The organism is Enterobacter sp. BIDMC92, from assembly GCF_001030225.1.
Classification (GTDB): Bacteria; Pseudomonadota; Gammaproteobacteria; order Enterobacterales; family Enterobacteriaceae; genus Enterobacter; species Enterobacter sichuanensis.
Genome location: NZ_KQ087598.1, coordinates 572,556 through 629,809, shown reverse-complemented (window position 1 = coordinate 629,809; position 57,254 = coordinate 572,556). Strand labels below are relative to the sequence as shown.

General features: G+C 56.3%; 54 protein-coding genes and 1 pseudogene (2 of these 55 cut by a window edge). 27 read left to right on the top strand and 28 right to left on the bottom strand.

All coding sequences use genetic code 11. The features are described from left to right. The 3 genes from SP99_RS02865 to yjiA all read left to right on the top strand — a co-directional run. Positions 1 to 1,261, top strand: partial view of a carbon starvation CstA family protein gene (locus SP99_RS02865; protein ID WP_047957693.1) — the 3' portion only. It extends 893 nt beyond the left edge of the window; only the last 1,261 of its 2,154 coding nucleotides appear in the window; the start codon falls outside the window, past its left edge; its stop codon occupies positions 1,259 to 1,261. Between the two features lie 65 nt (positions 1,262 to 1,326). After that, on the top strand, positions 1,327 to 1,530 hold the full coding sequence (locus SP99_RS02860) for a YbdD/YjiX family protein (protein WP_003856610.1): 204 nt from the start codon (positions 1,327 to 1,329) through the stop codon (positions 1,528 to 1,530). A gap of 10 nt (positions 1,531 to 1,540) precedes the next feature. Then, entirely contained in the window at positions 1,541 to 2,494 is a 954-nt protein-coding gene (gene yjiA / locus SP99_RS02855; RefSeq protein ID WP_047957692.1) for a GTPase, read from the top strand. 68 nt (positions 2,495 to 2,562) lie between these two features. On the opposite strand, the gene SP99_RS02850 is transcribed toward yjiA, so the two are convergent. Then, the gene (locus SP99_RS02850; protein ID WP_047957691.1) at positions 2,563 to 3,921 is read right to left on the bottom strand and encodes an esterase-like activity of phytase family protein; all 1,359 of its coding nucleotides are present in this window, start codon (positions 3,919 to 3,921) and stop codon (positions 2,563 to 2,565) included. Between the two features lie 411 nt (positions 3,922 to 4,332). Between SP99_RS02850 and SP99_RS02845 the strand changes: the two genes are divergently transcribed. Beyond that, entirely contained in the window at positions 4,333 to 4,878 is a 546-nt protein-coding gene (locus tag SP99_RS02845; RefSeq protein WP_045286446.1) for a YfaZ family outer membrane protein, read from the top strand. Positions 4,879 to 4,929: 51 nt separating this feature from the next. Here the strand turns inward: SP99_RS02845 and SP99_RS02840 are convergent, their stop codons facing one another. Further along, positions 4,930 to 6,300, bottom strand: coding sequence for an NAD-dependent succinate-semialdehyde dehydrogenase (locus tag SP99_RS02840; RefSeq protein ID WP_047957690.1), 1,371 nt, complete (start codon positions 6,298 to 6,300; stop codon positions 4,930 to 4,932). Between the two features lie 149 nt (positions 6,301 to 6,449). On the opposite strand from SP99_RS02840, the gene SP99_RS02835 reads away from it, so the two are divergent. Beyond that, entirely contained in the window at positions 6,450 to 7,193 is a 744-nt protein-coding gene (locus SP99_RS02835; RefSeq protein WP_047957689.1) for an AraC family transcriptional regulator, read from the top strand. 48 nt (positions 7,194 to 7,241) lie between these two features. Next, a complete protein-coding gene (locus SP99_RS02830; protein ID WP_047957688.1) occupies positions 7,242 to 7,880 on the top strand; it encodes a LysE family translocator in 639 nt (212 codons plus the stop codon). 31 nt (positions 7,881 to 7,911) lie between these two features. Here SP99_RS02830 and SP99_RS02825 read toward each other — a convergent pair whose 3' ends face one another. Next, positions 7,912 to 8,214, bottom strand: a complete 303-nt coding sequence (locus SP99_RS02825) for a BrnA antitoxin family protein (protein WP_045286442.1) — start codon at positions 8,212 to 8,214, stop codon at positions 7,912 to 7,914. Then, complete coding sequence (locus tag SP99_RS02820; RefSeq protein WP_045286441.1) at positions 8,201 to 8,488, bottom strand: BrnT family toxin; 288 nt, start codon at positions 8,486 to 8,488, stop codon at positions 8,201 to 8,203. The genes SP99_RS02825 and SP99_RS02820 overlap by 14 nt, the downstream gene beginning before the upstream one ends. Positions 8,489 to 8,658: 170 nt before the next feature. Between SP99_RS02820 and SP99_RS02815 the strand changes: the two genes are divergently transcribed. Continuing rightward, positions 8,659 to 9,930 carry a DUF445 domain-containing protein gene (locus tag SP99_RS02815; protein WP_047957687.1) on the top strand — a complete coding sequence of 424 codons (1,272 nt, stop codon included), beginning with the start codon at positions 8,659 to 8,661 and terminating at the stop codon, positions 9,928 to 9,930. Here the strand turns inward: SP99_RS02815 and SP99_RS02810 are convergent. The 6 genes from SP99_RS02810 to SP99_RS02785 form a co-directional block, all read right to left on the bottom strand. Next, positions 9,927 to 11,003 carry a DUF2955 domain-containing protein gene (locus SP99_RS02810; protein ID WP_045286439.1) on the bottom strand — a complete coding sequence of 359 codons (1,077 nt, stop codon included), beginning with the start codon at positions 11,001 to 11,003 and terminating at the stop codon, positions 9,927 to 9,929. The genes SP99_RS02815 and SP99_RS02810 overlap by 4 nt on opposite strands. Then, on the bottom strand, positions 10,993 to 12,060 hold the full coding sequence (locus SP99_RS02805) for an HlyD family secretion protein (RefSeq protein WP_095441765.1): 1,068 nt from the start codon (positions 12,058 to 12,060) through the stop codon (positions 10,993 to 10,995). The genes SP99_RS02810 and SP99_RS02805 overlap by 11 nt, the downstream gene beginning before the upstream one ends. Beyond that, positions 12,057 to 12,527, bottom strand: coding sequence for a MarR family winged helix-turn-helix transcriptional regulator (locus tag SP99_RS02800; RefSeq protein ID WP_047957685.1), 471 nt, complete (start codon positions 12,525 to 12,527; stop codon positions 12,057 to 12,059). Before SP99_RS02800 ends, SP99_RS02805 begins: the two co-directional genes overlap by 4 nt. Positions 12,528 to 12,673: 146 nt before the next feature. Further along, complete coding sequence (locus tag SP99_RS02795) at positions 12,674 to 13,369, bottom strand: ArsR/SmtB family transcription factor (RefSeq protein ID WP_047957684.1); 696 nt, start codon at positions 13,367 to 13,369, stop codon at positions 12,674 to 12,676. 89 nt (positions 13,370 to 13,458) lie between these two features. Then, complete coding sequence (locus SP99_RS02790; protein WP_047957683.1) at positions 13,459 to 13,782, bottom strand: antibiotic biosynthesis monooxygenase family protein; 324 nt, start codon at positions 13,780 to 13,782, stop codon at positions 13,459 to 13,461. Between the two features lie 152 nt (positions 13,783 to 13,934). Beyond that, entirely contained in the window at positions 13,935 to 15,350 is a 1,416-nt protein-coding gene (locus SP99_RS02785) for an aldehyde dehydrogenase family protein (RefSeq protein WP_047957682.1), read from the bottom strand. Positions 15,351 to 15,450: 100 nt separating this feature from the next. Between SP99_RS02785 and SP99_RS02780 the strand changes: the two genes are divergently transcribed. Beyond that, positions 15,451 to 16,353, top strand: coding sequence for a LysR family transcriptional regulator (locus SP99_RS02780; RefSeq protein WP_047957681.1), 903 nt, complete (start codon positions 15,451 to 15,453; stop codon positions 16,351 to 16,353). Here the strand turns inward: SP99_RS02780 and SP99_RS02775 are convergent. Beyond that, positions 16,340 to 16,819, bottom strand: a complete 480-nt coding sequence (locus tag SP99_RS02775; RefSeq protein WP_014882392.1) for a carboxymuconolactone decarboxylase family protein — start codon at positions 16,817 to 16,819, stop codon at positions 16,340 to 16,342. The genes SP99_RS02780 and SP99_RS02775 overlap by 14 nt on opposite strands. 102 nt (positions 16,820 to 16,921) lie before the next feature. Here SP99_RS02775 and pdxR point away from each other — a divergent pair, with 102 nt between their 5' ends. Beyond that, positions 16,922 to 18,310 (top strand): MocR-like pyridoxine biosynthesis transcription factor PdxR, encoded by a 1,389-nt coding sequence (gene pdxR, locus SP99_RS02770; protein WP_047957680.1) that lies wholly within the window; start codon positions 16,922 to 16,924, stop codon positions 18,308 to 18,310. An 86-nt stretch (positions 18,311 to 18,396) separates the two neighbouring features. Here the strand turns inward: pdxR and SP99_RS23025 are convergent, their stop codons facing one another. Next, positions 18,397 to 18,558 (bottom strand): DUF1127 domain-containing protein, encoded by a 162-nt coding sequence (locus tag SP99_RS23025; protein ID WP_053060132.1) that lies wholly within the window; start codon positions 18,556 to 18,558, stop codon positions 18,397 to 18,399. Between the two features lie 176 nt (positions 18,559 to 18,734). On the opposite strand from SP99_RS23025, the gene SP99_RS02765 reads away from it, so the two are divergent. Continuing rightward, complete coding sequence (locus tag SP99_RS02765) at positions 18,735 to 20,153, top strand: aminotransferase-like domain-containing protein (protein ID WP_047957679.1); 1,419 nt, start codon at positions 18,735 to 18,737, stop codon at positions 20,151 to 20,153. A gap of 100 nt (positions 20,154 to 20,253) precedes the next feature. On the opposite strand, the gene SP99_RS02760 is transcribed toward SP99_RS02765, so the two are convergent. Both SP99_RS02760 and SP99_RS02755 read right to left on the bottom strand, forming a co-directional pair. Beyond that, positions 20,254 to 21,375, bottom strand: coding sequence for a ribosomal protein uL16 3-hydroxylase (locus SP99_RS02760; protein WP_047957678.1), 1,122 nt, complete (start codon positions 21,373 to 21,375; stop codon positions 20,254 to 20,256). Between the two features lie 135 nt (positions 21,376 to 21,510). Continuing rightward, positions 21,511 to 22,113 carry an ATP-dependent Clp protease proteolytic subunit gene (locus tag SP99_RS02755; RefSeq protein ID WP_008501342.1) on the bottom strand — a complete coding sequence of 201 codons (603 nt, stop codon included), beginning with the start codon at positions 22,111 to 22,113 and terminating at the stop codon, positions 21,511 to 21,513. A gap of 284 nt (positions 22,114 to 22,397) precedes the next feature. Here SP99_RS02755 and SP99_RS02750 point away from each other — a divergent pair, with 284 nt between their 5' ends. Beyond that, a complete protein-coding gene (locus SP99_RS02750) occupies positions 22,398 to 23,015 on the top strand; it encodes a response regulator transcription factor (protein WP_047957677.1) in 618 nt (205 codons plus the stop codon). Positions 23,016 to 23,018: 3 nt separating this feature from the next. On the opposite strand, the gene SP99_RS02745 is transcribed toward SP99_RS02750, so the two are convergent. The 5 genes from SP99_RS02745 to SP99_RS02725 all read right to left on the bottom strand — a co-directional run bounded on the left by SP99_RS02745 (position 23,019) and on the right by SP99_RS02725 (position 30,241). Then, positions 23,019 to 28,601 (bottom strand): trifunctional serine/threonine-protein kinase/ATP-binding protein/sensor histidine kinase, encoded by a 5,583-nt coding sequence (locus tag SP99_RS02745; protein ID WP_047957676.1) that lies wholly within the window; start codon positions 28,599 to 28,601, stop codon positions 23,019 to 23,021. Positions 28,602 to 28,610: 9 nt separating this feature from the next. Next, entirely contained in the window at positions 28,611 to 28,991 is a 381-nt protein-coding gene (locus SP99_RS02740) for a response regulator transcription factor (protein WP_047957675.1), read from the bottom strand. A 23-nt stretch (positions 28,992 to 29,014) separates the two neighbouring features. After that, complete coding sequence (locus SP99_RS02735; protein ID WP_010427264.1) at positions 29,015 to 29,275, bottom strand: XapX domain-containing protein; 261 nt, start codon at positions 29,273 to 29,275, stop codon at positions 29,015 to 29,017. Then, positions 29,272 to 29,493 carry a DUF1427 family protein gene (locus tag SP99_RS02730; RefSeq protein WP_047957674.1) on the bottom strand — a complete coding sequence of 74 codons (222 nt, stop codon included), beginning with the start codon at positions 29,491 to 29,493 and terminating at the stop codon, positions 29,272 to 29,274. Before SP99_RS02730 ends, SP99_RS02735 begins: the two co-directional genes overlap by 4 nt. 61 nt (positions 29,494 to 29,554) lie before the next feature. After that, entirely contained in the window at positions 29,555 to 30,241 is a 687-nt protein-coding gene (locus tag SP99_RS02725) for a hydrolase (protein WP_023331928.1), read from the bottom strand. A gap of 217 nt (positions 30,242 to 30,458) precedes the next feature. Between SP99_RS02725 and SP99_RS02720 the strand changes: the two genes are divergently transcribed. From SP99_RS02720 to SP99_RS02705, 4 genes are read left to right on the top strand one after another with little or no spacing between them, the layout of a single operon-like run. Further along, positions 30,459 to 32,330, top strand: coding sequence for an amidohydrolase (locus SP99_RS02720; protein ID WP_047957673.1), 1,872 nt, complete (start codon positions 30,459 to 30,461; stop codon positions 32,328 to 32,330). After that, entirely contained in the window at positions 32,330 to 32,737 is a 408-nt protein-coding gene (locus SP99_RS02715) for a DoxX family protein (RefSeq protein WP_047957672.1), read from the top strand. Before SP99_RS02720 ends, SP99_RS02715 begins: the two co-directional genes overlap by 1 nt. Next, positions 32,734 to 34,353, top strand: a complete 1,620-nt coding sequence (locus tag SP99_RS02710) for an MFS transporter (protein ID WP_047957671.1) — start codon at positions 32,734 to 32,736, stop codon at positions 34,351 to 34,353. The genes SP99_RS02715 and SP99_RS02710 overlap by 4 nt, the downstream gene beginning before the upstream one ends. 30 nt (positions 34,354 to 34,383) lie before the next feature. Then, complete coding sequence (locus SP99_RS02705; protein WP_047957670.1) at positions 34,384 to 35,205, top strand: alpha/beta fold hydrolase; 822 nt, start codon at positions 34,384 to 34,386, stop codon at positions 35,203 to 35,205. Here the strand turns inward: SP99_RS02705 and SP99_RS02700 are convergent. Next, positions 35,168 to 36,589, bottom strand: a complete 1,422-nt coding sequence (locus SP99_RS02700; protein WP_047957669.1) for an MFS transporter — start codon at positions 36,587 to 36,589, stop codon at positions 35,168 to 35,170. The two genes, SP99_RS02705 and SP99_RS02700, sit on opposite strands and share 38 nt — an antisense overlap. Before the next feature lie 50 nt (positions 36,590 to 36,639). Further along, a complete protein-coding gene (locus SP99_RS02695) occupies positions 36,640 to 37,728 on the bottom strand; it encodes a cellulase family glycosylhydrolase (protein WP_047957668.1) in 1,089 nt (362 codons plus the stop codon). 185 nt (positions 37,729 to 37,913) lie between these two features. Between SP99_RS02695 and SP99_RS02690 the strand changes: the two genes are divergently transcribed. Beyond that, a complete protein-coding gene (locus SP99_RS02690; protein ID WP_047957667.1) occupies positions 37,914 to 38,921 on the top strand; it encodes a LacI family DNA-binding transcriptional regulator in 1,008 nt (335 codons plus the stop codon). Here SP99_RS02690 and fosA read toward each other — a convergent pair. Further along, positions 38,907 to 39,332 carry a FosA/FosA2 family fosfomycin resistance glutathione transferase gene (fosA, locus tag SP99_RS02685; RefSeq protein WP_047957666.1) on the bottom strand — a complete coding sequence of 142 codons (426 nt, stop codon included), beginning with the start codon at positions 39,330 to 39,332 and terminating at the stop codon, positions 38,907 to 38,909. The two genes, SP99_RS02690 and fosA, sit on opposite strands and share 15 nt — an antisense overlap. A 199-nt stretch (positions 39,333 to 39,531) precedes the next feature. Here fosA and trpS point away from each other — a divergent pair, with 199 nt between their 5' ends. From trpS to SP99_RS02650, 7 genes are all read left to right on the top strand, one after another. After that, positions 39,532 to 40,533 (top strand): tryptophan--tRNA ligase, encoded by a 1,002-nt coding sequence (trpS, locus tag SP99_RS02680; protein WP_047957665.1) that lies wholly within the window; start codon positions 39,532 to 39,534, stop codon positions 40,531 to 40,533. A gap of 251 nt (positions 40,534 to 40,784) precedes the next feature. Continuing rightward, the gene (locus SP99_RS02675) at positions 40,785 to 41,267 is read left to right on the top strand and encodes a hypothetical protein (RefSeq protein WP_047957664.1); all 483 of its coding nucleotides are present in this window, start codon (positions 40,785 to 40,787) and stop codon (positions 41,265 to 41,267) included. A gap of 3 nt (positions 41,268 to 41,270) precedes the next feature. Continuing rightward, entirely contained in the window at positions 41,271 to 42,812 is a 1,542-nt protein-coding gene (locus tag SP99_RS02670; protein WP_047957663.1) for a colicin E3/pyocin S6 family cytotoxin, read from the top strand. Beyond that, on the top strand, positions 42,812 to 43,063 hold the full coding sequence (locus SP99_RS02665) for a DUF7683 domain-containing protein (protein ID WP_047957662.1): 252 nt from the start codon (positions 42,812 to 42,814) through the stop codon (positions 43,061 to 43,063). The genes SP99_RS02670 and SP99_RS02665 overlap by 1 nt, the downstream gene beginning before the upstream one ends. A gap of 39 nt (positions 43,064 to 43,102) precedes the next feature. Continuing rightward, positions 43,103 to 43,360 carry a colicin E3-like toxin immunity protein gene (locus tag SP99_RS02660; RefSeq protein WP_047957661.1) on the top strand — a complete coding sequence of 86 codons (258 nt, stop codon included), beginning with the start codon at positions 43,103 to 43,105 and terminating at the stop codon, positions 43,358 to 43,360. A 58-nt stretch (positions 43,361 to 43,418) separates the two neighbouring features. Beyond that, positions 43,419 to 43,667, top strand: a complete 249-nt coding sequence (locus tag SP99_RS02655; protein WP_047957660.1) for a bacteriocin immunity protein — start codon at positions 43,419 to 43,421, stop codon at positions 43,665 to 43,667. Between the two features lie 114 nt (positions 43,668 to 43,781). Continuing rightward, a complete protein-coding gene (locus SP99_RS02650) occupies positions 43,782 to 44,153 on the top strand; it encodes a hypothetical protein (RefSeq protein WP_021240648.1) in 372 nt (123 codons plus the stop codon). Between the two features lie 80 nt (positions 44,154 to 44,233). Here SP99_RS02650 and SP99_RS24260 read toward each other — a convergent pair whose 3' ends face one another. From SP99_RS24260 to SP99_RS23480, 4 genes are all read right to left on the bottom strand, one after another. Beyond that, a complete protein-coding gene (locus SP99_RS24260) occupies positions 44,234 to 44,707 on the bottom strand; it encodes a SymE family type I addiction module toxin (RefSeq protein ID WP_082137884.1) in 474 nt (157 codons plus the stop codon). A gap of 442 nt (positions 44,708 to 45,149) precedes the next feature. After that, positions 45,150 to 45,635 (bottom strand): Hcp family type VI secretion system effector, encoded by a 486-nt coding sequence (locus SP99_RS02640; protein WP_047957659.1) that lies wholly within the window; start codon positions 45,633 to 45,635, stop codon positions 45,150 to 45,152. Position 45,636: 1 nt separating this feature from the next. After that, positions 45,637 to 46,155 (bottom strand): hypothetical protein, encoded by a 519-nt coding sequence (locus tag SP99_RS02635; protein WP_047957658.1) that lies wholly within the window; start codon positions 46,153 to 46,155, stop codon positions 45,637 to 45,639. After that, positions 46,136 to 46,651, bottom strand: a complete 516-nt coding sequence (locus SP99_RS23480; protein ID WP_072060254.1) for a DUF2778 domain-containing protein — start codon at positions 46,649 to 46,651, stop codon at positions 46,136 to 46,138. Before SP99_RS23480 ends, SP99_RS02635 begins: the two co-directional genes overlap by 20 nt. 638 nt (positions 46,652 to 47,289) lie before the next feature. Between SP99_RS23480 and SP99_RS02630 the strand changes: the two are divergent. Both SP99_RS02630 and SP99_RS02625 read left to right on the top strand, forming a co-directional pair. After that, positions 47,290 to 48,303, top strand: a pseudogene (locus tag SP99_RS02630) (HNH endonuclease). Beyond that, positions 48,303 to 48,887: a class I SAM-dependent methyltransferase gene (locus SP99_RS02625; protein ID WP_047957657.1), complete on the top strand. Its 585-nt coding sequence runs from the start codon at positions 48,303 to 48,305 to the stop codon at positions 48,885 to 48,887. Before SP99_RS02630 ends, SP99_RS02625 begins: the two are co-directional and overlap by 1 nt. A 37-nt stretch (positions 48,888 to 48,924) precedes the next feature. On the opposite strand, the gene SP99_RS02620 is transcribed toward SP99_RS02625, so the two are convergent. Next, positions 48,925 to 49,359 (bottom strand): hypothetical protein, encoded by a 435-nt coding sequence (locus SP99_RS02620; protein ID WP_047957656.1) that lies wholly within the window; start codon positions 49,357 to 49,359, stop codon positions 48,925 to 48,927. Beyond that, a complete protein-coding gene (locus tag SP99_RS02615) occupies positions 49,356 to 50,057 on the bottom strand; it encodes a hypothetical protein (protein WP_047957655.1) in 702 nt (233 codons plus the stop codon). Before SP99_RS02615 ends, SP99_RS02620 begins: the two co-directional genes overlap by 4 nt. 404 nt (positions 50,058 to 50,461) lie before the next feature. Between SP99_RS02615 and SP99_RS02610 the strand changes: the two genes are divergently transcribed. Together SP99_RS02610 and SP99_RS02605 are read left to right on the top strand one after the other, a co-directional pair. Continuing rightward, entirely contained in the window at positions 50,462 to 53,698 is a 3,237-nt protein-coding gene (locus SP99_RS02610; protein ID WP_047957654.1) for a DEAD/DEAH box helicase, read from the top strand. Between the two features lie 309 nt (positions 53,699 to 54,007). Beyond that, a protein-coding gene (locus tag SP99_RS02605; protein ID WP_047957653.1) for a DEAD/DEAH box helicase family protein crosses the window boundary here: on the top strand, positions 54,008 to 57,254 show its 5' portion. The gene runs 167 nt beyond the window's last position; the window shows 3,247 of its 3,414 coding nt (coding positions 1-3,247); its start codon is at positions 54,008 to 54,010; its stop codon lies off the right edge, out of view.

The following is a 57,254-nucleotide window of genomic DNA, read 5'->3' as shown; positions in this document are numbered from 1 at the left end:
CGGCATCCTGCTGATTAACCCGGATCTGAAAATGCCGGCAGTGACGCAGTACATCGACGGTACCGGTCCGCTGTGGAAAGGCGCCCTGTTCCCGTTCCTGTTCATCACCATCGCCTGTGGTGCGGTCTCTGGCTTCCACGCCCTGATCTCATCCGGTACCACGCCTAAGCTGCTGGCGAACGAGAAAGACGCGCGTCTGATCGGCTACGGTGCCATGCTGATGGAGTCTTTCGTGGCGATCATGGCGCTGGTTGCCGCGTCCATCATCGAACCGGGTCTCTACTTCGCAATGAACACCCCGCCAGCGGGTCTGGGCATCACTATGCCAAACCTGCACGAGATGGGCGGTGACAACGCGGCGCTGATCATGGCGCAGCTGAAAGACGCCAGCGCCCACGCGGCGGCGACCGTCAGCTCCTGGGGCTTTGTGATTTCGCCTGAGCAGATCATGCAGACCGCGAAAGACATCGGCGAACCGTCCGTGCTGAACCGCGCCGGTGGCGCACCGACGCTGGCAGTGGGGATCGCACACGTGTTCCACAAAGTGCTGCCGTGGGCGGACATGGGCTTCTGGTACCACTTCGGTATTCTGTTCGAAGCGCTGTTCATCCTGACCGCGCTGGACGCCGGTACCCGTGCGGGTCGCTTTATGCTGCAGGACCTGCTGGGTAACTTCGTGCCGTTCCTGAAGAAAACCGACTCTCTGGTGGCGGGCATTCTCGGCACCGCGGGCTGCGTCGGCCTGTGGGGCTACCTGCTGTACCAGGGCGTTGTCGACCCGCTCGGCGGCGTGAAGAGCCTGTGGCCGCTGTTCGGTATCTCTAACCAGATGCTGGCCGCCGTGGCGCTGGTACTCGGCACCGTGGTGCTGGTGAAGATGAAGCGCACCAAATACATCTGGGTCACCGTCGTCCCTGCGCTGTGGCTGCTGCTCTGCACCACCTGGGCGCTTGGCCTGAAGCTGTTCAGCGCCAACCCGCAGCTGGAAGGTTTCTTCTTCATGGCCAACCAGTACAAAGAGAAGATTGCCGCAGGCGGCGCGGATCTGACCGCGCAGCAGATTGCCAACATGAACCATATCGTGGTGAACAACTACACCAACGCGGGTCTGAGCATTCTGTTCCTGGTGGTGGTGTACAGCATTATCTTCTATGGCATCAAAACCTGGCTGAAGGTGCGTAACGCTGAAGGTCGTACGGATAAAGAAACCCCGTACGTGCCGGTGCCGGAAGGCGGCGTGAAGACCTCTTCACACCATTAATCCAGCCTGTAACCGTAGGCCCGGATCGCTGCGCGCCACCGGGCTTTTTCTATCTGGAACCCACAATGTTTGGTAACTTAGGCGAAGCAAAAAAATACCTCGGTCAGGCGGCAAAAATGCTGATTGGTATTCCGGACTATGACAACTACGTTGAGCATATGAAGACCAACCATCCGGATAAGCCGTACATGACCTACACTGAATTCTTCCGCGAGCGGCAGGAAGCGCGCTACGGCGGAAGTGGAGAAGGCGGCGTCCGCTGCTGCTAAAGGAGAGACCATGACCCCGATTGCCGTCACCCTGTTGACCGGTTTCCTCGGCGCCGGTAAAACCACCCTGCTGCGCCACATTCTGAACGAGCAGCATGGCTTCAAAATCGCCGTCATCGAAAACGAGTTCGGCGAAGTCTCCGTTGATGACCAGCTGATTGGCGATCGCGCCACCCAGATCAAAACCCTGACCAACGGTTGTATCTGCTGCACCCGCTCTAACGAGCTGGAAGACGCCCTGCTGGATCTGCTCGACAGCCGCGATCGCGGGGAAATCGACTTCGACCGCCTGGTGATCGAGTGCACCGGCATGGCCGACCCGGGCCCGATTATTCAGACCTTTTTCTCCCACGACATTCTGTGCCAGCGCTACCTGCTGGACGGCGTGATTGCCCTGGTCGATGCGGTCCACGCCGACGACCAGATGAATCAGTTCACCATCGCCCAGTCTCAGGTGGGCTATGCCGACCGCATCCTGCTGACCAAAACCGACGTGGCCGGTGGCAGCGAAAAACTGCGCGAACGCCTGGCGCGCATCAACTCCCGCGCGCCGGTTTACACCGTGACGCACGGCGATATCGATCTGTCTCTGCTGTTCAACACCAACGGCTTTATGCTGGAGGAGAACGTCACCGCGAAACCGCGCTTCCACTTTATGGGCGATAAGCAAAACGATGTGGCATCGATTGTGGTGGAGCTGGACTACCCGGTGGACATCAGCGAGGTCTCCCGCGTCATGGAGAACCTGCTGCTGTCGTTTGCCGACAAGCTGCTGCGCTACAAGGGAATGTTGTGGATTGACGGCGAGCCGAACCGCCTGCTGTTCCAGGGCGTACAGCGCCTGTACAGCGCCGACTGGGACAGACCGTGGGGCGACGAAGCGCCGCACAGCGTGATGGTGTTTATCGGTATACAACTGCCGGAAGAGGAGATTCGGGCGGCGTTTGCGGGTCTGAAGAAATAGCCTCCCCGCTTAACTATGCGCTCCGAACAATCCCCTCTCCCCTGTGGGGAGAGGGGTGAGCGGTAAACTTATTTCACCGCCTCCGGCAGCGTCACAATCCACAGCTCGCTGTCGGACTCCGGCTTCTTCAGCGGCTTCACGCTGAGCGTGGTTTCAACCGGTTTATCATCAAGCGTCAGCTTGCCTTCCGCGTTCACCCGATAATCCTTGAGCTTCTTGCCTTCCACCGGTTTTTGCATCGCCACCTTCACGCCAAAGTCGTTATCGTTCGCCACCGCCAACGTTTTGCTGTCGATCAGCGCCAGCCCTTCAGCCTTTTCCTGCTGCCAGCCAAGGGCGCGGAGATCGACCACCTGCGTTTTTGCCGCAAGGGTAATGCCGCGCTGCGCCAGAGTTTTCTCATCATCAAACTCCGGGTACTCGCCCGGCTTGTCGAAGGCGGCCAGATCGCTCGCCTTGCTGAGATCCACCTTGTAAATCAGGTTACGCATCCCGTCGTTTTTATCACTGCCCTGCTCAATCAGCAGGATGTGCTGGTTATCGAGCGCCACAATGTCGCCGATTTTGGCGTCGCTGTTTTTGTCGTAGGCCGCGCTGTCGATGGGGTAGCCGTACATCGCGGTTTTGCCGGTCGCCGGGTCGAAGCTCACCAGACGCGTAAACAGCGCCTGCTTTTTGCTCTTACCGTCGATATCCAGCGTGCTTTGTACGGCGGCGATAATCCGCCCGTCCGGCATTCGGGTCAGGCCTTCAAAGCCCCGGTTTGGCTGGCGCCATTTAATGATGTTTGGCAGACCGCCGGCGATGGATTTCTCCCCTTCCGCGGCCTGCGGCCCGTGGATCGCCAGGATCTTCCCTTTGCTGTCGACGTTAATCAGGAACGGGCCATACTCATCGCACAGCCAGTAGCCGCCTTTGCCGTCCGGCGTGATACCTTCTGTATCCAGCCCGCGGTTGTCACCCTTGAGCGTCTTTAACGTGTCGCTGAAGGCCACTTCATTGGTGGAGCCAATCACGCCGCTTTGTAGCGGCAGACCGTTAATCTCGCCTTTATCGTCATGCAGCGGACGGGCATTAACAGCCTCCGCTTTGCCGTTCTGGACGCGAATGGTCATCAGCAGCGGCGCGAAATCCGGCGTGACAAATATTTTGGCTTCGTTTTTACCCATTTTTGGCGCATCGGCGTTGGGACCGCGATCGGTCACGGTCGCAAACGTCAGGGCATCGCCCTGCTTGCCCGTAAACAGCAGGCCAGAACCAATCCCCACCGGGAGCCCGTTCGGGAATGCATCGGCAAACGCGCCGCTGTATTTCACATGTGAGCCGTCAGGGAAGCTGACGACGTAGCGCTCAGCGGTAGGCTGTGCCGCCATGCCAGAGAAAGAGATCGCACAACCGATAAGTGCAGGAATAATTTTTCTTTTCATATTGTTAGTGTCCAGTGAGTGAAGCCAACAACGTAAAGAATAAACGTGTCAGAAAAATGACATGGAAAGGCAATCGGCCTGCGCGAGGAAGTGTATATTCACCGCCCGGAAATGTAAGGTTGTGTTGTATTATGTTACATTAGAAATACTTCTGGAAATTATTAGAAACTCCATTAATTCACCTCTCATCACTTTCCCTTCCTCGTTCAGTTTGTGTTTAGTCAAAAAATTAAACGGTTCCTAAATGCCTGAACGTCACGCGTTGACACCCTGACAACCAAACATCGATGCAACATTTCAAACAAAAAAATTAACAACATCAGCATAAAAAATCGGCCCTCGTCACATTTGCAGTCATAAACGTCACTTGTTAAGGTGCGCCCAGATTAATTTAATGACGAGGCATAAAACATGAAAAAACTGAATATCCTTCTTCTTTCTGCGCTGGCTGCCGTATCAGGTTCCGCACTGGCAATGGGCGGCACCGTTGAGCAGGGTAAAAACTTTACTAACCTCAATCTGGAAATGGGTAAATCCTCCTCCGGTGTTTATCTGGAAAGTAACTGGCTCAAAAACACCGACGACGGTACCCAGACCGGCGGCGTTGGCGCAGGCTACAACCTGGAAGTGGGACCGGTGATGCTGAATGCGGGCGCGAAGGCAATCTACCTCGGCCCGAAAAAAGGCGATAACGGCGTGGCCTTCCCGATTGGCGGCGGCGTAAATGTTGCGCTGACCGACAGCATCCACGTGTATGGCGAAGGCTATGCGGCTCCAGAAGGGCTGAATAACAGCGTGAAAAACTACGTCGAAGCCAACGGCGGCGTAAGCTGGACGCCGATCACGCCAGTGACTCTGAAAGTGGGTTACCGCCACGTGAGCGTTGATGGTAAAGACGGTCGTCCTGGCCACACGCTGATTGACGGCGCATATGTGGGCGGTGGAGTCACCTTCTAAGCCTGCGAAGAGACAAAAAAAAACCTGCCATCTGGCAGGTTTTTTGACCTCTTACTTACGCACCACCACCAGCTTCTGGTTCACAAACTCTTTGATTCCCAGATCCGACAGCTCGCGCCCATAGCCTGAACGCTTCACGCCGCCGAATGGCAGCTCTGGCGCGGTATCGGTGAGCCAGTTGATGTACACCATCCCGGTCTCAATCCGCGACGCCATGTTCTTCGCGCGCTCAATATCACGGCTGAACACCGCGCCGCCCAGGCCGTAGTGGGAGTCGTTCGCCAGCGCGACCGCCTCGTCATCGTTTTTCACCACATACATCTGCGCCACCGGGCCGAAGAACTCCTCGAAGTACGCGGGGTTATCGCGCGAGATATTCGTCAGGATCGTCGGTTCGAAGAAGCACCCCTCACGCTGCACCGGCTTGCCGCCGTAGTGTAATGTGGCACCGTTTTTCACCGCCTCGTTAACCTGTCTGGTCAGCGTATCGAGCGCATCTTTAGACGACAGCGGGCCCAGCGTGGTGCTTTCGTCCAGCGGATCGCCAATCTTCACCTGCTTAAATGCCTCGGTGAATTTGCTGAGGAAGGCATCTGCAATTTTCTCGTGCAGGATAAAGCGCTTCGCCGCGGTACAGACCTGCCCGGCGTTGTTGAGCCGCGCATTCACACCGATCTTCACGGCTTTGTCCAGATCCGCATCATCGAGCACCACGAAGACATCGTTGCCGCCCAGCTCAAGGGTGGATTTCTTGATGTGCTTCGCCGCCTGCGCGGCCACCACGCTGCCGGCTTTTTCGGAACCAGTTAGCGCCGCGCCCTGCACGCGATCGTCGGCGATAATGTTCGCCACCTGATCGGAAGTGATAAACAGGTTGGTCCATGCCCCTTCCGGCGCGCCCGCCTCGCGCACCAGGTGGGCAAAGGCCTCGGCACAGTGCGGCACGATGCTGGCGTGCTTAGCCAGCACAGGGTTACCCGCCGCCAGGTTTGGCGCCAGCACGCGCATCAGCTGGTAGTACGGGAAGTTCCACGGCTCAACGGCCATCAGCACGCCGACAGGGTGATGCTCCACCCACGCTTCCCCAAGCTCAGAATCGTACTTCACCGGGGCCAGGAACTGCTTTGCATTGTCGGCGTAATAGCGGGCAATCTGCGCGCACAGCTTCACCTCACCGCGACTCTGTGCGATGAGCTTACCCATCTCCTGGCTGGCGATTTTCGCCAGCTCCTCGGTGCGCTCGTCGATCAGGTCAGCAAGCTTATGCAGCACCGGCAGGCGCTGGCTGATGTCACCTTTCGCCCATTCTGAATGGTACAGCGCATCGGCCGCCTTCAGCGCCGCTTCAATATCCGCATCGGTATGGGAGGGGTATTCTTTGATGAGCTGGTTAGTGGCAGGATTTACTGTCTGATAAGCCATGTCGAATCTCCTTGTTTTACCGCTTAGGGTATTAAGGGTAGTCAACATGACTGGCTCTGAAGGTAAAGTTCGGTATATCCGGAGGGTTCTTAATGAAGCGCTGCCCGACAGTTCGCGGCCGTGGTATAAAACCTCCAGAAGGAGCCCCTATGACCGATACCCGACACATCCGCCAGACTTTTCACCGCGTCTCAGGCCTTGAGCGGCGCAGCACGTGGCAGAGCACGCAGGCGTACAAACGTCACTGTCACCCTCAGCTCTCCATCGGCGCGATTGTGGAAGGCCAGACCTGCTGCGTGTGTCATGGCAAAGAGTACATTCTTCACCCCGGGGAACTCATTGTGATCCCGGCCTCTGCGCCGCACAGCTGCAACCCCGTCGCCGGCAAGCCGCGCAGCTATCACATGCTGTATATCGACACCGATCTTCCCGTGGCATTCCAGGTCATTCGCGACCCTGCGCTCTTTAAGCACTACCTTGCTATTGTGGAGACAATGTCTCCTTCTGCCGTGGAGACGCTGCTTTCTGCCCTTCCCCGCAGTGCGAATAACGCAGAGACGCTTCGCTCAACCAGCCAGCAGGTTCAGCAGGCGTTTCTTGCCAACCTGGCCGCACCGCCTTCGCTTGATGAACTCGCCCGACGATTTTCGCTGCGCAAGGAGACGCTGATCCGCACCTTCAGGCAGGACACCGGCCTGACGCCCGGCAGCTTCCTCAATATCTCCCGGGTGGAGTACGCCAAAGCGCGGCTGCGCGCCGGGGATAATATTGCTGATGTCGGCTACCAGAGCGGGTTTGCCGACCAGAGCCATTTTCACAAGACCTTTGTCAGCTATACCGCCGCCACGCCGCGCCAGTACGCCACGGGCCGATCAATATCCGACAATAAATAGTTTTTGCGGCCCCGTATTCTGACCTCAGCTTTTCACACTGAGGTTGCTATGGAACTGTTATTCCCTTCCACTTTTCTCGCCCTGGCACTGGCGCATTTTGTTGCCCTGCTAAGCCCGGGCCCGGATTTCTTCCTGCTGGTGGGCTACGCCGCGCGCTACCGTCTGCGCGGCAGCGCCGGGCTGTGTTTCGGCATCGCCGCAGGCAGCGGGGTGTACATCCTGCTGGTGATTATCGGCTGGAGTGCGCTGCGCCAGTTTGCGTGGCTGTTTACGCTTATTGAGCTTTGCGGGGCGCTGTACCTGCTGTGGACAGGTTCGCATCTGGTGCACAGCCGCCCTCAAGTGCTGGCGCTGAATGAAACCCATCAGCGCTTCCCGTCGCTGCGCAAGCAGGTCCTGCTGGGGCTTGGCTCGGCGCTGCTTAACCCGAAGAATGCGCTGTTTTATCTGGCGTTGATGACGGCGTTGCTGGGGCCGGACGTCACGCTGCTTCAGCAGTCGACCTGCGGTGTCTGGATGGTGATGGTGGTGCTGGTATGGGATCTGGCTCTGGTGTCGCTGATGGGGTTGCCCGCGGTGCAACAGAGGCTTAGCCGTTCGCTCTGGTGGATTGAGCGCACGGCAGGGATGGTGCTGATGGGGTTTGGGGGATGGGTGCTGTGGCGGCTGCTGGAAAATGAACTCTGACACAGCAGGCAGCGCTAAAGCTGCCATTTACCTATTTTTTACTTTGGTCGCGCAGCATCGCTTCGCGCAAAATAGCGTTAAGCCTTGTCTGATAACCTTTTCCAGGCCGTTTCAGCCACTCCATCACGTCGGCGTCTATACGTACAGATGCCTGAGTTTTAAGTGGTCGAAAGAACTTCCCTCGCACAGCCGCCGCCCACTGTTCATCATCCGTGGCAGGAATATCGCTGTAATCAATCTCTGCTTCTGGTCTTTCAGCTAATGCTTTGAGCTCAGCCTCACGACGAGCGCTTACGTCGGGCGCAGTACCGCGTTTATGTTTAACGATGCTCATAACGGCTCCTCTCTTTACGGTCCGCCTTTCGTGCGCTAATGATACGGATGACTTCGTCACCACTTTCAAAACGTACCGTGTGTGCGACCATAATGACAATTAGACCATGTACAAGGCCAATGGTCTGCCAACGGAACTCTCCATTTTCATGACGATCCTGCAAAGATAAATGATAAGGATCGTCAAACACCAGAACAGCCTCTTCAAAGCGGATCCCATGCTTAATGAGATTGCTTTTCGCTTTGTTGGTATCCCATTCAAACTCCGTTGGCATAGTGTACCCTTCCTTTATTGTATATACAAAAAAGCATATACAAAACGTTCATAAATTGAACCGGTCGACATCATTCAATTTCACTTTCTGAAGGCGCATTCCAGAAACTGAAATGCGGAGGTCCTTCTCCTGCTTTGCACTTTTCTCCCGTCTCCCTCTATCCTTAACCCATGGAAAAAATAGCTGAACTCAAACGCGCCAAGCTGCTGGCGCTGTCGCTGCTGCTGGTTGCCGCCGCGGCGTTTATCACCACCCTGTTCCTGCCGCAGACCTTCTGGGTGCGCGGCGTGAAGGCCATTGCCGAGGCGGCGATGGTCGGCGCGCTGGCAGACTGGTTTGCCGTGGTCGCACTGTTCCGCCGGGTGCCCATTCCGTTTATTTCGCGCCATACGGCGATCATCCCGCGCAATAAAGATCGGATCGGCGACAATCTTGGCCAGTTCGTGAAGGAGAAGTTTCTGGATACCCAGTCGCTGGTGGCGTTGATTCGCCGCTATGAACCCGCACAGATGATCGCTGCCTGGTTCAGCAAGCCCGACAACGCCCAGCGCGTCGGGCTGCATCTGATGCAGGTGATGAGCGGTTTTCTTGAACTGACCGATGATGGACGCATCCAGCGCCTGCTCAAACGCGCGGTGCATAAGGCCATCGACAAGGTCGACTTCACCGAAACCAGCGCCGTGATGCTGGAGAGCATGACCAAAAACAACCGTCACCAGGTGCTGCTGGACGCCATCATCAACCGCCTGATTACCCTGATTCAGCGGGAAAGCACGCGGGACTTTATTGCCGATCAGATTGTCCACTGGCTGAAGACCGAGCATCCCCGCAAGGCGATGGTGCTGCCCACCGAGTGGCTGGGCGATCAGAGTGCGGAGATGGTGTCGAATGCGGTGAACACGCTGCTGGACGATATCAGCCACGACCGCACGCACCAGATCCGCCAGGCGTTCGACCGCGCCACGCTGAAGCTTATCGACAACCTGAAAAACGACCCGGAGATGGCGGCAAAAGCCGACAACATCAAACATTACCTGAAGAATGACGAGGCGTTTAACCGCTATCTGGGCGAGATGTGGGCCGACCTGCGCCAGTGGCTGAAGGCGGATATGCAGAGTGAGGACTCTCGCGTGAAGCAGCGCATCGCTAACGCCGGGCTGTGGTTTGGCGAAACGCTGACAAACGACGCCAGCCTGCGGGCGTCGCTGAACGAGCATCTGGAGCAGGCCGCGCATCGTCTCGCGCCGGATTTCGCGGCGTTCCTGACCCGCCACATCAGCGACACGGTCAAAAGCTGGGATGCCAAAGACATGTCCCGGCAGATTGAGCTCAACATCGGCAAAGATCTGCAGTTTATCCGCGTCAACGGCACGCTGGTGGGCGGGACGATTGGCCTGATCCTGTTTTTACTCTCGCAACTGCCCGCCGTGTTGGGACATTAATCCGCTTTGGGTGGCGCGATGATATAGCGCGTCGCCTGGAAGCGGTTCAGGATCACATGCACCAGAAACACCATCGTCAGCGTCGCCACCAGCGAAAACGTTACGGAGGTGATGCGATAGAGATCGCTGAACACCAGATCGCTGTCCGGGTGCATGTTCTGCCCGAACATAATGCCGATGGTGGTGATGCTGGAGAACCCCACGCCAGCCCCGACTTTCTCCATTACGTGCAGGCGCGCGCCAAACGCCAGCCCGAGGCCGATCAGCGGCATCATCAGCAGCATATGACTACTGTGGTCGTAGAGGATAAGCTGGACGACCAAAATATAGAGACAGCCCAGCACCACGCCGACCACGCGCCAGATGGAGCTCATCACCGCGCCGCGATAGTGCATCGGGAACAGAATCAAAATCCCCGCCATCAGCGCCGAGAGCGAATCGCTTAAATCGCTAATCTGAAAAACAACGAAAATCAGCGTCGCGACGGTACCGGAGAGCAGCGACTCGTGGCGTACGCGGGCGTCGTCTTTCTCGATCAGCGGCGGCGGCTTGCGCGGCTCAACGTCCGGCAGGAGATAGTTCATCAGCGCGCTCAGGCACACCGCCATCACGCTGGCTTCAATGTTGGAAAACAGCAGCGTGTGCCAGTTAGTGGTGGGGTAACTCATAAAATTGAGCATCACGCTCTGGCACACCACGCCCATGGACCCGAACAGAAACAGTGGCCCCTTGCTCATAAAGCGAAAACGCATCACGTACAGAGCAAACACCACCAGCGTCATGATTACCGGCCATTGCGACAAATAGCCGATGATAATCACCATTTCCACGCAGTTCAGCGACGCGCTGAAGATAAACTGCTTCGCCACGTGGCGGTTAAACACCGGGACCAGCGAAAGCAGCATGATCGGGTAGACCACGAAAAAGACGCCGTAGCTGGTGTTATAAAAGCTGGAGATGCTGAGCGCAATCATCCCGGCAAAGACGATGCGCAGGGTCTGGCGAAAGTCATTTGCCGTATAGACGATGTTACCGTGCGGGGTAAAGACCCGCGCCAGCGTATTAATAGACATAGTGCAGCAGGCTCACCAGGTGGATTTGCATCCCGGAGAAGAAGCGCGCAAACGGCCCTTCGCTGTTGTAAAGCTGAACGGTCGCCCGCGCACCGGTCGGCAGATGCTTCGGCAGGGGCTCATCCAGCGTCACGTGAATGCGCATCCGCTGTGCGTCACGTACCCAGCGGTTAGAGGTTTCCGGCTCGGAAAGCTGGCCATTAACGGCCTCCTGACCGGCGAGGATCCCCGCATCGCTGCTGGTCACGTGGGCGCGGAAAACATGCCCCGGGAAGGCGTCAAACACCACCGCGGCATCGGTGCCCTGATGGGTATGACGCAGGCTTTTTTCACGGAAATCAGCCACGATATCGGTCTGGTTGTTCACCAGCGCCAGCGCGGCCGAGCCGGAGGAGGCATAAAAGCCGGGGCTTAACTGCAGGTTACTGACCGTGCCGTCTGCCTGGGCGTAAACCTTCGTCCAGCCGAGGTTTAGCTCCGCGTCATCGAGCGCATTGCGGTATTTTTGTAGCGTCACGTTGTGCTGCTCATCCCGCTCACCGCGCTGGATGCGCAGATTCCGAATGTTGGCCTGAATCGTGCTGACGGATTGCTCGCTGCTCTGCCAGGTCGTACGGACCTTATCCAGATCCGCCTGCGAGACGTTCTGTAACATGCTCAGCTTCTGGTAGCGATCGAAGGTCACTTTGTCGTTACGCGCGGTCAGAACCGCGGTCTTCAGGCTGGCCTGCGCGGCGGCGAGCTGCGCGTCCAGCTGTTCGTTGGACAGGCGAGCCTGCTCGAGCGCGATTTGCGCCGCTTCCACTTTATTGCGAAACGGCGTGTCGTCGAGTTCAAACAGCAGATCGCCCCGCTTCACCTGGCTGTTGTTATGCACATGCACGGCCGCCACATAGCCGGACACGCGCGGAGACACCGGCGTCACCACGCGCATCACGGTGGAGTCCGGCGTCAGCGGGATCCAGATATCCGCGACGACAAAGTAGACAAACATCAGCAGGAAAGAGGCAATACTCACCCTTACCCAGCGGGCAAACTTTTGTTCAGGAGTCATTATTTTTCGGTCTTGTTATCTTCTTCGCGGATTGTCCGCAAATTGCAGGCGATTTGATTCAGGGTGGCGCTGAAAATATCGAGATGTTCCGGCGCGATGTTTTGCGATACGCGCGTCTGAAGCGTCTCAATGACCTGGGTGAGCCTTTGAAGGACAGCTTTTCCCTCAGGCGTCAGCGTCAGAAGCCGGATGCGCTTGTCATAAGGCGATGTGGTGCGCAACAGGTAACCCTGCTTTTCCAGCTGTGTCAGAGTGCGCATCAGCGGTGGCAGCTCAATGCCCTGCACCTCCGCAAGCTCACTCACCGAGACGTTATCCCCAAGTTGATGAAGCTGCATCATCACCGTCCAGCTCGACTGGGTTAACCCGGTATCGAGAATGGCGTCGTCGATGACGGCACGCCACTGGCGCACGATCATCGCCATCCGCATGCCCATCGGCCTGCGGCAGAACAGTTCTTCTTCACTCATGGGGAAACCTCTCGAAACACGCAGCCACGATAATAGTTATCAGGGTAAGTATCAAGAAACGAGAGGTAAAAGCGCAGGAATTGCGAAAGGTGTTACTGGAGGCGATGTACACGTAGGCCCGGTAAGCGCAGCGCCACCGGGCGTTTTTAGCGGCTAAAAAGCCTCTTTACAGCGGCCTTCCCCGACGCCGTCACCACCACCTCCCGATATCCCGCCACCCGCTGGATCCAGCCTTTACTTTCCAGATAAACAAGCAGCGCCGCGCCGGCCTCACCTCCCAGGTGAAACCGCCGCTCGCTCCAGTCCAGGCAGGCACAGCAAGCCTTGCGACGGGGATGAGCACTTAACGGAATGCCGAGCTTCAGGAACTGCTCCCGGCCATACAGCGTCAGCGCGGAACCGTCTGCCTCCAGCCAGCCTTCTGCCTGCATAAAATCATAGATCTGCACCGCCACCGTACCGGCAAGATGGTCGTAGCAGGTACGGGCTTCACGCATGGCTTTCGGCGCATTGGTTTCCGGCGGGGTAATGCGGCTCCAGGAGAGCCCCATCATCTGCTCCACCAGCGCCGCGACGTCGGGCCCGGCAAGGCGATAATAGCGATGCCGCCCTTGCGACAGGCAGGTAATCAGCTTTCCCTCCACCAGCCGGGCGAGATGCCCGCTGGCGGTCGACGGTGCAACCTCTGCCGCCGCGCTCAGTTCGGTGGCCGTCCACGCCCGCCCGTCCATTAGCGCACAGAGCATCTTCACGCGCGATGGATCGGCCATTGCAGCCGCCACCGCGGCAATGGCCAGCTCCAGCGTCGCGCTGTTATCAGGGGGTAAGCTCGTCTTTAACATGGGTTGCCCAGGGTTCGGTGATCTCTGCGGCCAGCGCGGCCGCTCATTCGCCCGGCTCCCCGGGGATATCGCTAAAAAATACATAAATATTATAGATCGACATATTCTCCGGTTTCAGAGGTATATTCTCGCACGACCTGCGCCACCCGAAGGCGGTAGTACGCAAAAATCGACTCCCGCCCTTCGGCCTGCGCCGCCTGGTGAAAGACGTTCTGCTTCCAGCGGCGGACAGCCTCTTCATCCCGCCACCAGGAAAGAGACAGGATTTTGCCGTCGGTGGTCAGGCTCTGAAAACGTTCGATATCAATAAAGCCGTCGATCTCCGCCAGCAGCGGCCTGAGTTCGGCGGCCAGCTGCAGGTAGCGCGCCTGATGAGCAGGCTCGGCTTTGGCTTCAAAAAGGACTGCGATCATGATTTTCTCTCCGCTGTGATGTTGGGGAGAGAATGCAGGAGGGAAAAACGCAATGCTTCGGCAAGAAGCGAAATGTTGTGCCGGATGGCGCTGCGCTTAGCCGGCCTACGGGCGCATGTAGGCCCGGTAGGCGTAGCGCCACCGGGCGGGTTTTAGCTCACAATCGACCGCGGCTCCATAAACGCCCGGATCCCCCACTCGCCCATCTCGCGCCCTACGCCGGAGTGTTTGAACCCGCCAAACGGCGCTTTCGGCTCATGCGCCAGGGTGTTTACCAGCACGCGGCCGGAGACAATCTGCTGCGCCACGCGATGGGCCCGCTCTGTATCACGGCCCAGCACCATCGCGCTCAGGCCGTACTCGGTATCATTGGCGATGGCGATCGCCTCCGCCTCGTCCTGATAAGGGATCACGCACAGCACCGGGCCAAAAATCTCGTCACGGGCAATGGTCATCCGGTTGTTCACGTCGGCAAACAGCGTCGGACGCACGAACCAGCCGTCCCGCGTCCCGTCCGGCCGCCCTTCGCCACCCGCCAGCAGGCGCGCACCTTCTTCGATCCCTTTGCGGATGTACCCCTGTACCCGCTGCCACTGCTTCTCGCTGACCATCGGGCCAACCTCTGTCGCACTATTGCGCGGGTCGCCGGATTTCACCGCCGCCACGGCCTGCGCCAGCGCGGCTTCCATTTCTGTCTTACGCGACTGCGGCACCAGAATGCGCGTCCCGGCCACGCACGCCTGTCCGCTGTTCATAAATCCGGCCTGGATAACCAGCGGGATCGCCTGCGCCAGATCCACATCCTCCAGCAGGATCGTCGGCGATTTACCGCCTAACTCTAGCGTCACGCGCTTAAAGCTGTCCGCCGCGTTACGCAGGATCGCCTTGCCGGTATGGGTCGAACCGGTAAACGAGATCTTCGCCACGTCCGGATGACGGCTGAGGGTTTCGCCCACCGTCTCGCCGCGCCCGGTGACGATATTAAACACCCCCGGCGGCAATTCAGCATCGCACAGCGCTTCGGTAACGATCTGCGTTTGCAGGGCGCTCATTTCGCTCGGCTTGATCACCGCCGTGCAGCCCGCGGCGAGCGCGGCCGCCAGTTTGCCGCAGATAAACCCCGCATCGCTGTTCCACGGCGTGATCAGCGCGGCCACGCCCAGCGGCGTCATCTGTACCGTTGCGGCACCTGCGGTGCTGACAAACTCAAACACCTCCAGTGCCGCAATGGCCTGAGCAATTACCTCCGCCGGGTAGCTTGCCATCCACGCCGAGCGCGAAGCCGGCGCGCCGTACTCCTCGACAATGGCGTCCAGCAGCGCATCGTGACGGGCAGCCACGGCGGCGTGCATCCTCTTCAGCGCGTCGATGCGCGTCTGCTTTGTGGTACGGGACCACGCCGGAAACGCCGCTTTCGCCGCCGCGATAGCGCGTTCGGCGTCAACCTCATCCGCCAGGCGAACCTGACCCATAACCTGCGCCGTTGCCGGGTTGTACAAGTCAAAACGTTCGGTACCGTGCGGGGTAACAAACTCGCCGTTGATAAAGATCTGTTCGATGATGTGCATATCACCCTCCTCAGGTTGTGTGGGTCCAGTCTGGCACGGCTTCTCCGTTGCGATAATCCACGCTATGCTGCAAGGGTTGTTTCGATTTTCAGGATAATCTATGCATCGTTCAGGTCTGACAGAGCTGGAAGTGGTGATGGCGGTGGTGCGGCGCGGCAGCTTTCGCGGCGCGGCGCAGGAGCTGGGGATGTCCGCCACCGCGGTCAGCAACGCCATCGCCGGGCTGGAGAGCCGCCTTGAGACGCGCCTTTTTAACCGCACCACCCGCAGCGTGGCCCTCACCGACGCCGGGCAACGCTATGTGGCGCGAATTGGCCCGGCCCTGCAGGAGATCCGTCTCGCCGGGGAAGAGATCCACAGCGACACCGGGGAACCTGCCGGCACGCTGCGCCTCAACGTGCCGAACAATATTGGCGCCCTGTTTCTGGACCAGCTGCTTATCGACTTCATGATCCGCTACCCGAAAATGCGCGTGGAAACGGTGAGCGAAGCGAGGATGATCGATATCGTTGCGGAAGGCTATGACGCGGGGATCCGTCTTGAAGAGTCCGTCCCGCAGGACATGATTGCCGTGCCGCTAACCGGCGAGATCCGCCAGCTTGTCACCGCCACGCCGGACTATTTCGCCCGTCACGGTATACCCGAGACGCCGGACGATCTGCTGCAGCAGCAGGGGATCGGCATGCGGATGGCCCACGGCGGGATCTACCGCTGGGAGCTGGCCCGTCGGGGTGAAACGTACGCGCTGGCCGTGCCGCCGCGCTTTGCCACCTCCGATCTCTTCGCCTCGATCCGCGCCGTGAAAGCGGGGTTAGGGGTCGGTTTTTTACCGGAACTCTATATCCGGGAAGAGCTGAAAAGCGGGGAGCTGGTGAGCGTTTTAAACGACTGGGCACAGCCGTTTGCCGGGCTACGCCTGTACTATCCTGGCCATCGCCACGTCCCGCCGGGGTTGCGGGCGCTGGTGGCGATGGTCCGCGAGCGCGGAATTATTCCAGGTTAGCCTTGTTCAGCCCGTAAGCCGCATCCAGCGAGCCGGGCGCCATGCGGGAGGTGATCCCCAGACGGTTCCAGGCGTTAATCGCCACGATGGCGAAGTTCAGCTCTGAAATCTCTACGTCTGAGAAGTGCTCCGCCACGCTGCGGTAGAGCGCATCGCTCACGCCGTGAACGCCGATTTGGGTCAGCGCTTCGGTGAAGGCCAGCGCCGCTTTTTCACGGGCGCTGAACAGCGGGGACTCGCGCCATGCCGCCAGATGGTAGAGGCGCAGCTCGCGCTCGCCGGCGATTTTCGCCTCTTTCGAGTGCATATCCAGGCAGAATGTACAGCCGTTCAGCTGCGACACGCGAATGTCGATCAGGTGCTTCAGCGCCGGGTCGATGGAGGTTTTCGCCACCTCCATGCTCAGGGCAGACAGCGCGTTAGCGAGGGCAGGTGTGACTTTGTGGTGGTTGACGCGAGTGCTCATGGTCTTTCCTCTGATTTACACGGTATGTGTGATGCGATGAGGCAAATCTACGCCGTTCATGACATAGTAAAAAGACACAAAAAGCGTGAAATGAGGTAGGACATGAAGCCGGGCTATCACGAGATTTATTCCCGCTATCGCGACAACATCACGCGCGGCGTGCTGAAGCCGGGCGATAAGGTGCCCGCCATCCGCGTGCTGGCGGAAGAGCTGAAGGTGGCGCGTAAAACCGTCGAAACGGCGTATGCCATTCTGACGGGGGAAGGGTATCTGGTAAGCCAGGGCGCGCGCGGCACGCGGGTCAACCCGGACCTCCTGCTGCCGGCCACTCCTGCGCCGACGGAACAGGCCACCGGCAGGCTTCCGGCCTCGCTTATCAGCCTGCGCGAGCGGGCAGGTTTTCTGCGTCCCGGCATCCCCTCCCTCGACAGCTTCCCCTATAAAAAGTGGCTGCTGCTGGCAGGCCAGGCGACGCGTTCCATGCGCCAGGAGGAGATGCTCAACCCGCCGGTGCTGGGCTGGTATCCGCTGCGTCAGGCCATCGCCCGCTATCTCAACATCTCACGCGGATTGTCCTGCACTGCCGAACAGGTGCTGATCACCAGCGGCTACAGCGGCAGCCTGCGCCTGATCCTCGACACCCTCGCCAGCCGCAGCGACAAGGTGGTATTTGAAGAGCCGGGCTATTTTATGGGCCAGCAGTTGCTCAAGCGGATCGTGCCGCGCCTGCACACCGTGCCGGTCGACCGCAACGGCATCGACACGGAATACCTGCTCCGTCACCATCGCGACGCCCGTTTTGCCATCGTGACCCCGTCGCACCAGAGTCCGCTGGCGGTCACGCTCTCCCTGCCGCGTAAACAGCAGTTGCTCGACTGGGCCAGCCAGAACGACGCATGGATTATCGAAGACGATTACGACGGGGAGTTTCACTACACCCGCAAGGTTCTGCCGTCGCTGAAAAGCCTCGATCGGCACGACCGGGTGATCTTTATGGGCACCTTCAGTAAAACCATTATGCCATCGCTACGCATGGGCTACGTGGTGATGCCCGCCAGCACCATCGGGGCCTTTACCGACTGCGCGGACATTACCACCAGCGGCCAGCCGGTGCTGACGCAAAAAATCCTCACCACCTTTCTCAATGAAGGCCATTTTTTCCGGCATCTGAAGAAGATGCGCGCCCTGTATCAGACCCGCCGGGAGTGGATGATTGCCGCCCTGCGCGAGGTGTATGGCGATCTGTTTTTCATCGAGCAAAACGATGGCGGGATGCATATCGTGGCATTTCTCACCAGAGGAAGCGCTGACCAGGACGTGGCGCGATGCTGGCAGGAACAGCAGCTGCAGGTTAATGCGCTTTCGGAGTGGTATCGCGGGTCGGGCAAACGCTACGGGCTGGTGATGGGCTATAACAACGTGCGGTCGTATCAGGAGGCGGTTGAGCTGCTGGAAAGGCCGAAACGGCAGACGCTTGAGCTGTTGAGCTGAAAATCGCCCGGTGGCGCTACGCTTACCGGGCCTACGGGATCGAGTAGGCCGGGTAAGGCGCAGCCGCCACCCGGCGACGACGTGGATCACACATCATTACGCGACAACCCAACGTCCTTGAGCTGCTCGTCGCTCATCTGGCTCAGAATGCGACGGGTACGGTTGATGCGATACCAGTTACGCAGCGTTTTCGCGATCCAGACAAAGGCGGTAAACGGACGTTTTGAACGATTTTCGTAGAATTCCATGATGCTCTCCTCGCTGTGCCAGTGGGCTTATCATCATGGAAAACGGCCTGTACAATACAGATTCAAAAACTGCTTTTGTTTACCATACAGATCCGCTAAAACGGTATCTGCATGGCGTTTAGCCCATCAATCTGTACTGGTTTAACAATCTGTATGGTGAAAACAAAGGATACAGCATGACGCGCTACCAACATCTGGCCAATCTACTGGCAGAACGCATTGAACAAGGGCTGTATCGCAGCGGCGAACGTCTGCCGTCGGTACGCGCGCTGAGCCAGGAACACGGCGTGAGTATCAGCACCATACAGCAGGCCTATCAGATCCTCGAAAACCTCCAGCTGATCACCCCTCAGCCGCGCTCCGGCTATTTTGTCTTGCCGCGCAAGGCCCAGCCGCCCGTCCCGGCAATGACCCGCCCGGTGCAGCGCCCGGTGGACGTTACCCAGTGGGATGAGGTGATGATGCTGCTGGATGCCCGCGCCGACAAAGAGATGATCTCCTTCGGCGGCGGTTCGCCGGACATTAGCCAGCCGAGCCTGAAACCCCTGTGGCGCGAAATGAGCCGCATTGCGCAGCATAACCCGGGCGAGATGCTGAGTTATGACGTGCTGGACGGGCGTCTGGAGCTGCGCGAGCAGATTGCCCGCCTGATGCTGGACAGCGGCTCCACCGTATCGGCAAGCGACATTGTGATCACCAACGGCTGCCACGGCGCGCTGTCCATCGCCCTGCTCTCGGTATGCAAACCGGGGGATATCGTGGCGGTGGAGTCACCGTCGTTTCACGGCACCATGCAGATGCTGCGCGGCTTCGACATCAAGGCGATTGAAATACCCACCGATTCTGAAACCGGGATCAGCATCGAGGCGCTCGAGCTGGCGCTGGAGCAGTGGCCAATCAAGGCGGTGATCCTGGTGCCCAACTGCAACAACCCGCTCGGGTTTATCATGCCGGAAGCACGAAAAAAACAGGTCTTAGCCCTCGCCCAGCGGCACGATATCGTGATTGTTGAGGATGATATTTATGGCGAGCTGGCCGCAGAGTACCCGCGCCCGCGCACCATTCATTCGATGGATATCGATGGCCGCGTCCTTCTCTGCAGCTCGTTTACCAAAACCGTGGCGCCGGGCCTGCGCGTCGGCTGGATTGTGCCGGGACGCTACTACGACCGGGTGATGCACATGAAATACGCCGCGGGCGGGTTTAACGTGCCGGGCACGCAGATGGCGGTGGCGGCGTTTATCCGCGACGGCCATTACCACCGCCATGTGCGTCGTATGCGCCAGATTTATCAGCAGAATATGGAAACCTACACCTGCTGGGTGCGGCAGTATTTCCCGGCAGAGATTTGCGTCACGCGCCCGCAGGGGAGCTTCCTGCTATGGGTTGAGCTACCGGAAAACGTGGATATGGTCTGCGTCAGCAAGCAGCTGTGTCGGCTGAAGATCCAGGCCGCGGCCGGGTCGCTGTTTTCCGCCTCCGGGAAGTACCGCAACTGCCTGCGGATCAACGTGGCGCTGCCGCCAACGGATAAGCATCGCGAGGCGTTGAGGAAGATGGGCGAGGCGATTGTGATTGCGATGGAGGAGGGCTAGTGCGGCCTGATGCCCTCACCCCGGCCCTCTCCCACAGGGAGAGGGAGAAAACCGCCGTTGTAGGCCCGGTAAGCGCAGCGCCACCGGGCGACAGACCGCACTACTCGTCGAAGTACCAGTACCCCTGGTTAATCAGCCCGGTGAGCTCCTCGACAAACGCCGGGTTGTTCAGGGCATCCCCCAGTTCAGCCTGGCCGAGTTCGGTGTAGCGGCACAGCGCATCCGCGGCCTTCGCGTCTACCGTCTCCAGTTGCTCGCTGTTGATGAAGAAGCTGCCGTTGATGTTCAGCACGCGCAGGCCGCTCAGGCGAGACAGCGTTTCGCCGCCCTGCAGCGCGTCCAGCACCTCTTCTGCAGAATACGGCGGTTCGGCGGCGGCGATATCCAGCTCGTGACGCGGCGTGGAGACAAAGCTGCCAAACCATTTTGTGAAATCATCCGGCTTGCTGATCATCTCGATCATCATCTGACGGATGCGATCGAGCTCGTACTGCTCCACGCGGCCCGGGTGTTCGCGACAGGTGAGATCCGGATCGCTGTAGTGCTCGCCCCCCAGATCGTTTTCCAGCGCGTAATCGGCGAAGCTGCTGATCAGATCCCGGCCGTTTGGCCCACGGAAACCGACGGAGTAATTCAGCGCGGTCTCATGGGTAAAGCCGTCGTGCGGGAATCCAGGCGGAATGTAGAGGATATCGCCCGGGGCCAGATCTTCGTCGATGATCGGCTCGAACGGATCCACATGCAGCAGCGCCGGATGCGGGCAGAACTGGCGCATCGGCAGCTTGTCACCCACGCGCCAGCGGCGGCTGCCCATCCCCTGAATAATGAAAACATCGTACTGATCGATATGCGGGCCCACGCCGCCGCCGGGGACGGAGAAAGAGATCATCAGGTCATCCAGACGCCAGTCCGGCAGGACGCGGAACGGACGCACCAGTTCCGCCGCAGGCATATGCCAGTGGTTCACCGCCTGCGCCAGCAACGACCAGCCCGTTTCGCCCAGATCGTCAAAGTGCTCAAACGGACCATTGCTGGCCTGCCACTTGCCGTTGATATGGCTCACCAGCCGGCTATCGACCTCCGGCTCCATCGCCAGGCCTGCCAGCTCGTCCGGGGTAATCGGGTCGACAAAATTCGGGAAGGCATTTTTCAGCACAACGGGTTGTTTTTGCCAGTATTTCTCAAGAAATTCCGGCCAGTTCAGGTTCAGTTGATACGCCATGGATAGCACCAGTGAGAGGGGAAACAGGCGCGATTATAGGCAAGAAGGCAGAGGGGGAACTTGTCATGGGTCAAACGAGGGCGTGTAGGCCGGGTAAGGCGTAGACGCCACCCGACACATACACGGCGCGAAAACTTAATCCAGCTTCAGCTCGTCATAATGGGTAATCAGTTTGCCCACGATGCCGTAGTCCAGCGCTTCTGCCGGAGACATCCAGAAGTTGCGGTCGGTGTCTTTTTTCACTTTTTCCAGCGGCTGGCCGGTAGCATCCGCGATCAGCTTATTCACGCGATCCAGCATGCGGATGATTTCGCGCGCTTCGATCTCAATATCCGTCGCCTGACCGCGCACGCCGCCCAGCGGCTGGTGGATCATAAAGCGGGTATTGGGCAGCGAGTAGCGGTGCTCTTTTTTCGCCGCCAGGAAGATGGTGATCCCGGCGCTTGCCACCCAGCCGGTGCCGATAACGTGGACTTCCGGGCGGATGAATTTGATAAAGTCGTGGATGGTATCGCCCGCTTCCACGTGACCGCCCTGGCTGTTGATGTACAGCTTGATCGGATCGTTGCTGACGCTTTGCAGCAGGATCATCTGGGTGATCACTTTCTGCGCCAGCTCCTGGTTAATCTCACCGGAGATCACAATCGAACGGGACTCCAGCAGTTTTTGCTGCAGAGCGCCCGCGCCGTTTGACCCTTCCGCTTTATCCTTGTCGCTCTCTTTCAGTGTGTAGTGCATTGTTATGTCCTCAGCAATTAGCGCTCAAAACCAGAGTGTAGCCTGTTTTACCGATCAAAGTCCTCACCGACAAATAACGAGGGCGCTGAGTCATACTGCCCATGTTGCACGCGTTTCGTTCCTTCACCACTCCCGCCCCGGCTCGCTATACTTCATACGGTTATCATATTGTTAAATGATAATGATATTTAATGTGTTAAGATGAAAGTCAGCATAAACAGTCTCTTACGTAGCCGTCGGGACTGTTTGCATCCTCGACATGTAAATCAGCACCGGGGCGGTGAATGGAACACATTGTGTATGTGGTTGATGACGATGACGCAGTCAGGCACTCCGTAATCGGGCTGCTGGAATCGGCAGACTTAAACGCCATCGGCTTTTCATCGGCAGAAGCGTTTCTTCAACACCGCTTTGAGGAGCTGCCGTCGTGCGTGATCCTCGACATGCAACTGCCCGCCATCTCGGGCTTTGAGGTGGCTGACGCGCTCAAAGACAGCGGGCGCGAGATCCCGATTATATTCCTCACCGGCCACGGCACCATCCCGATGTCGGTGCGCGCCATCAAGGGCGGCGCTTACGAATTCCTCACCAAGCCCGTTGAATCTGGCGCGCTTATCGACGCCATTGAATCCGCGCTCCGGCTGGCGGAACACAACGCCGTACGCAATAAAGAGCACTACGCCCTGAAGCAGCGGCATATGTCCCTCACGCCGCGCGAACACGAAGTGCTGACGCTGGCGATTAGCGGCATGCTGAACAAGCAGATTGCCGCCGAGCTGGGCGTCAGCGAGATCACGGTGAAGGTGCATCGCCGCCGCGTGATGGAGAAAATGCAGGTGCGCTCCGTGGCAGAGCTGGTCAGGGCCGTTGAGCGCCTGACCAAAAGCCAGCCTTCGGAGTAACGTTTACCCTTCCTGCTCGGCCAGCGGCAGCGCAAAGGCAAACACCGTGCCGTGCGGCTCCCGGCGGCGCGCGCTCAGCTTCCCACAGTGGCGCTCGATGATGCTGGCACTGATGGTCAGCCCCATCCCCATTCCCTGCGCTTTGGTGGAGTAGAACGAGTCAAAAATCTGCTCCAGCCGCTCGGGCTCAATGCCGCTGCCGGTATCGGCGATCTCGACGATAACTTTCCCGTCCGCATTGCTGGTGCTGAGGGTGATGACGCAGGGACGATCCGTCACCTCGGCCATCGCTTCTACCGCATTCATCACCAGGTTAAGCAGCACCTGCTGGATCTGCACGCTATCGCCGGTGATAACGCTCTCCTGCGCCTGCAACAGATAATCAACGCTAATCTGTCGCAGCTCCAGCTCGCTACGCGACAGCGTGATGATATGGTGGATCAGGTCATGCAGATCGATACGCGAAAAGGTGGGATCCTGCTTGCGCGTCAGGGACTGAATGCTGCGAATGATCTCCCCCGCCCGCGCGCCTTCCGCGGCGATCTCCTCCAGCCCTTCGCGCACTTTATCCAGCCGGGCCGGTTCGCGGCTGAGCCAGCGCAGGCTCGCCCCGGCGTTAGAAACAATCGACATCAGCGGCTGGTTGATCTCGTGGGCGATGGAGGAGGTCAGTTGCCCGACGGTGGTGGCGCGGGACACCCGCGCCAGATCCGCCTGCGCCACCCGCATGGCATCTTCCGCGGCGCGCTGGCTGGTGATATCGGTAATGATGCCGTAATACTCGTTCACCTCGCTGCCCACGCCCACCGGATCGCCAATCCCAAGGATGTAGCGCGTTGAGCCGTCGGGACGCTTCACGCGAAACTCCGCCCGCATGGAGAGCCCGTCGCGCACGCTCCGGGTGACGATGGCGCTGATGCGGGCGTAATCGTCCTCATGAACGAAGGTCAAAAACTCCGCCATGGAGATCGTCTTTTGCTGTTCAGGCAGGCCGAGGATGCGGGCGTACTCGTCCGAGACAAACATCAGGTCCTGCTCCAGCTCCCAGCGCCAGCTGCCGGTGTGGCTGATCTGCTCGCCCAGCATCAGCGAGGTCTGGCTGGCGCGCAGCTCTTTCTCGACCCGCCGACGCTGAATGTTCTCCGCCAGCAGCTCGGCGTACAGCCGCGCCGTCTCCAGGGAGACCGCGGCCTGCGCGCCCAGCAGGCTCACCACGCGCGAGTGCTCGGCGGTAAAGACCTCCGGCATCAGGCGGTTTTCCAGGTACAGCACCCCCACCAGCCGCGCCTGTTTGAACATCGGGACGCACATCACGGCCGCTCCCGAGGTCACCAGATAAGGATCCTGGCTGAAGGGGTGGAACTCCTCCGGTTTACCGGTGCGGATCTCCTGCCCGGTGCGGATCACCGCCGCCAGCACCGACAGCGGCAGGTCCGTCGCCGTCGGCACGTCTTTCAGGATCCGCACCCGCACGCCCTCGGTACTGGTCCAGGCGCTGGCTTCGATCTCCGGAATCAGGCTATCGCTCACGCGAAGCAGCAGCCCGCGCTGCGCCCCGGCGCGTTCGAGCAGGATTGTCATCAGGTTTTCGATTAAGCGCTCAAGATTGATCTCCTCCGACAGCGCGCGAGAGGCTTTGATCACGCTCTGCAGATCGCGGATCGTCTCATTCTGGGCGAACGCCACCGTGTCGTAGGCGCTGGCCTGTCCGGAGGCCAGCAGGTGCGGGAAATCCTGCTCCAGCTGGCGCACCTTGGCCTGCGCCCCGGCACGGCCCCAGGCGGCAATCGAACCGCGGAAGTGCGCATCCGAGGCGGTCGGGTAGCCGCAGGCCAGGGCAAAGCGCCCTGCCAGCTCATGGGCCAGGGCGTTAATCGGATTAAACCCGCCCTCGCGGGAGAGCCTGACCGCCTTCTCATACTGCTCAAGGGCAATGCTGTTCATCCCGTCCAGACGCACAATTTCTGCATAGATCAACGCCTCTTTATCCGCGAACGTGCCGGGATTAATGCGCGCCCAGAGGGCGATTTTGTCGTAATGGGCGTGAATGCTGCGGCGATGGTTCGCCGAGAAGGTCTCCGGCGTCAGCTGACGGGAGAGCGCCAGGGCGCTGTAGAAATGATAATCCAGCAGGTGGATGTGTCCCGGCGCAGACCAGGCATACCAGCCCGCCGTCTCGAGATCTGCCTGCGCGTCGGCATACTCCCCGCAGGTAAAGTGTGCCATGCCGCGGTAGAGCCAGTACCAGAACAGCATGGTGGAAGTCTGCTCCGGGGCCTGCTCCGGCGACGCGGGAAGCAGCGCCTCGGGCAATACCTGCGACGCGGTCCAGGTGCCGATGACCGGCGTGCGCAGAAACTCAACGTAGCCGCGCTGAACCATCAAAATGGTTTCCACGTCCTGGAAGTGGGTTTTACGCACGAACGCCAGGCCGCGATCGATGCTGGTCAGCACTCCGTCCAGGTGATCGCCCCGCGAGAGGAAGTTAATCACCTGGTGGCAGGCCGCAAAGCAGGCCATCGTCATATCGCCGTGGGTCACCGCCGCGCTGAAACAGGCTTTTGCGCACTCGATGGTAAACGATAAAGGCTGGGTCCAGACGCTAAGCTGGTCGAGCGGCAGCAGGGTTTTGGCTTCAAACGCATCGTAGCCGTGGCGGCTCACCAGCTCGCGGGCCAGCGTGCCGAACTGGAACCCGAGGCGGTACTCGGCGTAGCGGTGGCCCATCAGCACGCCAAACCAGGCCATCGCCGTGGTGGAGGCGCCGGTAATGCCGTGATCGAGGGTCAGGTGCATCATGCGGCAGAGCAGTAAAAAGTGCAGGCGTGGGCAGATGAAGCTGGCGCAAATGCTGGCGCTGTAAAGCAGGTTCATCACCGCTTCGGTTTCCGGATTCTCCATGCGTGCGAGCGGGGTAAAAAGAGGTTGTGGCGCACCATTGGCACGGTTGCAGAAGCGTTCCCAGGCCTCGTCGCAGTCGGCGTCTTCCGGATAGCGGCCAATCTGGATGCCCAACACCCCCAGCCAGCAGAGCGCCGCCTCCAGCGCCAGACGGCTGTCGGACTGGCGAATGTAGACTTCCACCAGCAGGTTGGCCGCCAGCGCTTTTTCGGTCAGCCCGCCGGGGCAACCGAGGATCGCGTCACACAGCTCACGAGTGCGCGCCAGGTGCCCCAGCGCAAACTCGCAGCCCGCCTCTTCGATATCGAGCATAAAGTCTGACACCGTCCCGGCGTTGCCCAGCGCTCTGGCGGTCTGAATATAGCTCAGCGCCGAAAGGTAATCCCCCGAACGCTTCGCCCGTCGCGCGGCCAGCAGGCTCAGCTCACGGAATCTCTGGCGCTGCGGGGCAGGCTGGATGCTGTCCAGCGCGGCCGTGACGTGGTGAACGGCGCGGAACAGCAGCTCGTTTCCCGCCGCCTGCCGCGCGGCGTCGGCCAGCAGGCTGGCGGTCGTCAGGTGAATGTGGCTTTTCTCATGCCGATCCAGCAGCGCAACGGCGGCCTCCTGCACCCTGTCGTGGGTGAAGGCGTATTTTTTTTCCGTCAGCACGATGAGCTGGGCCATCACCGCCGGATGCAATGCATAGCGCATCTCCGCCATCGACAGGCCAACCACGCGGCACATCATCTCCATCTCGCCCGTGCCGCCGAGACAGGCAATGCTGCCCAGCAGGCGGCGCGTCTCGTCGGGCAACTCTTCGAGCTGCTCCAGCACCAGAGTGACCACGTTTTCGGTGTAATGCCGGGCGCGGATCGCCTGCAGATCGTAATGCCACTTGTCCTGATATTTGTTATGCACCACCAGCCCGTCATCGACGATGCGGCGGAAAAATTCGTGCACGAAGAGCGGGTTGCCGCCGGTCTTCTCATGGATCAGCGTGGCGAGATCGGTCGTCGCCGCGCTGCGGGTGCGAAACACCGTCGCCAGCCAGCGGGCCACGGCTTTAACAGACAGCGCCTGCGGGACAATCTCGCTCGCATGCTGTGCCGCCTCCGGCAGGCTCGCCAGCGGCTGTTGCACTGTGGGGTCGGATAACGAACCGATATCGCGGTGCGCCACCACCACCAGCAGCGGGATAGCCCCGCCGTTGACCAGCAGATATTTCAGCGTATGCAGGCTGGCGGCGTCGCTCCACTGGAGATCGTCTAGCACCAGCACCAGCGGGCAGCCCTGTGAGGCAAAGGTCTTCACCAGCGCCAGCACCATATGGCTGAAGCGTGCCCGGGCATCAATGGAAAAGGTATCCGCCGAGAAGCGCGGCTTGCTCTCAAGCAGCAGGCCCAGCTCCGGCACCAGGCTGACGGCCAGCTCTTCATATCCCTCAAGGGCGCGCGAGAGGCGGATTTTCCACTTCGCCACCTCGTCTGCCGGCAGCCCCAGCAGGTGCAGCGTCAGGGAGCGGAACGCGGAACTTAATACGCCGTAGGGCAACGACGGTGAAAACTGATCGACTTTGCCCACCGCCAGCAGCACCGTACGCTGCTGCAGCGTTTTAAGCGCCGTCGCGATGATCGAGGATTTGCCGATCCCCGACGGTCCGCCGATGGTCACCAGCTCCGGCACCCGGTTCTGCCCTACCCGCTCAAACGCGGCAATGATGTCGTTCGCCTGCGGATGGGTCGCAAACAGGGAATCCGCCAGATGGATTGCCGGGGTGCGGTCCTGCTGGCCGGGCGGAAAGGCAACAATGTCGCCCTCACAGGTCAACGTCGCCTGGCAGCGGCGGAGATCGGCAATCAGCCCGTCTACCGTCTGGTAGCGGTTATCGGGGTGCTTTTCCAGCAGCTTCAGAATGATGGTCGACAGCATCCCCGGCACGTCCGGGCGTATCGCGTCCGGCGCCAGCGGCGCTGAGGCAATGTGGTAATGCGCCCAGTTGGTCTGGTCGTCCTCCCCCAGCTCAAACGGCAGGCGGCCGGTCAGCAGTTCATACAGCACCATGCCGAGGCTGTAGAGATCGCTGCGGTTATCAACGGGACGCTGGGTTCGCGAGGTGTGCTCCGGCGACATCCAGGCAGGCGTGCCGCCTGATACGGCAAGCCGGGTCCCGGAGAGGGCATCGGAGAGCGTGCAGGAGAGGCCAAAGCTACCCAGACGACAGGTGGCATCGTGATGGACAAAAATACTGCCGGGCTTGATATCGCCGTGGATCAGGTTTTGCAGATGCATCTGGCGCAGTGGAACGCAGATCTGGATCGCCAGCTCGATAAAGCGCGCGATCCCCGAGATCGCCCTGCCCGCGCGTCGCGCCAGCAGTTCAAAGGAAAACGGGGCATAGACCAGCGCGAAGCGCCCCCGGTACTGGGTGGACGCGACAGCGCGAATGGCCCAGCTGTCCTGCAGCATATCGCGCAGCGCAAACTCGTTTTTAAGCAGCCGGGTGGCCCGCTCTTCCTCTTCGTCGCTCACCGCGGTGGCAATAATAAACGAGCCGCCGGAATGAGGATGTCGCGCATGCATCCACGAAATCCCCCCCTCCTGCGCCAGCACGGTAAAAATCACATCCTCTTTAAGGACAAAAACCCGCCCCTGGTGAAGATTCCCCTGGGCGGGCCAGAATGCAGGCTGCTCGTGTTCGTTCATCCGCGATCCTTATTGTCGGCGGGCCAGCTCCCGCTGAATATGATCCAGCAGAATATCGATGTTAATGGGCTTACGCAAAAAAGCAGCGGCGCCCAGACTGAGGGCGTACCGCTGCATATTTTCATCAGCATGACCGGAGATAAAGAGCACGGGCGGCGGCGGTACGGCCAGCAGCCGCAGCTTGTCGAACAGCTCCAGGCCGCTCATACCCCGCAGTTTGATATCGGTGATCACCAGCGCCGCGCCGGACAGGGCGAGAGGGTGGCTGAGAAATACCTCTGCCGAATCAAACGTATCGGTCGAATAGCCTTCCGACTCCAGGAGATTACTCAACCCGCTGCGGACGGAACGTTCGTCATCAATGATGGCAATGCGCCACGGCAGCGTCATGCTGTCTTTCCTCTCACAAAACATTAAACGTCGCGATCGTCCTTCGCGGGCGCAGGGGGCGCCGTGCCGCTGATTTTCGGCACGCATTCGTGACGAAACCAGGCGAGGGTAAGCGGTTCGCGACTCAGTAAACGTCGTCCCACCGGGATAAGCTGTTCGCCCACCAGCATGCCAAACAGGCCCAGCAGGGCAACAACCGGCGGCGCCGGGGAATGAACGTCGAGCAGGGCGTAAATTACCCCAGCTACCACGCCGCACACCAGCGAAATTATCCACGCTTTCATGAGGACGCTCCCGTCTGCGATGTCGCCTGCACAACGGTCACCTGAGGCGGCGGCGCGCCGTCGCGGGATAAGAGATGGCGCGTCGCCTGTTCACCCGCCAGCATCCCCAGCAGGCCAATCAGCGCCAGCGCGGGCGGCGCGGGGGAGCGCACCTTCAGCACGGCATACATCAGGCCAATCAGCACGCCGGCGGCAAGGGATATCAGCCCAGTACTCATTGTGAACTCCAGAGATAAAGGCAGCGGCGAGCCGGATGAGGGACCAGCCCGCCAGCGGGGCTTAGCGGGCCGGGACCGGCGCTAAGGTGCGGTGCTCGCTCTTCTGGCGAGACGGCGCTTTGTGCACCATGGTGTAGGCGTAATCCACGCCCATGCCGTACGCGCCGGAGTGCTCACGTACGATGTCCATGACCGCGGTGTAGGTCTCTTTACGCGCCCAGTCGCGCTGCCACTCCAGCATCACCTGCTGCCAGGTCACCGGGATGACGCCTGCCTGGATCATGCGCTGCATCGCGAAGTCGTGGGCTTCTTTGGAGGTGCCGCCGGACGCGTCCGCCACCATATAAATTTCGTAGTCACCTTCCAGCATCGCGCACAGGGCGAAGCTGTTGTTGCACACTTCGGTCCACAGACCGGCAACCACCACCTTCTTCTTGCCGTTGGCCTTCAGCGCGTCGCGCACTTTCTGGTCGTCCCAGGAGTTCATGGAGGTACGCTCCAGAATGTCCTGGCCCGGGAACACGTCCAGCAGCTCCGGATAGGTGTTACCGGAGAAGCTTTCAGTCTCAACGGTGGTGATGATGGTCGGGATGTTGAACACTTTGGCCGCTTTCGCCAGCGCCACGGTGTTGTTTTTCAGCACCTGGCGGTCAATCGACTGCACGCCAAACGCCATCTGTGGCTGGTGGTCGATGAAAATAATCTGACAGTTCGCAGGGGTTAATACTTCGAGCTTTGAAGAGGTCATAGCATTTTCCAGTGGTTAAGGGTGAAATCGCCGTGAGTGCCACGCCGATAAAGTCGCCCCCATCCTGCGGTTTTCCGTCTCCGCGCGTAATTATCTCTTCGTATAGTTAACCTTAGGTATAGTTATACTTTGGTATACCTATCCTATTGTATAACTGGATCTTTGCCGAAACCGGTTCCCATAATCCTGACCATTCCCCTCTCAGTCAGGAGCAGTTATGGTTACCCTCGGTAAAGCCGATCTCATTCTGGTTAACGGCCAGTTTCACACCGTCGATCGCGAGAACCCTGTCGCGGAAGCCGTTGCCGTGCGCGATGGTAAATTTCTGGAAGTGGGTACCGTCGCCGAGGTGATGCAACACCACGGCGACGGCACTCAGGTGGTGGATCTAAAAGGCCACACCGCCATCCCCGGCCTGAACGACTCGCACCTGCACCTGATCCGCGGCGGGCTGAACTACAACCTCGAACTGCGCTGGGAGGGCGTGCCCTCCCTGGCCGATGCCCTGCGGATGCTGAAAGAGCAGGCCCTGCGCACACCGTCGCCCCAGTGGGTGCGCGTGGTGGGCGGCTGGACCGAGTTCCAGTTCGCCGAGCGCCGCATGCCGACCCTCGACGAAATTAACGACGCCGCGCCGGACACCCCGGTCTTCATCCTGCACCTGTACGACCGCGCCCTGCTCAACCGCGCCGCGCTGAAGGTGGTCGGCTACACCAAAGACACGCCAAACCCGCCGGGCGGCGAGATCCAGCGCGACGCCAACGGCAACCCGACCGGGATGCTGATTGCCCGTCCGAACGCCATGATCCTCTACGCCACGCTGGCCAAAGGGCCGAAGCTGCCGCTGGAGCAGCAGGTCAACTCCACCCGCCAGTTCATGCGCGAGCTGAACCGCCTGGGGCTGACCAGCGCCATCGACGCGGGCGGCGGCTTCCAGAACTACCCGGAAGATTACGAGGTGATCGCCGAACTGCACGAGAAAAAGCAGATGACCATCCGCATCGCCTACAACCTGTTTACCCAGCGTCCGGGCCACGAGCTGGAAGACTTTGAAAAATGGACCGACATGCTCACACCGGGCCAGGGCAGCGACTTCTTCCGCCACAACGGCGCGGGCGAGATGCTGGTCTTCTCCGCCGCCGATTTTGAAGACTTCCTCGAGCCGCGCCCGGACCTCGCGCCGGGCATGGAGGACGAGCTGGAGCGCGTGGTGCGCCATCTGGTGGAGCACCGCTGGCCGTTCCGCCTGCACGCCACCTATAACGAATCCATCAGCCGCATGCTGGACGTCTTCGAGAAGGTGAACCGCGACATTCCGTTCAACGGCCTGCACTGGTTCTTCGACCATGCGGAAACCGTGTCACAGGCCAACATCGACCGCATCAAAGCGCTCGGCGGCGGCATTGCCGTGCAGCACCGCATGGCCTTCCAGGGGGAGTACTTTGCCGAACGCTACGGCATCGAAGCCACCCGCCACACGCCGCCGGTGGCGAAAATGCTGGAGACCGGCGTGCCGGTGGGCTTAGGGACGGACGCCACCCGCGTGGCGAGCTACAACCCGTGGACCGCGCTCTACTGGCTGGTCTCCGGCCGCACCGTCGGCGGGATGCAGATGTACGATCACAGCGCCCGACTGGATCGCGATACCGCCCTGATGCTCTGGACCCAGGGCAGCGCGTGGTTCTCCAGCGAGCAGAACCTGAAGGGGCAGATCAAGGTCGGCCAGCTCGCGGACCTGGCGGTGCTGAGCAAAGACTACTTCCGCGTGCCGGAAGAGGAGATCAAGGGCATCGAGTCCGTCCTGACGGTGGTCAACGGCGATATCGTCTACGCCGCGGGCAGCTTTGGCCCGCTCGCGCCGCCGGCCATTCCGGTTCTGCCCGAGTGGTCCCCGGTGGTGAAGGTGCCGGGCCACTACCGCAGCGCGCCGCCGCAGGCCGCACGCGTTGGCATGAGCGCTGTCCACCACTGCAGCGGTCCGTGCGGGGTTCACAGCCACCAGCATGATTTCGCCCGCACGTCAGCGATGCCGGTGTCCGACGATAACGCTTTCTGGGGGGCGCTGGGCTGCAGCTGCTTTGCATTCTGATGAAAAACACCACTATACCGCCCCGGATCGACCTGGGGCTGTTCTTCCTGCGCCTGACCGGCAGCCTGCTGTTGCTCTACGTGCACGGCCTGCCGAAGGTGCTGCACTTCAGCGAAGAGCTGACGCGCATTGAAGATCCGTTTGGCTTCGGGCCTTACGCCAGCCTGATCCCGGCGATTGTCGCCGAGGTGATTTGCCCGCTGTTGATCATTGCGGGTGTTTACACCCGTCTGGCGTGCCTGCCGATTATCGCCGTGCTGCTGGTGGCGATGCTGGCGGTCCACCCGAACTGGTCGATTGCCGAAGGGCAGTTTGGCTGGCTGCTGCTGATTATCTTCACCACCCTTGCCCTCACCGGGCCGGGCCAGTGGCGGCTGCAGCGTAAGGCAGCGGAGAGGTTCGCATGACCCAGGTTAACGACGTTCGCGACGCACACGTCGAGACGACGCCCGCACCGACGGTTTCGCCCTGGCAGCCGCTGAGCCAGCCGGTGTTCCGCATGCTGTGGATCGCCACGGTGGTCTCTAACGTCGGCTCATGGATGAGCGACGTCGGCATCAACTGGAGCATGCTGACCCTGAGCGCCGATCCGCTGGATATCGCGCTGGTACAGGCGGCCAGCAGCCTGCCGATGTTCCTCTTCGCCCTGCCGTCCGGGGTGATGGCGGACATCGTTGACCGACGTAAATACCTGCTCTTCTCTCAATTGTGGGTGTTCATTGCCGCCGCCGGGCTGACGGTGCTCTCCTTCACCGGACACGTGACCCCCGCCGTTCTGCTGGTGGCGACGTTTCTGCTGAGCGTGGGGGCGGCGATGAGCTCGCCGCCGTTCCAGGCCGTGGTGCCCGATCTGGTGAGCAAGCCGGAGCTGGGTGCCGCCGTGGCGCTGAACTCGCTCGGGGTGAACATCAGCCGGGCGATTGGCCCGGCGCTCGGGGGCTTCCTGCTGTCGCTCGCCGGGCCGTGGATGGTGTTTGCCCTGAACGCGCTGTCCGTGGTTGGCGTGGCGTGGGTGCTGTGGCGCTGGCGTCCGGCCCCGTCCATTCAGCGTCTGCCGCCGGAGCACTTTTTCTCGGCGGTGCGCTCGGGCATTCGCTACGTGCACGCCGCGCCGGTGCTGCGCAACGTGCTGGTGCGCACGGTGGCCTTCTTCATTTTCGGCAGCGCAGGCTGGGCACTGCTGCCGCTGGTGGCGCGCCGCGAGCTGGGCTTAGGCCCGGCAGGCTACGGCGTGATGCTGGCGTGCATTGGCCTGGGGGCGATTGCCGGGGCCATTCTGCTGCCGCGCCTGCGCCAGCGGCTGAACGCCGATCGGCTGATGGTGGCCGCCAGTCTGACCTTTGCCCTCACCATGCTGGCGCTGGCGTTTGTGCGCCACGTCTGGCTGCTTAATCTGTTTGAGTTCTTCACCGGCTTCGCGTGGATTGCGGTGCTCTCCACCCTCAACCTCGGCGCGCAGCGCAGCGCCGCCCGCTGGGTGAAGGCCCGGGCGCTGGCGGTCTACCTGACGGTGTTCTTCGGCTCGATGACCACGGGCAGCGCCATCTGGGGGCAGATCGCGTCGCAGTTCGGCACGCCAACCTCGCTGGTGGTCGCCACGCTGGGGATGGTGCTGGCAAGCGCCACCGTGTTCCGCTGGAAGCTGGAGAAAGATCCTGATTTAAACCTCGACCTGAGCGGCCAGCCGCTGGACGGCGTGGAGATCGACCTGCCGAACGAGCGCGGCCCGGTGCTGGTCTCGCACGAGTACATCATCGACCCACACAACGCGAAGGCCTTCCTGGAGGCGGTCCACGAGCTGCGCCGGGTGCGCCGCCGCGCCGGGGCGATGAGCTGGGCGGTGTACGAGGATATTGAGCGCCCTGGTCTGTTTATCGAGACCTTCCTGATGGGCTCGTGGATTGAGCATCTGCGCCAGCAGGAGCGCCACACCATGAATGACCTCCTGCTGCAGAGCCGCGTTCTGGCTTTTCATCAGGGCACAACATCACCGGCCATTCGCTATCTGGTCGCGCCGGTATAACCCTAACCATCACCTGTACAGGAACACACTATGGCAACGTTTAAGGCAAAAGACGGCACGCAGATTTACTACAAAGATTGCGGCGCGGGGAAACCGGTTCTCTTCAGCCACGGCTGGCCGCTGGACGGCGACATGTGGGACAGCCAGCTGAACTACCTGGCCGAGCGCGGCTTCCGCGCTATCGCCTTTGACCGTCGCGGCTTTGGCCGCTCGGATCAGCCGTGGAACGGCTACGACTACGACACCTTTGCGTCCGACATCAACGACCTGATCACCACCCTGGACCTGCAGGACGTGACGCTGGTGGGCTTCTCCATGGGCGGTGGCGACGTGACCCGCTACATCAACAACTACGGCAGCGCGCGCGTCGCCGGTCTGGCGCTGCTGGGCGCGGTGACGCCAATCTTTGGTAAATCTGCGACCTTCCCGCAGGGTGTGGATCAGAGCGTGTTCGACGGCATTCGCGACGGGCTGCGTAAAGATCGCGCCCAGTTTATCAGCGACTTCGCCACCCCGTTCTACGGCATCAACGCCGGGCAGACCGTCTCTGCCGGTGCCCTGACCCAGACGCTGAACATCGCCCTGCTGGCGTCCCTGAAGGGCACCATCGACTGCGTGACCGCGTTCGGCGAAACCGACTTCCGCCCGGATATGGCGAAAATCGACGTGCCGACGCTGGTCATTCACGGCAGCAACGACCAGATCGTGCCGTTTGAAAGCACCGGCAAGCTGGCGGCAGAGATGATCAAAGACGCCACGCTGAAGGTGTACGACAACGCGCCGCACGGCTTCGCGCTGACCCACCAGGACCAGCTCAACGAAGATCTGCTGGCGTTTGTGAAGTCGCTGTAATTTTCTGTAGGCCGGGTAAGGCGCAGCCGCCACCCGGCGCTTTCGCAGACGCGTTCCGCTCCGCCAGCAGCCGACAAATCTCCGCATGCTTCTCCTCGGTAAAGGTAAAGCGCGACATAAAGCCCATGCGGATCAGCGACCCTATCGCCGGCAGCAGGCAAATCCCGAAGAACAGCCCCGACAGCACGCCTTCGCTCTGGAGTTGCGCCTGCGGCACGTAACCGATCATCGTCAGAAACACGCCGATTAACCCACCGCCCACCGCCACCGACATCTTGCCGGTAAAGGTCTGCCCGGAGAAAGTGATCGCCGCGCAGCGCTTGTGGGTGTGGTACTCCGCGTACTCGATGGTGTCGGCAATCATCGACGAGGTAAGAATGTTGGTCATCATCACGAACAGCGTGCTCAGGCCGAGGAGAATAAACAGCATCGTCACCTGCTGATAGCCGACAAACCACATCACCACGCGTACCGCCACGTCCAGCCCGCAGAGGATCATAAACAGCTTCCGCTTCTGCATCCGGCGCGTCAGCATCGGCGCGACCAGGCACAGCACCGCCGCCACGATCCCCATCACGCCAATCGCCATCTGCAGGCTGCCGTCGCCCAGGTTGTTGATAAAGAAGTAGATGTAGAGACCGCCCGCCACGTTGTGGAACACGCAGAAGAAGAACGACAGCAGGACGATAAACAGCGGCTTGTTCTGGCGCAGGTTGTGGAAGGTGTCGCGGATGGTCACCTTTTCCGGGCTCGGCGGCACGCGCTCTTTGATCTGCATAAAGCCGTTAAGCATCAGCGGCAGGCCCACCAGCATCATCACCAGCGCCGCCATAAAGTAGCCTTTATCGTTGCTGTACTGGGCGAAGAACGCCGCCAGCTTCGGGAAGAAGATGTTGGCGCAGGCAATCCCGGCGTTCACCCCGAGCATCGCCGCCGTCACCGCGCGGGTACGCTGGGCGGAGTCGTTGGTCATCACCGACGACATCGACCAGAACGGGATATCGGAGATGGCGTACAGCGTTCCCCACAGGATATACGTCACCCCGGCGTAGAGGATTTTGGTGGTCATGTCCGCTTCGATTTTATAGAACGACAGCAGCGTGACGCCGGTGATCAGCAAAGGGGCGATCAGCAAAAAGTGGCGAAACTTGCCAAACCGGCTGTTAATGGTGTCCATAATGCTGGCAAACAGCGGATCGTGAACCGCGTCCCACGCGCGGGCAATCAGGAAGATGGTGCTCGCCGCCAGCGCCGAGATCCCCAGCACGTCGGTGTAAAAATAGTTGATAAACGAACCCACTAAACCAAAGCTAAAACACTGACCTAAACCATAACCAAAATAAGACCACAACTCGCGAGACGGTATTTTCATTGTCATTGCCATTGTTATATGCCTGCCTGGTTGCCCGGCGGTGGACCGCCGGGTCGATATTATTAGTCCTGCGCCTGCGGGGCGATCTTGCGTAGCTGCTGCATCAGGGCGATTTCACGGCGCGAGAACGGAATGCCGTTCTCCTCAAACACGTCGTGGAACCAGAGGCGGCAGTAGTCCGTGGACTCCTTCATCACCACCGGCCACGGCAGCCACGTCTGGGTTTTGCCGCGCACAAGACCCCACTGGTACGGCGCGACCTTCGCCGCGTACATCAGCGGAAGTTGCTCTTCCATCGTGCTGCCCACGTGGCGCGCCAGCCATTCGGTGCAGAACAGCGGACGACCGAGCTGTTGCAACTGCTGGATAATCGCCGTCATGCGCCCGGTGTGGGTGTAGGCGTGGAAGCTCACCACGTCCGAGAGCGCCAGCGCGGTCTGGTCCAGCGGATGCTGGAAGAACGTCTCGCCCTCCTCTTCCGGCGGCAGACGCCACGCGCAGACGGTGAGCGGCTGAGTCGGTTCTTCTTCACGCACCCACTGGAACGCCAGCTTCATAAGCTTATGGGCGCAGGTCTCCAGCTTCGCGTCGTACTGCACCTCCTGCGTGCCGGTGGCGAAAATACCGCGGTTGCCCGGCTCGTTGTAGAGATCCCACAGCAGCACGCGCCTGTCGTCGCGGAACTGGCGGACAACGTCGCGGATATAGCGCTCAATCTGCGACCAACAGTCGGGATCGCACACCTTGTCGCGTCCCGGGCTCGCCGCCGCCTGACTGTTGTGCTTGCCCGGTACCGGCGGCTTTTGCGGGCCGAGGTACGGCTCGTCGCCGGAGAAGCCGCAGTCGTCCATCAGGGTCAGCATGGTGCTGAACCCGTGGCCGTCGGCAATCGTCAAAAAGCGGTCGATGCGCGCCATCAGCCCGTCGCGGTCGTGCTCCCAGACGATAAACGGCAGGTTGATGCGCAGGGTGTTATAGCCCGCGTCCGCCGCCCAGCCGAGCTCGCGGTCAATGGTTGCGGCATCGAAGGTCTCTGCCTGCCAGATATCGGTCCAGTTCACCGCCGTCGACGGCAGATAGTTAAACCCGCACAGCCAGCCTTTTTGCTGATACCACGCCTGTGCCTGCTCCCTGCTCCACTGCTCTTTCATTACGCGTCCTCTTACTGATAATATTTAGCTAATAAATATTAGTTGCAGGATAAATGCGCAAATCACGGCGATAAGAAAAGCGACGCCCCTCACAAAGTTCACGCTTCGATGAATGAGAAACGTGATCGACGGCGCTAAAGCGTGCGGTTAGGGTATGATGCGAATTCGCGAAAGGGAGAGGACGGATGAAGCGAAAAACGAAAGTGACGATGAACGATATTGCGCGGGCGGCAGGGGTGTCGCAGGCGACGGTATCGCTGGTGCTTAACCAGTCCCGCAACATCAAGCTCAGCGACGATACCCGCCAGCGGGTGATTAATGTGGCTACCGAGCTCGGCTACGACCGCCTCCCCGCCGTTCACGCCCCGCGCAACCAGGAAGAGATCGCCCTGCTGGTCAGCTCCATGCAGAGCTTCGACCCGTTTATCGACGCCATCAGCCAGGCGCGGGAAGCCGCGTGGCGCAACGAGACGTTGCTCACCGTGTATGACTACGGCGACGACATCGAGCTGGCGCTGAACATCATCCGCCAGCTGGAGAAGCGCAACTGCATCGGGATTGTCCTCGCCTCACCGGTCACCACGCTGGTGGACATGACGGCATTCCAGGACTGCACCCGCATCCCGCTGGTGCTGCTCAACCAGCGCGATCCCGGCTCGCCGCTGCTGCCGTCGTTTATCCCGGACGACTACGCCAACGCCTTCCAGGTCACCAGACACCTCATCGCCTGCGGGGCGACACGCATCGCCCACATCACCGGGGAGAGCTGGATGGAAGCCTCGCGCCAGCGTCTGGCAGGCTACCAGGCGGCGCTGCAGCAGGCCGGACTCGCGTGCGACGACGACCTGGTGCGCCAGACCAACTGGCAGTTCAGCGAGTCCTTTACCGCGACAGCTTCCCTGCTGGAACTGGCCGAGCGCCCGGACGCCATCTTCTGCGCCAGCGACTGGCTGGCGATTGGCTGCTATCAGGCGCTGGCGGTGAACGGCGTGCGCATCCCGCAGGACATGCTGCTGGCGGGCTACGACGACCAGAAGATCTCCGAGCAGCTCACCCCGCCGCTGACCAGTATCCAGCTGCCCTACAGCGAGCTGGGACGGCTGGCGGTGGAGTACCTGTGCAATCAGGAAGATGCCGCCACGCACGTGACGCTCGCAGGCAGGCTGAAGGTGCGCGCCTCAAGCCTCGTCTGAGGTAAACACCATCCCCGCGTAGGGCTTCTCGCGACAAGCCGCCAGCCGCGCGGCGAGGCTGCCCACATGCAGCTCCAGCTTGTGCCCATCCGGGTCGAGAAAATAGAACGACGCCCCCTCGCTTTTGTTCTGCTTCCAGACGGTGACGCCCGCCTGCTCAAGCTTTTGCGAGAACGCTACAAAATCTTCTTCCGTCACGGTAAACGCGTAGTGGGTATAGTCGCTCTCCTGCGGCGGCACGTACTGGCGCGCCTCGTCGTACGACAGGCAGACCCACAGATCGCCGCAGGTGAGATAGGCCCCGGTATTCCAGCGGGCGTGCAGGGTCAGGCCCAGCAGTTCGTGCCAGAAGGTGACGCTTTTTTGCAGGTCGCTGACCGCGAGGGTCAGGTGATTGAGTGATTGCAGCATGACGTGCCCTTTTGTTTTTCGCGCCGGACGTGGTACGGTAAAGAGATGAACATAAACCACGCCGTGCTCACCGTAAACCGCTGGTGGCTGCCTTCTTAAAGGCGGCACGGAGTAGTTTTCCCCATTTTCAGATAGCCGCCGAAAGGCGGCTTTCACATTTCTAAGACCCCTTTCGGCAACTGCACATTAAGGAGTCTTTATGAACGTTCAAACCATCCTCACCGGCGACCGCCCAACCGGCCCGCTGCACCTCGGCCATTTCGTCGGTTCGCTGCGCCAGCGTGTGGCGCTCCAGCAGACGCACAATCAGTTTGTGCTGATTGCTGACCTGCAGGGGCTGACCGACAACGGCAGCAACCCGCAGAAGATCCGCGACAACATCCCCGAAGTGCTGGCCGACTACCTCGCCGCCGGCATCGACCCGAACCTGACCACCATCTGCCTGCAGTCCGCCCTGCCCGCCCTCGCCGAGCTGACGATGCTGTATATGAACATCGTCACCGTCGCCCGCGTGGAGCGTAACCCGACGGTGAAAAACGAGATTGCGCAGAAGGGCTTCGCCCGCTCGCTGCCGGTCGGGTTTATGGCCTATCCCATCAGCCAGGCGGCGGACATCACCGCGTTTAAGGCCGAGTGCGTACCCGTGGGTGACGACCAGCTGCCGATGATTGAGCAGACCAACGAGATTGTGCACAAGATGAATAGCCTGCTGCCCGCCCCGGTGCTGCGCCACTGTAAGGCGATGCTGAGCGACACCAGCCGTCTGCCCGGCATCGACGGCAGCGCCAAGATGTCGAAATCGCTCGGCAACACGCTGCACCTTTCGGCCAGCGAAGAGACGATCCACCGTGCGGTGAGCGCCATGTACACCGACCCGAACCACCTGAAGGTGAGCGACCCGGGGCGGATTGAGGGGAACGTGGTGTTTACCTACCTCGACGCGTTTCACCCGGACAAGGAGAAAGTGGCGGCGATGAAGGCGCACTATCAGGCAGGCGGGCTGGGCGACCGGGCGTGCAAGAACGAGCTGGAGGGGTGCCTGCAGGAGCTGATTGCGCCGATGCGGGAGCGCAGGGCGATGTATATGCAGGATAAGGGTGAGTTGATGGCGATGCTGAAGCGCGGGACGGAACGGGCGCAGGGGGTGACGCAGGAGACATTGAGGGAGGTGAAGGTGGGGCTGGGGGTGCCGGTGTTTTAAAATAACGTCATGCAGCGTATGTATTCAAATAATACATACGCTGCATAATATTATTTATCGGCAATTCAGCGAATATTACATTTATAATTAACAGGAACCATTGCTATCCCTTCTTTAAAAGATGACCAATATCAATCTGGATATTTATTTCGGATTATAGCCCGGTTTATTAACCACTTTATGTATATTCGCCTTACAGTCTAAAACCTAGCATTGCTGCATTTACTCTTCTGCCCCTACAAGGAATTGTCATGCAGCTTTATACCAATGAATTCACCGCTGAGTTAAAAGCGGAAATAGATCGTTCGCCTTTTTCCGATGACGAACTGGCCGCCATGCCTGAGGACGCGCGCGCCATCATTGCCGAACAGGAAGCCTTTCATCTACAACATCCCGTCACCGCCATCTGGCGGATCGCCACGGCTGGCAGCCAGACCCGAATGGGCGGCATGGTACTTCCCGTCGATCGTGAAGCCACACTGCTCATGGACGATGGGAGTTACACCAGCGTGATCGTCGAAGGCGACTGTGTGGCCTATCCGGATGGAACGCTCGCCACGATTATGACCTCAGCTGGCGAAGCGTTTTCCTGGAGACGTCAGGGCGTTGCACTGGTCGGTAGCCTGCTTGATAACGATGACGAGATTATCAGCACACCGCTCGGCAGTACTTATCTGGTCACCCGCGAAGGTATTCCACCTCATGAGGATTTCTTAACCTGGCCCGGAGAATAGGCCATGGGCTACCGTTCAACCAACTACGGCCGCGGTCAGGCGCTGCACGGCGACAGAACGACCACCGGCGCAATATGCTGTAGCACCCTGCCCAACTGCACCGAGCACGGTCGCGGCGTTATCCGCGTTGGTGATAAAACCACGGCATGCCCTAAATGCGGCAAGCAGGGTGTTGTTGCAGACGGCGAACCTCGCGTTAACTGGATGGGACAAACCTCAGCCGTTGATGGTTCTGTCGTCATTTGTGGCTGCCCGCACGGAACCAACCGCGTGATCGCCCCATCGGGAGAGTGGCTCGGATCCGGTCCCTCTCCTGAACAGATCGCACAGGAAAAGCATCAGGCCATGCTCGCTGCGCGCAGAAAAGAGGAGCAGGCCGAAGCGCAACGACAAGCAGAAGTACGCGATCGCAACCGGGTCTTTGCGAAATCCTGCCTGCGTGGAGAAGGCTGTAACGATGCAGGCACCGGAAGTGAGCCGCACACCAACTTCGCCGAGATGGCATTTTACCAGGCCATGCCCAACGACGCCACGCAGCACGCTCAGGTGGCAAAGCGTAAGGCGATCCCAAAGCCGAAGCAACGCAGCGCACTTTATCGTTGGTGGAACGGGTATCACGAGGAGATAGAGTATCAGACAGCCGTTGCGGCTGAAGAGAGGGCCTGGACCGCGCGAACCGCGATCGCCGATGCCAGCGAACTCGTACTGGTTGGCGGGCGTACCATCACTTCCGGCACATGGGCCGTGCGCGGCGCTGCACTTGGCGAAATAGCCACTGGAGGCATCGGTGCACCTGTCGCAGGGCTGCTGATAGGGATGTTTCCCGGCAAGCTGAACGACGGCGAGCAGGATTTTATCGACAGGATGCGCGCCGAGCAGATGCGGGAAGCCCCTACCCGCGTTCGCTTCACCTGGGAGAACGACGCCAGCGGCAACCCGACACCGCGCGGCTGGCATACGCCGCCGGGCAAAGACAGCGTGCGCGTTCGCAGGATGGAGTGGGATAGCCGACGCAAGGCATACACCTTTATTACCGAAGAAGCCCCCGGCATCACCCTCATCTGGACACCGGACCGCACCGGAGAGAATAAGCCGTGGGATACGGGCAATCACAACCCGGTACGGATACCGAACCCGGTTGTGGTTGATCCGCTGCCAGAGGATACGGGGATTGGTGTGACGACCAGCCCGACACCGGAAGAGAAGACGTTTGCGGATTATATTCTGATTCTGCCGGTGGGCGGGGTGCCGCCGATTTATGTCTATATTAATTCAGATCACAAATACCATTCACCTCCTAAAGGAAACCCTCCTTTATCTGCATTTCCTGATGCTAAGAAAGCTCAAGCGAAAACACCAATTAAGGGGGGAGGAAAACTGCGTACCCGTTGGAAGGATTCAAAAGGTAAAATTTACGAATGGGACTCTCAGCACGGTACAGTTGAGATCTATGATCGTTCAGGACGCAGTCACCTCGGTGAGTTTGATCCCTCTACGGGTAAGCAAACTAAGCCAGCAGACCCAACCAGAAAGGTAGAAAAATAATGATCGTTTACACAATTGATGCATACAGCAAAACAGATGAAGATTTGCTTTTCGAAATCGAAATACCTCATCAAAACCTCAATGACCTATGTATGATTATGGAGATGAATGCTGAAGATAGAAGCGATTTTTCGCATGGTATTGGCGTCTATAATATCAATGAGCATCAGGCACATCTTTTAGAAAGCCTTCTTGGAAGAACATTTTATTCTAATGATTTAACCTTTCAACTTTCTGGAGGGGAAATTTAACCTAACTTTAGAAATAATAATTTAAAAAAGAGGGCTGCCATGGGTTTGAAGATTAGATTGCAATGGTATGATATGAGGACTGAACTAGGTGAAGGTACAGAATTTTCGAACGATTTCGGCGATAATGCGGAGATCATGACCATAGGTCTTCGTATACCGACTAAGAACAATGTGAATAATGGTTTTTTTGATGTTGAAGCCGAATGGATACCCGTTCTTCAACCCCATTTCTTACATAAAATAACCCCCACTGTTTATGACTATCAGGTTTCTTTCGACTATAGGGATAATTGGTGAGAGGCATTGCCCGATAATCGTATCGGGCATACTAAAAGATCTCATCTAAGATGAAAAAATGGATAAAATTGAAGATTACACAGAAGAAAAATTTTTGGAATTAGTAAGAAAAATTTTTGATGTATCTGGTACCACTGAAGCTGAAGATATAAAAAATATCCTCGAATTTAAACGATTGACTGAGCACCCTGATGGTTCCGATCTTATTTACTATCCACGAGAAGATAGAGAAGACAGCCCCGAAGGCGTAGTTCAGGAAGTAAAGGAGTGGCGTAGGGCAAATGGTAAACCCGGTTTCAAACCATAGCAAAGATAATCACGCTTTCTGGATCCGTACCCTACTTCACGCCTTATCGAATAGCGGGTGACTGTTAAGTTCCGGATAGCCAATTGAAACTAACGAATACGGAATATTTTGTAAATGGAACCTACTCTCGCACAAGTTATTGAGGTGGTTCGAAACTCCTCAGGTGAGCATCGTAAACCTATCGATAGCAATACGTTGATTGAGGCCGATTTGCATATTTGCGGTATCGACGGCGAAGACCTGCTGGAAGACTGCGAAGAAGCGTTTGGCGTTCAGCTTGCCACGGAAGAGGATGGCTACAGGAAAACGTTCTCTCTCGCGGAGAACGAGTATCTGTTTACGGGTGAAGGTATAGACTTTTTTGGCATCTGTCGTTTTATGCGCTGGATGCGTGGCATACCCGAACCTGTGATACGCGATTTAACCGTTGGCGAACTCCATGCTGTACTGGTTAAGGCTGTGAAAGAACAGGTAAAGCACGAGTGATTTCTAATTAATACGAGCATGGGATGACATGCTCGTATCGTTTTATTGCTCCAAGGATATATTACGTAGGAAGCCAGAAATTACTCAGGCATCGCTTGCCCGATTCCCCGCTTCACAACCGGTATATCGCCCGTATCATTCAAAGCCCCCGGAAACGTTTTTAACCACTGCGCGACTTTCTGCTTATTTATATTCACCACGCTCATACCTTTCAGGCAGCCCCATAATTCTCTTGTATGCTGTGGCGTAATCACAATGCAGTCTTTCATGGCGCGGATTTTCACCGGCATGCCGTTGATAAAGCCTGCACGGTTTAACCAGTCGCCGCCCAGCAGAAGATATTTCATGTCTATGCGTGCATAGAGTTCGCAGCAGGCGGCACTGTCCTGCGGCGTTTCCGCGCGGGGATGGACGGGCGCCGCGTTGGGCGGGTTGCCGTGAAGACGGCGGGCGCTGTTTTTGCGTACCAGCTCGCGGTTTTCAATCATGCCGGTGAAAGCGTCTGATTCTGTTTTGCAAACAGTAAACTCTGGCTTAAAATTCGTCGCAGCCATTTTCAACTCCTTTTCAGTTGCTAGTGGTTAGCGGTATGGGGGTGTTGCAGCACCTTCATATCGCGAATTCCTCGTTAAATTTTTATTGATACTTCCTTTGCCGTTCGGCGTAATTTCTGGTGCTCATTATACAGGGCTGAATATAAATACAGCGGTTTGGTGTGGGGAAAATTTGGAATTTGCGAGGGGGATTCAGGAAAAGGGTTGGGTCAGAGAAATTACGCAGCGAGGACTATCAGAATATAAAGTGAGCGCCCGCATGAACCTCAGAGCAACCATTCGCCGATCTGCGGGCTGGCAATGAGTCGTTTTATTATCAAGTTCGGTGACCGACTGAGCGATCACCTTTAATACGATGGCAGTTACACAGCATTACGGACAGGCTCATTTGAGAGGATAAGCGTTAATAAAGAGGAGGCACTCAATGCCTCCTTTCTATTTGTTACGCTCTTACGTTCCAATCGTCCGTATACTGGACATTACCATCAACATAACGCCAGGTGATTTTGTCATACATCAGGGAAACAGATTCCATGTGGTTGATCTGCGAGTTTCCTGCCATTTTAGCGTTTGGCATCCCTGGGTTGATGCCCGTCACTTTCACACCCTCAATGGTCATGACGAAGTAGCACTCTTCTTGTCCTGCATGGTTAATGCGATACCAGCGAATCTCCGCACTTTTCAACGTTTGGCCGGTGGCAACGGCTTTGTATAGGTACGGGCTGGAGCTATCAAACTCCTTTTCAATCATCATCGGAGAATGTGAACGCTTGCCAGTAATCTTCCCATTGGCACTGTCTACTGGAATGTTCAGACCATGACTAAAGCCAACAATCTCTATACTCCCCTCACGATCCTTAACGTCTACAGCTCCTTTAATGTCTGCGCCGCCATCGTCCTTAAGCCACATGTAAGCCGGAATAGGCATTTTACAAACTCCTTTTAGTTGTGATTTTCTTCGTGATGAACCAGTAGCAAACACTCGTTAAGAGCAACTGAAAGCCCACAATCGCCGCTATTGTTAAATTTGAATACGTTTGATCCGGGAATAAAGACTGATAAGGCAGCAAGCGAAACAACGCCCAAAACAGGAAGGTAAACCCGAAGATTTTAGCTAACCGTCGCAATGTGGAACTGAACCACTCTCTGGGGATGCCAGCTGGACTAACTTTTTGTGTCGCGCCACTGTACGCCGCGGTAATGGCGCTCATGACAGGTACGCTGATTAATGTATTGATTAAGATGCTAAAATAGCCGTCTAACGATTCCCAAACTTCTAAATCAGGTTCACCCAAAATGAAGCGGGTAAACTTGTCGGCGCTTTGGAAATCGAAAAGCCCCGTAATAGAATTAACTAATCCATCATACGGAACCATTTCAGCAACGATCAGCGCAACAACAGCGAACAGCACTATCTTGATGAATAAACTAAGGGCATGTTTTGCCATAGGAGATCACCTCAATCGTGCCGTATGCCTGTAGCTTCCTCATGCAAGGAACATCTATTTTTTGGCTTCTCAACAGAGCATTACGCAACATGGCAAAATCAGAATCATGTGGGAGAGTGATACAACCTTCTGATAGTACGCCTGGATGCAAACGGAAATTGCCACGCTGAACGCTCTCAATCCATGTGTAATCGTCGATCCCCCAATCATCACGCCATAATGCGAACCATTCAGAATGTTTGAATGTTGCACCATTGGCGAAGTGATTATAAATGTCTCTTCTCACTGTGTTTAGCTGTGACTTGAGTCCACCTTGAGGGCGGTCAACAATCCAGTATTTACCCGCTGGTACTGGCCCCTCTTTGGGGATCATTCCACATGCCCCACGATTACGGTAAGCACCATTACCAGAGAAAGCTAAAAACGTGCCTATACCAGGAAACGATAACGGGGAGTAGTACGCATCATTAATAACGAACTTTCCATGTAGAGCCATAGATAACCCTTTTATCTATAATGATTTTTTGGCTTATCGTACTCCTACGCAATCGGACATAAGAAGGTTTTCTTCCGAGAGACCTCTGATTTTCAGACAATAGCCCGTTGGTGGTAAGACAACGTGTAAGGCCGTTAAGCGGTAACATCAGAGTTGTGTCAGGAAGCGAAGTTTATCAAGTTGACCATGCCCCCTAAGGGGCGAGACCGAACCGCTGGCAGAGTGATCTGCTCCCTGATGTTAGTAATGTCTTCATAAGCCACATGAGGACATCCCCATGAAGAGGCGTTTTTCCGACAGGCGTAATTACTGCTGCCTATTATACAGAACTGAATATAAATACAGCGGTTTTGCGATAGATAAAATTGGGAAATATGAGGGGGATTCAGGGAATGGGTTTGGGGGATACTGGTAAATCGCTGGCTTGAAAATCAGTCTTATTTTCCTTATCCAGAAATCTATTCATTCGCTAAATTACCTTAGACGACAAATTCATCGCATCCAGCCCTTCTTCTCAGATCCCACAAAAATTCATCAAACATATAGATTAACGATTTACATCACCCTGATTTTGTTATGTGATCCTGTTACAGGCTTTAGTAACGCCCTGCCCAGCCAACCGTAACAGGACTTCATCGATGGAATTTTATCAGGCCGATCCGACGCTTGAGAACTACTGGCGTGGTGTGATCCTCTTTGGAAGGAACGTCGCATCTTACAAGTTTGCACTGGCGTCGGCGTTGTATGAAGTGGATAAGACAGGCAGCGATTTGATTACGCTCGACCAGCTTGCCGTACCGTTCAGCCGCTATCTTTGCGAGCACCTGAAGCACGCGCCAAAACAGATCACCTCCCGCAGTAGTCAATTTCTGGAAACCTGTCTGAAGTTCAACCGAGGTGAAATCACCCACTCCCAGCTCATTGAAGCGACGGTGCGCCTTGGCTTTAACAACGTGATCGATGCTTTTCATTACGTGAACCAGGGCGAGATCGATAAACGTTTTTTCCTTGATGAGCGCAAAACCCACAACGGGATCCGCCTGACGGATAACTTCTTTTTACTGGGCGAACGCCAGCAGTATAAAAACCTCGCCTTTGAAACCAATGCCCGCTGGAACCTGGTAGAACAGGCCTGATCGATGGGGATATCACGTAACCTTGTGGGCGTGGAGTTTGACGAAGATAATCAGCTGTTGTTCACGAGGGTGAACGCGCGGCGGGTAGACATCACCAGCTGTCGCGACAGTCTGAATGGATACCAGAAAGGACGATGTTTTTATTGCTTTAAACCCATCAGCCTGGTACCGGGCGACGCAGAACTGGCAGACGTCGACCACTTTATTCCCTGGGCTGCACGCCATGAAGTGAGCAATATTAACGGTGTATGGAACTTAGTGCTGGCCTGTCGGTGCTGTAACCGTGGCACCGAAGGCAAATATGCACGCATTCCCGAGCTCAGGCTCCTGCAGCGGTTACACACCCGCAATGAATATTTTATTCAGAGCAAACTGCCGTTACATGAGACGATTGTTCTACAGACAGGGCAACGTCCTGAAGTACGGAAAAGCTTTCTTCAGCGTAACTGGCAGGCAGCGCTGGACAAACTTATCCATACATGGAAACCCAACGCGGAAGGCGAGGCAACGTTTTAATGACTCTTCACTACTATCAGAACCACGCGCAGGATTTCTTTGATGGCACGGTCAATGTCGATATGACCTCGCTTTACGAGGCCTTTACCCAACACCTGCCACACGGTGCGCGGGTTCTGGATGCGGGCTGCGGTTCAGGGCGGGACGCAAAAGCCTTTCATGAGATGGGTTATCTGGTGGATGCTTTTGATGCCTCTTCCGCGATGGTGGAACTGGCAAAGCAACATACCGGGCTACCCGTGCAGCTGATGACGTTTTCAGAGGTCGACGTTAAAGCGCAGTACGATGGGATCTGGTGCTGTGCCTCTTTGCTGCATGTTCCCTCTTCTGAGTTGCCTGCGGTGATGCAGAAACTTGCGGATGCGCTTAAGCCTGGCGGCGTCTGGCATGTATCCTTTAAGTATGGCAACGGTGAGCGCGTGCAGGGTGAAAGACGGTTTACGGACCTGGATGAAGAGGGATTGCGGGAGTTGCTGAAGGCGATTCCGAGGATGGAGATCGCTTCGCTGTGGGCGACTCAGGATAAGCGCCCAGACCGGGATGAGACATGGCTGAATGGGATATTACGAAAAAGCGCCGCATGATTATCAGGCGGTACTAATCGACACGGAGTAAGTTAACTCAGTCACTCATCACTTTGGTCAGCTCAACTTCACCCGTAGCGGTATTGAAGTACAAATAGAAAAGATCCCCGTTTACCTGATCGGGTTTTGACCAGACCTCCTTATCCCCCAGGCGACGCTTTTCCTTTGTGTATCCCAACGTTTCGAGATACGCGCGCAACGGTGCAGCCCCGGTAGCCCCTTTAAAAAAGATGCTATTTGAAGGGGCATAACCATCGCCTGGATGCGCCTCGAAATAGTAGTCGTGCGTGATACGCGGGGCGTTTTCAATATCCATGTCAGTCAGCGTGTGGTAGTGGAAAAAGTCATTTTCTGTGTAAACCGTCGTTTCATCCGAACCCGATGCCACGAGCCAGACAAACAACCATCCGAGGATAAAGACGGTGACAACCGAGAGTGCGCACCACTTCAGAATTTTTAAAAGGATTGTCATAGCTTAGCTCCCATGAATGAGAGCGATGTCCCATCGTTTGTAATGACCTTCACCACCCCGGATGCGAAATCGTCCCACGGCCGAAGCCACGTCATAAAATGCGGAAGATTGACCGTATACGGCTGGTGCTGCACACACTGATCCTCAGGATCAGGAAAGAGAATCGGGCGAAAGCCATGGTTTTTATGGGAACCGATAGCGCCGTAGTAGTCCCAGCGGCGAACGGCTGATTCATAGCTCACGGGTTTGAGACGGTAGCCGTACCGGCCAGGAATAATTGCCCGATAGAACCCGAACAGGTCGGAGACCAAATCCTCACCGCTAAAGCCGCTGTCCGTATACCACGAGAATGATCGCAGGCTTTGCAGACCTTCGAATCTGGATGCGGTGGTCATCATCATCGCCAGCATGATTCTGTTAATGTCTTCGGTACTCCGGCCACGCTTAATTTCCCAATGAGAGAACTTCCCGACGCCGAGCCGTGATTTGAATTTTAAGACGCCCATATCTTGCCGATACATGACGGAATAAGATGGCTTACCGCTACGCTCTCCCTCAACGAATTGACGTTTGAGCGTTGCCACGTCGTTGCCACGGGCATGTCCCATATCAAGCCAGCCCAACGCCTCGGTGTAGACGATCCCTCTGTCGAGAACGTCAAAGAGTGCCCCATCCTTAATCTCCCTTCTGGTGCTCATGCTTACATCTCCATATGCAGTCTAACTGGCTATGTTATCCGTGGCGATTCACATACTCTACCTTACTAGTAGAAAGGGTGCTGTAATAAGTTGGCTCAAGCTGGGCATAGAAAATAGTGACGGAACGCTCAGGGAACATGCTAGCTAAGAAAGCAGAGTAAACTAGGAGTGAAGCTATTCCTAGATCAACAGCAATATCCAAGATGTGATAATTGACAGGGATGCACTCTACAAAAAAAAACTATGTATATTGTGATCTCAGAAAAAATTTGCTAACTAAGATTAAAATAATAAAACAGGAGCCTTACCCTCATTCAAATGATCATCTTGAAAAAAGCCAATTGGTAGCGGTGGATGCCTACAGATAAAGTACCGCAGAAGTTCACAGCAAAAGGAGCAATTCAATGCAACAATCAATAAACGTTGTCCTTCCTGAGATTCGATTAAAAAAAATACAGATTGGCGGAAATGGCGTCTATCAGATCCACTTTCCTCAAACAACAGCAGTACTTACACTCATCTCAAATGAAAATGGGGTAAATACTTTCAAAAGCAATCTTCCGTTCCCTTTAGATACTCTCATCCTCACCACAGATAAAAGACCGCCTAACCTTAAAGACAAATACCATCTATTATTCGATTCATATCAACAACCATCCGAACTAAATGAATATTCAATACTTAAATGGGCTAATTTCATCTCGCCAGTGCAAATGGAGGGCGGCATAAAAAGCTGGAAAGGGAACTTCAGATTTATTGAAGAAGATGTTGAAAGTAATGTTAAAGGATTAAGGAAACCACAATCTGGAGCAATTCATGCTGTAAGCGCCTATCTATATGGTGAACAGCCGTATGAACCGGTCACTGTCGTGCTGCCGACAGGCACTGGTAAAACCGAAACAATGTTATCACTTTTTTTCTGTCATAGATTAGAGCGTTTACTTGTATTAGTTCCTTCAGACGCATTACGCAAGCAAATATCCGAAAAATTTATTACAATGGGCTGCCTACCGGAATTTGGTATCACTCCTCTATGGAATTCGTATCCCCGAGTCGCTGTAATTCGCCAAGGCATAAAAGAAAATGAATGTGATGAGCTTTTAAAAAATTGTGATGTAATTCTCGCGACACCAAATATACTAAATGCTAGTAGCAAAATCGCAATAGATAAACTCTGTAATGCCAGTAGTGCTTTGTTTGTAGATGAGGCTCACCATATTAGTGCAAAAAGCTGGGGAAATGTCAGAGAAAAATTCTCTGGTAAACCAGTAGTGCAATTTACGGCAACTCCATTTAGGAACGATGGTAAAAATCTTGGTGGGCGGGTTATATTTAATTATACAATGGGATCTGCACAGCGGGATGGTTATTTTAAAAAGATAAACCTTCATGCAATCGAGGAATACCTTGAAAACGATAAGGATGAACGAATAGCTTATGAAGCTATACAAATTCTGCGTCGCGATTTAAAGTCAGGAAATGACCACTTAATGATGGCGAGAACTAATTCTCAAGCGAGAGCGATTGAATTATATTCTATTTATTATAACTTAGCAAAAGATCTTAACCCCGTGGTCATTCACTCGAAGATGGGACGTCCCGAGATTCGAAAAAATTTAGCTTCCCTAGAGAATAGAGAGTCACGACTCGTTATTTGTGTTGATATGTTAGGCGAAGGTTTTGATTTACCAAACCTGAAAATTGCTGCAATACACGATCATCACAAGTCTCTAGCGATAACATTGCAATTTATAGGCAGATTTACTCGTTCAGATAGAAAGAATCGGTGTGGCGATGCTACAGTTATTGTAAACATCGCAGATCCAGGAGTTGAAAAGGGATTAATTAATTTATATTCACAGGGAGCCGATTGGGATTCTGTACTTCGGCGGCTATCTGAAGACCGTATTAGTAAAGAAATACATCTTCAGGAGTTAGTCGACAAACTTAAAACAAAAGGAAATCTTCATAAAGAAATATCTCTTTGGAATCTGAGGCCTTCATTTTCAGCAATGCTATATAAAACAAATGAAAACAAATGGTATCCTGAAAAGATATTATCATCTTTACCAAAATTTGAGCACATATGGCATTCTCTTTCAGAAGATAATTCAATATTAGTTATACTAGGGGTCCGAGCCACTTCTGTTAAATGGGGTGACTTTAAAGATCTCAATGATCTTAATCATTTATTGCTAATAGCTCATTTTAATCCTGAAAGAAAAGCGATCACTTTTTTCTCAAATGACTATGGATGTTTTAGAGTTGAAAAACTAATTGAAAACCTCACAGATGATAACCCTTACCTAGTCTCTGGCTCTAAAGTTTTTCAAGTACTTAATGGAGTAGAATACCCGTTAGTTCTGAATCTTGGCTCGGCTACCACGGGTGCTATTAGCTTTACTCAATTCTTCGGACCAAATGTAACTGAAGGCCTAAGTTCAGTAGAAAAATCCAATTCGACATTAAGCAATATTGCAATTTTAGGTTATGAGAACGGCAATAAAATTCTGTGGGGTTGTTCACAACGTAAAGGGAAAATTTGGTCGCCAAGAGCTGGTAGTATTCTGGACTGGTTAGAATGGGTAGATAATGCTTGGGAAAAGATCAACCAAGAAGATGTTGATGAAGTGAATATTACGAAGGACTTCCTTCGCCCAATACTTAGAACAGAAATTTACAACGAGCACCCTGTATCAGTTCAGTGGGGCGAGTATTTACAATCTATCTATGAAGATAATGTAATAGTTTCCTTTGGTCAGAAAGAATATGCTCTATACGAAGTTGATCTTAAAGTCACTAAAGAAGAGGGAAATATTCTTATTCATTTAATAACGATGAATAAACAGAGCACTTATCGCTTACTTATTGGTAAAGATTATCAGGGAGGATATGAATATGAACTAATTTCAGGCGAGGAAATAAAATTTATTTATGGTGCTTCTAAAGAGTTATGGCTAAAAGAGATGATGGTGAATGATCCATTAGTGATTCATTATGTTGATGGTTCCTTCTCTTATAATTGTTACTTAGTAAAAGTCACCGAAAACCAAAACTATTTTGATGCCGACGAAATGAAAGCTTTGAATTGGAACATCAATATACGTAAGGAATCAATGGGTAGGACCCGAGACCCTCAAACAATACAATATAAAACCTGGCAGGAGATAAGTAATAATTATGACATCATCATAAATGATGATGAAAATGGAGAGGCAGCCGATTTAGTATGTTTGAAAGAGTTTGATGACTTTATACTGTTGAGTTTGTACCATTGTAAATACTCTTCGGAGAATATCCCCGGGGCGCGAATAAAAGATATGTATGAAGTTTGCGGTCAAGCCCAGCGTTCAATCCGATGGAAACATACCGGGTTCCCTTACCTTTTTCGTCACATAAAAAAAAGAGAAGAACTATGGAAAATGACAGGAAACAGCCGATTCTTATCGGGTGATCTTTCCAGATTACAATATTTTCGTGATATTTCAAGAACCAAGCAAATTAAATTTAAAGTAACAATCGTTCAACCAGGGATAAGTAAAAAACAGGTCAGTGAAGAAATGTTGAGATTATTGGGATGTACAAGTACATTTATCAAAAAAACGACTCTAGCTGATTTGAATGTATGGGTATCGCATTGATTAATGATTAACACCGTTATACTCCCCTGTTATAGTTCGATAGCAAGGGAGTATTTCCCCTTTAGCCAATACATTTCAATGCAAATTTACTATTAGATATATCATTATTAATTAAATTTTCCATACAATCACTCATCAAGCAAATAATTTAAATTAAGATTACTTTTACTTACCAAGTATAATTCCAAAAATGTTCCTCTTAAATATCTAAGATATTAGAAAATTTGCAATCTATATCCTTACTCATCTGACTAGATATGATATTCTCTCAATAAACCCTGTTGCATCCACAACATAAGGCGATGATTGATGGAGCAGTCTCTCAATTTTGAAATGTTGCGTAGCCAGTGGCCAGAACTGGCAGAACTCGCATGTATGGCGGAACGATATGTTCACTCCGATCCGGAAAGCTGTCTGGTTAAGCTACGCAACTACACCGAATTGATGGTACGTTGGTTATACCGCCAGGAACGGCTGCCTGAAGGCATCAAAGCAAATCTGCATGATTTAATGAACGCCGATGTCTTCACCAGCATGATGCCGGAAGCCATCATCATGAAAATGGATGCACTGCGTATCCACGGTAACCGCGCCGCCCACGGCGGACGTATCAAAGCTAAAGATACTTACTGGCTGTTAAAGGAAGCGTATTTACTGGGAATTTGGCTGTATGTTCGCTACGCCCACGGTAATGTTGATGACTGCCCCAAATTTTCTCTTCCTCCATTAACGCAATCTTTAGGTCGTGCAGATGAAAAACGTCTGGAAGATGCAATCAGGGCTCAGGATGAAAGCCGTGAGCGCGAACTGGCGTTACAACGCGCACTCCAGCAAGAGCAGGAAAAGGCCGAACACCTCACCCAGCGCCTGAATGAAGCCAGAGCTCGTAACCAGCATGTTGCCGACATTCTTTCTATTGATGAAGCGGAAACCCGCCGCCGCCTGATTGACTCCCGCCTGCTTGCCGCCGACTGGAATGTAGGTGAAGAACTTAAGAATACCGATCAGGTTACGCAGGAACACCCAGTTAAAGAACAGCCTACCGCAACCGGCAACGGTTATGCGGATTATGTCTTGTGGGATGAGGCGCATAAACCGCTGGCGGTGGTGGAAGCAAAAAAAACCAGCGTCAATGCTGAGCAGGGACGAATTCAGGCCCGACTATATGCAGACTGTCTGGAAAGAGAACACGGTCAGCGTCCGGTTATTTTCTATACAAACGGCTACGACATCTGGCTGTGGGACGATCATAAAACTCATGGATATCCTCCGCGCCGGGTATTTGGCTTCTACAGCAAGGAAAGCCTGCAATATCTTATTCAGCAGCGTGAAACCCGTCTGCCGCTGAATAGTGTCCCGCACGTTAAAGATAACGAAGGTAAGGCCGTTGCCGGACGTTTGTATCAGCTTGAAACCATTGCCCGCGTCAGCGAACGGTTTACCAATAAATATCGTCAGTCATTAATCGTTCAGGCCACCGGCACTGGTAAAACTCGTGTAGCGATTGCACTGAGCAAACTGATGATTGATGCCCGTTGGGTAAAACGCGTCCTGTTTCTTTGTGACCGTAAAGAGCTACGTAAACAGGCGGCAAATGCCTTCAATCAGTTCACCAATGAGCCGCTGTATGTGGTCGGGAAATCGAAGAAAGCAGACAGGCAGCATGCCAGAATCTACATCGCTACCTATCCTGGCATGATGAAAATCATGGACCATTTCGATGTCGGTTATTTCGATCTGATCATCGCCGATGAATCCCATCGTTCGATCTATAACGTTTACGGCGATCTGTTTAAGTATTTTGATGCCCTCCAGATTGGCCTGACAGCCACGCCGATTGACATGGTGAGTAAAACCACTTTCGGCCTTTTTGGTTGTGAAGGACGTATCCCTACCGCCAACTACAGCCTGGAAGATGCCATCGCCGATAACAATCTGGTTCCCTATGAGGTTGTCACGCACACCACGGAATTCCTGCGCGAAGGCATCAAACGGGAGAAGTTAAGCGACACACAAATCCGCGAACTGGAAGAACAGGGTATCGATCCCAATACGCTGGAATTTGATGGTAAGGCGCTGGATGAGGCGATCTACAACAAAGACACCAACCGCTATATCCTGCGTAACCTGATGGAAAATGGCCTGAAAGATCGGGACGGCCAACTGCCAGGTAAAACCATCATTTTCGCTCGGAACCACAAACACGCGCTGCTGTTGAATGAATTGTTCGACGACATGTACCCGCAGTTTGCCGGACGCTTCTGCCAGGTCATCGACAACTACGATCCCCGCGCCGAGCAACTGATTGACGATTTTAAAGGGCTGGATGAAAGTACCAACAAAGAGCTGACCATCGCTATCTCTGTTGACATGCTTGATACCGGTATTGATGTTCCGGAAATTGTGAATCTGGTCTTTGCCAAGCCGGTCAAATCAAAAGTGAAGTTCTGGCAGATGATTGGCCGTGGTACGCGCCTCTGTCCGGGACTGTACGGCTACGACGATAACGGCAAACCACAGGATAAACAGAAATTCCGCATTTTCGATCACTGGGGCAATTTTGAGTATCACGAGCTGCATACCGAAGAGGCCGAAGTGACAGCGACAAAATCGCTGGCGCAAAAACGCTTCGAAGCGTGGGTTATGCTGGGGGCTGCTGCACAACGTAAGTTCGACAAACAGGCGGTGGATTTAGTCGCTCACCAGCTCCGCGAGCAGATCAACGCGCTGGATGAAAAGTCGATTGCCGTACAGGAAAAGTGGCAGCAAAAAGCGCAGTACAGCGACGAAAACGTGCTGCGCCAGCTTTCCCCGAAAACACTGCAGGATCTGCTATCTGTCCTGGCCCCGCTGATGCAGTGGCTGGACGTGCGCGGTCAGAGCGATGCTATGCGCTTCGATATGGATATTCTGGCGGCGCAAACAGCCCGTTATACCAACCCGGAAGAGCTGGATGTGCTCTGGCCGGTCATCATCGAGAAAGTGGAACGTCTGCCACCGCATCTGGCACAGGTGCAACAGCAAGGACAGCGGATTAATCAGCTTCGTGATTTAGGCTGGTGGAAGCAGGCCAGTCTGGAAGAACTGGAAGATATCCGCATTCATCTGCGCGGCATAATGCACCTGATGGAAAAAGACGCGACACCGAAATTTGGTTCAATACAGGTGGATATTACCGAAGATGCGAACCTGATCCAGACAGAAACCCGCAAAACTAATATCCGCTCGATTGATTTCAAACTGTATCGTCAGCAGGTTCAGGGGGCGCTGGAACCGCTGTTCCAGCAAAATCCGGTGTTGAAGAAAATCCGTAACGGCGAGCCAGTCACGCAAAGCGAGCTGGATGAGCTGGCGAAGCTAGTGCTAATCCAGAACCCCAACGTTGATATCCGTGCGCTGAAAGAGTTCTATCCGCAGGCGACCGCCAGCCTGGATAAACTTTTACGTACTATCATCGGGATGGATAGCGACGCGGTTGAAGTGCGCTTTGCCCAGTTCGCCGCTGACAACAGCCTGACCAGCCAACAACTGCGCTTCCTGTCATTGCTGAAAAACC

Coding starts and splice junctions, on each gene's coding strand:
- SP99_RS02860 (WP_003856610.1), top strand. CDS start 1,327: ATGTTTGGTAACTTAGGCGAAGCAAAAAAATACCTCGGTCAGGCGGCA.
- yjiA (WP_047957692.1), top strand. CDS start 1,541: ATGACCCCGATTGCCGTCACCCTGTTGACCGGTTTCCTCGGCGCCGGT.
- SP99_RS02850 (WP_047957691.1), bottom strand. CDS start 3,921: ATGAAAAGAAAAATTATTCCTGCACTTATCGGTTGTGCGATCTCTTTC.
- SP99_RS02845 (WP_045286446.1), top strand. CDS start 4,333: ATGAAAAAACTGAATATCCTTCTTCTTTCTGCGCTGGCTGCCGTATCA.
- SP99_RS02840 (WP_047957690.1), bottom strand. CDS start 6,300: ATGGCTTATCAGACAGTAAATCCTGCCACTAACCAGCTCATCAAAGAA.
- SP99_RS02835 (WP_047957689.1), top strand. CDS start 6,450: ATGACCGATACCCGACACATCCGCCAGACTTTTCACCGCGTCTCAGGC.
- SP99_RS02830 (WP_047957688.1), top strand. CDS start 7,242: ATGGAACTGTTATTCCCTTCCACTTTTCTCGCCCTGGCACTGGCGCAT.
- SP99_RS02825 (WP_045286442.1), bottom strand. CDS start 8,214: ATGAGCATCGTTAAACATAAACGCGGTACTGCGCCCGACGTAAGCGCT.
- SP99_RS02820 (WP_045286441.1), bottom strand. CDS start 8,488: ATGCCAACGGAGTTTGAATGGGATACCAACAAAGCGAAAAGCAATCTC.
- SP99_RS02815 (WP_047957687.1), top strand. CDS start 8,659: ATGGAAAAAATAGCTGAACTCAAACGCGCCAAGCTGCTGGCGCTGTCG.
- SP99_RS02810 (WP_045286439.1), bottom strand. CDS start 11,003: ATGTCTATTAATACGCTGGCGCGGGTCTTTACCCCGCACGGTAACATC.
- SP99_RS02800 (WP_047957685.1), bottom strand. CDS start 12,527: ATGAGTGAAGAAGAACTGTTCTGCCGCAGGCCGATGGGCATGCGGATG.
- SP99_RS02795 (WP_047957684.1), bottom strand. CDS start 13,369: ATGTTAAAGACGAGCTTACCCCCTGATAACAGCGCGACGCTGGAGCTG.
- SP99_RS02790 (WP_047957683.1), bottom strand. CDS start 13,782: ATGATCGCAGTCCTTTTTGAAGCCAAAGCCGAGCCTGCTCATCAGGCG.
- SP99_RS02785 (WP_047957682.1), bottom strand. CDS start 15,350: ATGCACATCATCGAACAGATCTTTATCAACGGCGAGTTTGTTACCCCG.
- SP99_RS02780 (WP_047957681.1), top strand. CDS start 15,451: ATGCATCGTTCAGGTCTGACAGAGCTGGAAGTGGTGATGGCGGTGGTG.
- SP99_RS02775 (WP_014882392.1), bottom strand. CDS start 16,819: ATGAGCACTCGCGTCAACCACCACAAAGTCACACCTGCCCTCGCTAAC.
- pdxR (WP_047957680.1), top strand. CDS start 16,922: ATGAAGCCGGGCTATCACGAGATTTATTCCCGCTATCGCGACAACATC.
- SP99_RS23025 (WP_053060132.1), bottom strand. CDS start 18,558: ATGGAATTCTACGAAAATCGTTCAAAACGTCCGTTTACCGCCTTTGTC.
- SP99_RS02765 (WP_047957679.1), top strand. CDS start 18,735: ATGACGCGCTACCAACATCTGGCCAATCTACTGGCAGAACGCATTGAA.
- SP99_RS02760 (WP_047957678.1), bottom strand. CDS start 21,375: ATGGCGTATCAACTGAACCTGAACTGGCCGGAATTTCTTGAGAAATAC.
- SP99_RS02755 (WP_008501342.1), bottom strand. CDS start 22,113: ATGCACTACACACTGAAAGAGAGCGACAAGGATAAAGCGGAAGGGTCA.
- SP99_RS02750 (WP_047957677.1), top strand. CDS start 22,398: ATGGAACACATTGTGTATGTGGTTGATGACGATGACGCAGTCAGGCAC.
- SP99_RS02745 (WP_047957676.1), bottom strand. CDS start 28,601: ATGAACGAACACGAGCAGCCTGCATTCTGGCCCGCCCAGGGGAATCTT.
- SP99_RS02740 (WP_047957675.1), bottom strand. CDS start 28,991: ATGACGCTGCCGTGGCGCATTGCCATCATTGATGACGAACGTTCCGTC.
- SP99_RS02735 (WP_010427264.1), bottom strand. CDS start 29,275: ATGAAAGCGTGGATAATTTCGCTGGTGTGCGGCGTGGTAGCTGGGGTA.
- SP99_RS02730 (WP_047957674.1), bottom strand. CDS start 29,493: ATGAGTACTGGGCTGATATCCCTTGCCGCCGGCGTGCTGATTGGCCTG.
- SP99_RS02725 (WP_023331928.1), bottom strand. CDS start 30,241: ATGACCTCTTCAAAGCTCGAAGTATTAACCCCTGCGAACTGTCAGATT.
- SP99_RS02720 (WP_047957673.1), top strand. CDS start 30,459: ATGGTTACCCTCGGTAAAGCCGATCTCATTCTGGTTAACGGCCAGTTT.
- SP99_RS02715 (WP_047957672.1), top strand. CDS start 32,330: ATGAAAAACACCACTATACCGCCCCGGATCGACCTGGGGCTGTTCTTC.
- SP99_RS02710 (WP_047957671.1), top strand. CDS start 32,734: ATGACCCAGGTTAACGACGTTCGCGACGCACACGTCGAGACGACGCCC.
- SP99_RS02705 (WP_047957670.1), top strand. CDS start 34,384: ATGGCAACGTTTAAGGCAAAAGACGGCACGCAGATTTACTACAAAGAT.
- SP99_RS02700 (WP_047957669.1), bottom strand. CDS start 36,589: ATGGCAATGACAATGAAAATACCGTCTCGCGAGTTGTGGTCTTATTTT.
- SP99_RS02695 (WP_047957668.1), bottom strand. CDS start 37,728: ATGAAAGAGCAGTGGAGCAGGGAGCAGGCACAGGCGTGGTATCAGCAA.
- SP99_RS02690 (WP_047957667.1), top strand. CDS start 37,914: ATGAAGCGAAAAACGAAAGTGACGATGAACGATATTGCGCGGGCGGCA.
- fosA (WP_047957666.1), bottom strand. CDS start 39,332: ATGCTGCAATCACTCAATCACCTGACCCTCGCGGTCAGCGACCTGCAA.
- trpS (WP_047957665.1), top strand. CDS start 39,532: ATGAACGTTCAAACCATCCTCACCGGCGACCGCCCAACCGGCCCGCTG.
- SP99_RS02675 (WP_047957664.1), top strand. CDS start 40,785: ATGCAGCTTTATACCAATGAATTCACCGCTGAGTTAAAAGCGGAAATA.
- SP99_RS02670 (WP_047957663.1), top strand. CDS start 41,271: ATGGGCTACCGTTCAACCAACTACGGCCGCGGTCAGGCGCTGCACGGC.
- SP99_RS02665 (WP_047957662.1), top strand. CDS start 42,812: ATGATCGTTTACACAATTGATGCATACAGCAAAACAGATGAAGATTTG.
- SP99_RS02660 (WP_047957661.1), top strand. CDS start 43,103: ATGGGTTTGAAGATTAGATTGCAATGGTATGATATGAGGACTGAACTA.
- SP99_RS02655 (WP_047957660.1), top strand. CDS start 43,419: ATGGATAAAATTGAAGATTACACAGAAGAAAAATTTTTGGAATTAGTA.
- SP99_RS02650 (WP_021240648.1), top strand. CDS start 43,782: ATGGAACCTACTCTCGCACAAGTTATTGAGGTGGTTCGAAACTCCTCA.
- SP99_RS24260 (WP_082137884.1), bottom strand. CDS start 44,707: ATGGCTGCGACGAATTTTAAGCCAGAGTTTACTGTTTGCAAAACAGAA.
- SP99_RS02640 (WP_047957659.1), bottom strand. CDS start 45,635: ATGCCTATTCCGGCTTACATGTGGCTTAAGGACGATGGCGGCGCAGAC.
- SP99_RS02635 (WP_047957658.1), bottom strand. CDS start 46,155: ATGGCAAAACATGCCCTTAGTTTATTCATCAAGATAGTGCTGTTCGCT.
- SP99_RS23480 (WP_072060254.1), bottom strand. CDS start 46,651: ATGGCTCTACATGGAAAGTTCGTTATTAATGATGCGTACTACTCCCCG.
- SP99_RS02625 (WP_047957657.1), top strand. CDS start 48,303: ATGACTCTTCACTACTATCAGAACCACGCGCAGGATTTCTTTGATGGC.
- SP99_RS02620 (WP_047957656.1), bottom strand. CDS start 49,359: ATGACAATCCTTTTAAAAATTCTGAAGTGGTGCGCACTCTCGGTTGTC.
- SP99_RS02615 (WP_047957655.1), bottom strand. CDS start 50,057: ATGAGCACCAGAAGGGAGATTAAGGATGGGGCACTCTTTGACGTTCTC.
- SP99_RS02610 (WP_047957654.1), top strand. CDS start 50,462: ATGCAACAATCAATAAACGTTGTCCTTCCTGAGATTCGATTAAAAAAA.